Origin of the sequence: Zunongwangia endophytica, from assembly GCF_030409505.1 — a bacterium.
Classification (GTDB): Bacteria; Bacteroidota; Bacteroidia; order Flavobacteriales; family Flavobacteriaceae; genus Zunongwangia; species Zunongwangia endophytica.
In genome coordinates this window covers 1,557,501-1,615,171 of the sequence record NZ_JAUFPZ010000002.1, presented here as the reverse complement: position 1 = coordinate 1,615,171, position 57,671 = coordinate 1,557,501, and the positions used below count along the sequence as shown (strand labels likewise).

Sequence of the window (57,671 nt, the reverse complement as noted above, 5' to 3'; positions counted from 1 at the left end):
AAAAGCAGAGAAGAAGTCAGACTGAAAAGTTAGCACAGGCTTCTAGCTAGATAATAAGTGATAGAGTAAATAGGGATAATTTGAAACAAATTATCCCTATTTTTATGTCTTAGATTTAATGAATTTTACTGTCTGAAGTAATAATGTACAGCAATCATTCCTGCGATAAAATAGGTGATAAGGTTCTCTTTTTCTGGCTCTTGTTGAAAAAGGCTTCAAATTGATAAGCATTTTAAGCGATTAATCTGCTGTTTTTAAAATAATTCAACTTAGAGGATCCGAGTTCTATATATTTTTCTGTTAAGAATTGTTACTCGTTATTAAGAATATGCAATATTGAAATATGATCACATTTCAATATTAGAAGGATTCGTTTAAAGCATAAAAGAGTAATTGTTAAAAAATAAAAAGAGCTGAAATCTCATTCAGCTCTTTTTATTTTTATTTTCTAGTTGAATTTGTAAAAACTACTATCAATTCATTTTCTTCATGAATTGTTTTCAATTTCTGAACGGATAATCAAAGTCGTTACTAATTTTCGAAAGTTTCAGCAAGGCTAATGATTACTTTTCCTTGCGCTCTTCCGGTAGCTAAATATTCATACGCTTTTATAGAATCTTGAAAAGAATACACAAGATCGATAGATGGTCTAATCGTGCGATCCTCAATCATTTCTTTAATCTCTTTCAACTGTTCTGCGTTTGGTTGCATCCAGGTATATTTATATTTAGCTGATTTCTCTTCGATTAGTTTAGCCAGCTTTTCCGGTAATTCGTAATTCTCTATTCCCATTTGCTTAGCAGATTCAGCATCTGGTGGTCCCACTATCGTAGTAACTTTGCCACCTTCTTTGATAATATCGAAAGCTTCAAAAGTAAAGTCGTCACCCAAAGTATCGAAAACGATATCCAGGTTATTAGCCACCTCTTTATAATCCTCGTTTTTATAATCGATTACACGATCTGCACCCAGCGCTTTTACCCAATCAATATTTTTGCTACTGGTTGTGGTATAGACGATCGCACCTTTAGATTTAGCATATTGTACGGCAAAACTGCCCACTCCGCCAGAACCTGCGTGTATTAAAACTCGGTCACCTTCTTTTAGATCTACTTTTTCCAAAGCCTGTATAGCGGTAAGTCCGGTTAAAGGGAGTGAAGCAGCTTTTTCAAAAGTTACATTTTCAGGTCTATGAGCAACCACTTTGCTATCTACAGCAACGAATTCGGCTACTGTTCCCATGTATTCTTGCGGAACTCTGCCAAAAACTTCATCGCCCATTTTGAAATCTTTAACTTCATCACCTACTTTTACAACCTCTCCGCTTACATCGTAACCGATTCCGCTAGGTAGATCAAGTTGAAGCAGATCCTTTAAGTGTCCCTGAACTATTTTATAATCAATTGGATTGGCCGCCGCCGCTTTAACAGCAATCAGTATTTCAGAACCTGAAATTTCTGGATTATCCACTTCAGCAATTTCAAGACTTTCTTTAATATCTCCGTATTTGGTAATTTGTAATGCTCTCATAAACTTATATTTTTTTGGTAATGTTATTGTAATTTTCAGAAGAGGTGATGTTCCGAAAGTTTAGGCTTTATTTGATAGAATAAGTTCTAAAAGTTTCGGCATTCATTGAAAATTTCGCAGAATAAATAAAGCCTTATTTTTTTGGCTAAAATCACCTTCCGTTAACCTAACTAATATAGAAAGAATATCAGGTTCTGGAATGAGGTTTAGAAAAGGTTTAACGCTTGATAAAATTTAATCATAAGTTTGTTGTTTTCCGTTTACAATGATAATTTTCTAGACTTTATTCAGCCAAATGATAGACAAACTCACTTTGCCTAATTCGCCTATTTAATTTCATAACCGATTGAGAAAAAAATGTTCCCTTTCTTGCTTTAGATTGTCAGAGATTGAATCGAAATAATAAAAGAAATGAAAAATGGTTAAATTGCATTAAATCGGAGAATAACAGTTAAAGTTAGTTGGAAATAGGAATTGAATGCAACTCGTTAAACAGCATAAATAATCATGTCATCAACAAAAAAGCAAGAAGAAAAATCAAGCTTACACCCTCGAAATAAAAACAGAAAAAGATATGATTTAACTGCATTAGTCACTTCTAGCCCCGAATTAGAGAATTATGTAAGACCTAATAAATATGGGGATGATTCAGTCGATTTTTCAGATCCTGTTGCTGTAAAAGCGCTTAATAAAGCCTTACTATATCATTATTACGGAATTAAAAACTGGGACTTTCCTGATCACAACTTATGTCCGCCAATACCAGGTAGAGCAGATTATATCCATCAAATTGCAGATCTATTAGCTGAAAATAATTTTGGCACGATACCTTCTGGCGATCACATGACCGGCTTGGATATTGGTGTAGGAGCCAGTTGTATTTACCCGATAATTGGTGTTACAGAATATCAGTGGAATTTTATAGGATCTGATATTAATCCTAAATCGATCACTTCAGCGAAGCAGATTGTCAATGCTAATCCCCAGCTTAAAGATAAGATTGAATGTAGATGGCAGCGAAATAAGAAGCATATTTTCTCTGAAATCATCGGTAAAGAAGAAAAAATTGATTTTACGCTATGTAATCCTCCGTTTCATTCTTCTTCGGAAGATGCCGCAAATGGTACTCGAAGAAAGGTAAGAAATTTATCGGGCAAAAAAGAAAAGAATCCCACGCTTAATTTTGCAGGGATTAATGATGAACTTATATATGACGGTGGAGAATATAAGTTTATTGATCTAATGATTAAAGAGAGTAAAGTGTTTTCTAAAAACTGTTTTTGGTTTACCACCTTTGTCTCCAAACAAGCTAACCTTAAAGGAATTTATAGATCCTTAAAGAAAATTGAAGTTAATCAAATTAAAACTATTCCTATGGGAACCGGTAATAAATCTATCCGGATTGTGGCTTGGACTTTTTTTACTGAAGCAGAGAAAAAAGTTTGGAGGGACACCAGATGGAAAATATGATTTAAGCATCTTATGGAAGCATCATAACTAAAGCTTGAGTTATATGTACTTTTTTAAATTACAGTTTTAAAAACCCTGTCTCTATCTATTGTTTCTTTTTTATAAATCTAAATTTTCTTGTAATGGTTTCAGACTCTGTTTCTGTTCAAAATGTTAATTGAAAACTCGAGAAATCAATAATCGTTATCGGATATTTATATTTATAAACGTCGGTATATAAGGACATTAGAGCAGATTTTCACGCTGTCTATTGGATTGAGCACAAGCCGAATTTTTAAATTTTCTTATTATCTTTTTTTCTCAATAAACCAAATTTAAAAATTTGGCGATATCTAAGAAGTGCTCAAACCTTTGTGTCAGCAACTGCTCGCGTTATTTTTTATATACATTGTTGCCAGTAGTTTTTTATTCCCAAACAATCCATTTATTCGGATTATCAAGATTTTCAGGTATCAATATCTTATTATGAAGTAAAGCAACCATTTTTATTTGCTCAAACATATCATCTACTAATTCAAGACCACTTTCTAAAGACTCGAATTTGAATTTCTCATCTCTATAATTTTCTATAGTAAAACTTTTATTGATTAATCTTTGCCTCCAATTAAATGGAAATTTTATTGATTTTATCTCTTTAAGAGGTATTGATATAAATTTAGGATTATTAATGGCAGTTTCTTTTAATTCATTAATAGTTTCATTATCAAATAGTTTTTTTTCTGAAAAATCGTCGTTTAAGGAATCTAATAAGAACATTCCATTAATTCCTAAGCCCAAAAAAGGTATTTTTTCTGCTAGATTACCTATTATTTTCCTTGAACTTTTATTTTTTAAAAAGTATTGAAAAGATAAATTATCTGGAAACCAAAATAAATATCGAGTTTTAATAATTAGGGTTCCACCACGTCTTCTAGTAGAATCCCCTTCTTTAGTTATATAAACGTCTTGCAACATATAATAAACATTTGAGTTTTCATCTAAATTTTCAACTTCTTCTATAATTTCTCTTTCAGAGTTTACAAAAGGAGCAGATAATAATTCTACAAGACCAAGGCGTTCACATATTTCTTGCATGTCCTCTTCTACAATTAAAGGAATAAGGTTTTCCTCAATGTAATTTTCTACAACTTTATTACATAATTTAATTGACAAAATTTCGGGTATTTTTTTTCTTTCTTTGAGACTATAAGCAATATCTTCAATGGATTCGCCTTCGCTTAATTTCTTTGTAATTTCGTCAAGGTTTGAAGTGACTTTTTCAATAAAATTGTCCCATTTTTCTTTTCCAGAATTGTTTTTAATAAAAGTAATGATAATAATAACGCCAATGGCAAAAAAGCCAAATATTCTAAATTCATTATCTTCCAACTTCAGATAGCATAAATAACGAAAATAATAAAAAAAAAAGCCAAAGATAAATCCTTTCATTTTTTGTGTTTGATCTTTTAAAGATAAAATAATTAACCTATTGTTTATTTCAACGTGATTTTCTGTAATTACTGGCAACGGTAAATTATAAGAATAGTAGCGGATTTTAAGTACTATCTTTTCAGTTTAGTACTTACTTTCGTTTCAAGACATTTGTTAGAGTTTAGAACCTAAGCCGCTATTATTTTTATACAATGTTGTGCTTTCGTTATTGTCTAAGTATATAAGCTCCTTTAGGGTTATCTTTGACAGTTCCATTACCGTGAATATCCTTAAGTTTTTCCAAAGGTTCAATATCATTATGTCCACTAAAAAACTCATCATATAAACCTTTATTTGAGTATACAGCGTGTGGTGGATTATACAAAACTAAATGTTCAAAGTTCTTTAAATTCTCAATCGATATGTCTTGAATTTTTTCTTTCTCTAAACCTAATAATTCATAAATATATTTAGTAGAATCTCCTTGATTTAAGTCTCGAACAGCCCTTCTATATCGTTTGTTACGTCTAAATGTCCTTCTTTTTACTTCCGCCATTACTGCGTAGCAAAAGTTTGAGAACTCTAATATATCTCTTGATATTTCATTATCTATATTTAGTTTAAATGCGGATTTCTGACTTGCAAATTGATAATTTTCAAAACTTAAATTATATGTAGTTTCTTCATCATCGATAAGGTCGATTAAGAACCTTTTTCTTTGATTGTCGATTATAATTGAATTATAGATACCTGAAAATCCAAAACTACCAATAGAAGCTTTGATTAACGCTATAGAAGCACAATTCCCTCCTCCTCCAAAATTGTAAGGAAATGGCAGGCTAACTCTACTTTGTTTAAAAGCATTAGCTACTTGTTCGAAAGTAAAATTCTCTTTGTTAGGGTTACCAAATTCTAATGACTGAATTATTTTTATTATTCTTTGCATAATCTTGTATTAAAAACTTTTTTATAGTGGTAAAATCATATTATGATCACCTAGCTCCTTTAGGTATTTGGATGATTCTTTATTTACTAAATTCAAAATTTTCTTTTCGTTAAATGAATTAAAGTCATCAGATAATTTCAATTCTTCAAAATTATTATTTGTAAAGTTGACTATAAAATCAGTATCACTTATACTCGTCAAATCCGTGTACCTTTCATTTATCTTTTTAAAATAAGTTAATTTTATGCTGTTTTTTTCTTTATCGATGAAGCTAGGATCTTCAAATAGTATTGCGTTTCCTTCTATCCATAATCTTCTTGAATCATCGAGAATTTTCTTTTGCTCAGCTTCATTTTCAGCAAAAACAATCTCATCTAATTTATTTAAAGCTCTTTGATATTTTTTGAACCAAGCTGAATCTTGATCTGGACCTTTAGATTGTTCAAACGTTACTGCAAAAACCAAATTAGTATGCTCCACTGTAGCATCATTATATTTCAATCCATCTCCCTCAATAGTAAAATTATCAGGCTCTACTTGACTTAGAAAATTGTCATCTTCATCATTATTAGCAATTATAATAATGTAGCCCTCTGTAAGACGTTCTTTAGTCACAGGTTCCGTTACTTTTTCTTTACTAATTATTCCTGCAAAAGTCGCTTCTAGTATTGATGGATTGTTGACACCTGTGAAAATCTTTTTTATCACATTAGTTACCGCTAAAATCTGTCCTACAGGCAACGATGCTGTTTGCAATGGTTTTTGAAATTCTTCACTATTCATCAAGTCTAAGCTATTTTCAAAATTATCGCCCTTAATTGCTGATATTTCAACCTTCATTTCAAGACCATCTGCGATGGCAGGTACTTTTAGTGCAATATTTCTTGTAAGTCCTAGTGGATGATTACGATCTGCTTTAACCTTTCTTTTATCAACTATAGATTTAGCTTCAATTGATTTTTCACTACTCTGGTAGGTAATAGTGGATGTCAAAGCAATCTTGTCACTACCACCAAAGGTTTTTTGCCAAAAGTTTCCTTTGGATTTATAAAATGCAGAATGTAAAACTATACTGACGTAACCAGAATTTTTCAGTATTTGGTTATTTTCTTCTGTTTTCGAATTAAAGGATTTGTAAAATTTTTTTGTTCCTAAGTTAGCCATAATGATTTAAATTATTCAGTTTTCAATTCAGATTTATAATGAAGCACAACTCTTTATATGAATCAAAAAAATCGAGATATCCCTGTTACTATAACGGGATATCAATGTATTTAAGAGTTATCTAATAGTCTAGTTGACTCTCTAATTACTCTAAAATATTTACAGATTCTAGGTTTAAAGAAAACTAATAAAGACACACTTACCCTTCAGTTAGTTAATTGATTCGCTTATAAACATGTAATATTTTTTGATTTCTTTAACTTTTTCATTATAAAGCAACAAAAACTATGGGCTGAACACAATACCCCAAAAGTGGTATTTTATAAATCTAACAATCAATATTTTAGGTTTTATTCAAATTGTAGTTTCAAATAAGAGATTGGTGGTTACTAAAAAAAACGGATTGTTGTATTCAATTAAATTTATTTAGATAAAAAATGAAAAATAGAATGTTTTATAGTAATTAGAAAAACACCGTCGGTTATGTATAAATAATTTCGTTCACTATCTAAATTTTACTATAAATTCTTCTAAACAAAGAATTATTGAAGTAGTTCCATCGCAATTGCTATGCGAACCAGTTGCGAAGTTTTATTAATATCTAGCTTTTTATAAATATTACGCCTGTGGGTTTTTACCGAATGTGCAGAAAGAAACAACAAATCACTGATTGCTTTCGTGGAGTAATCATTTGCGATTAATTTCAATATTTCTTTTTCTCGTTTGGTTAAAGTCTGAAACCTCAACCAATTATTTAAGTTATCTTCGCCTGAAGGAATGAGCTCTTTAAAAACTTTATTCATTATTTGGCAGTCAGTAGGAAAAAGCGAGGTATTCAATGTTAATTGATCATTAATCAAGATTTTACTCGTAAAATAAGAGGTCATTTTTCCATTTAGTTGTACAGATTGTAAATAGGTACAGACATCATTATAGTCATTTTGTAAATGAAACTGTTTAGCAAGATGTTCAGATTGGATTAAAAGTTTCGTGTTCGATATGGTTTTTAAATAGGGTTTACCTAATTCGCGTAATTTTTCGACTTCTTCTCCTTTACTGTAGAACGATTTACTAAAAAAATAATAGTTATGATTTACTCGATGATTGATATAGATGGGGTTTTGCATATAATCTTCAATTGCATAAAACTCTTTTTTATTTTTTAGATAGAGATTTCTTAATCTAAAAGAGAAATGCTTATTCTGGTTATATATATCTTTTTCAGTAAATAACTTCATTTTTAGTCAAATATTTCCGTCGCTACTTTTTTTATAATATCAATAAATTTAAGAGGTTGATCGAGACTTGGATAATGTCCGCAATTTTGTATATCAATGATTTTACAAGATTCATTACAGGCATTTTTGACTCTTTCTAGATATTCCCTGTTTACTGAAAGATCAGCGTCTCCACTAATTATATATTTAGGTAAATTAAGTTCTGTAAATATTAAATATTGGTTGAATAACCTATTCTCCATCAAATCTATAGCTATAGCCTTTCTTACAAGAGGGTTTGTATTTTTGAAATCATGAGTCACTAATTCTATTTTTGACTTATTTAAAATAACCTTATCAAGCGTTTCTCTGATTTCATCTTCATTCGGGTTTTCGGTTAAAAAGGTATTTAAAGCAACTACCGGTATAAATGCTTCTTCAACATTTACAGTTTTTTTTAATGGCGGAGTTCCCATAATGACCAACCCTTTCAGTTGAGGAATTTCAGTTGAAATTTCAATAGCTAAATGGCCTCCCATAGAATTTCCAATTAATAGAATCTCGTCGTCAATTTCTTTAATATTCTCCAACAAGAATTGTCGTTGAGCACTAAAAGAGTATTCATTGAAGTCTACGTTATCGGGTTGGTTGTTTCCGTGTCCCAATAAGTCTATAGCCATTTTAGTTTGTGAAATGTCTTTAGATGCTAATAAATCGTCATACACTTTAGCTGATGAGGAGTTTCCGTGAATGCAAACAATAGTTCCTCTTTCTTTTCCTTTACTACTATAATTCACTTGAAATATTGATATCTTATTAAAACAGTAAATTGAGTTGAATTAATAGTGAAAAATTAGTGATTTTTTTTAATAAAATGAAGTTTAATTTACTTCATATCAATTTATTAAACCTTACGAAGTAATCTTAAATACTTTCTAATTCAATTTATCTAAAGAGCTCAAGTGATTTTTGAAAAATCATTTGGGCATTTCTCAGTATATCATTTCTTCTGTGATAAGCCCCTACAACCACCGCTTTAATATTGAAATGTATAAATACTATACAGCGTAAATAAACTAACGGTTTATGAACTAATGAATGTTTTGATAAATCCTATAGAATAGAAGAACTTTAAAATTTTATGAAGTGTAAGCTTATTACGGTCATTTGTAAAATGGAATTCTTTACTGAATTTTAGATGTCTCAAAATAAAAAATCCAACTAGAAATACTGAGAATTTTGTTTTATGAAAGGTTCGTAACTTTCTTGATTTCTAGGTACTATAAAAATAATTATCCGAATGAATCATAAAGGATCATAATAATACTTTTCTCTATCTTTCAATTATAATATAAATGTCAAGTTAACCTACTTCCCGATACAGAAATTTATTTATGAGTGTTTATGGTATTTACCGTAAAATGAGGTGCAATTGGGCACGGAAACTAACACAGAAATTAGCATTTTGCAAGTTTGGTAAAGGAAAAGATAATTTCTCCAATAATTTCGCTTAGGTGATTTAGTATTTTCAGTATATATCTTCAATTTTATTTTCTATTTATACCTGGCAATAGCAGCTTTCAATTTATCTGCTATTTTTTTTCTAAGACTTAGGGGGGCGATTACTTCAACGTCACTACCGTGTGATAAGACCTCTTGAACAAAATCGAAAGTTGGTTTCAATTTATATTCGAATCTAATTTCGTTTTCAGTCTGACTTATGAGTTTCTGGCTGTGATGAAGAGGAAGTGATTTAATATATCTTCCCTGATCTACCTTAAAAGCTAGAACAATCTTGGAAACTTTGTCATTGGTTCCATTTATAATCCCAAAACAATCTTTAAAGGCGAGATGGGAATCATATTCTATATGCTTGAAACTTTTGTCTGTAATATTTAAAGAGCTTATACGATCTAACGAAAAGTTTTTTATAATATCATCTTTCTTATCTCGACCAATAAGATACCATCTGTTTTTTGCTTCTTTAAGTGCGATTGGTTGTACAATTCTTTTGCTAAATGAAGCATCCCAAAATTTCTGATATTCGAATTTAATCTCTTTTTTATCCTGAATAGCTTTGAGAAGATCAGCCATGCGCTGTGTTCCTAAAGCTTTTCTTTGTTCAAAATATAAGCTTTCACCTACTCCTTTGGATAGACGAATAGCATTTATAATATCATAATTTTCGCGCAAACGCTGTGCAATACTATCTTCATAGTTATCTTCAATATAGTAGACTTTTCGGCTTTTATCTGAAGTTATCACGATTTGATGAATAGAAGCGATTTCCAAAATATCTCTTTGGAATGTTCTCTGCGAAGTCAATAGTCTATCTTCCGATGCATCGGGATCCATAGAAATTTCGTTCTGCAATTCTTCAAAACTCATAGGTCTATTTTGAAGCAGCGAAATAATTTTAAAATGTCGTTTTATAGTTTGTCTTAAAGACATGCTTAGTATTTTCTACAAAAATAAAAATATGTAGCGACATATTTTGACGTTCCTCGAAATTATAATTGTCGTATAAATAAATTATAGATGAGAAAACTTGAAGTTTCGTTAAGTGAGGCACAATATAGCCACTTTTGTAGATCAATTGATGATACGGTTAAAAAAAGTATGGATAATATAATATCTGGTAATCTAAATATTGTTTTGCGTATAGACACCTTAAATATAACCAGAGCAAAATTGATTTTGAAAAACCATAAGGTTATAAATTGTGGTTGGGTGGATTATCAAGTTTCACCAAAAGCTGATCGATTTCAAGAGCTAGAAGTTTTTAAAAATTTTAATAAAACAGAGGCATTCTTCAAGCTACTGGAAATTGATTTTATTAAAGAAGCTTTTCTTAATTGTTTAGGGTTTACGGATAGCCAGAAATTCGAAGTAAATCTTCATAGTGGCAAATGCATAACATTTAACGATTCCAGCAACTTACTATTTATAATGGTGGAAGAGCCAAATGATTTAATGAAAAGAGAACTACGTGAAACTTTCTATCTTTTTGATCATTTTAAAACAGAGTTGGTATTGATAGATCGCAATTTCAAAATTGAAACTATTAATCATAAAAATTTTTCTTCAAAAAAGATATTTGAGCGATGTATACAAAACCAAGTTCCTCAAAATAATTTATTCCTTGAATATTTTAATATTCTTTTTCAGAAGTAACAGTTATGCAAAAGAGCAATGAGTTAAATTTATTCGATTTATTACTCAATCAAGAAGGCAAAAAGAATCAAATTAAAATTCAAGATTTGTATAATTTGATGCATATAGATTTTATAAAAAAAGCATTGTTTGAGATTTTGGAACCCGGCAAAGATTGTAGTTTCTTTTATCTCTATTATCTTGATTTTGACTGCATATTGTCAAATTATGGTTCAGAATATTTCATTATTCTTTTTGAACAACCAAAGCAAGAATTACTTGATAAAATCAAATTCGGAAAGCAATATGGATATTTAGGGTATTTAATTTTTGTATTTATAGATTCAGATTTTAATGTTGGTGATTTTGAATGCATAAATATAAATTCTTATGAAATAGAACTGAATATTGAGAAGCAAGGTATTGATTATTATAACCTATTTTATTCATTTTTAAGGTTAGTTTTTAGAGACTTTGAAAATTTATAGCTCTTTGAAAATAAACGTAATGGAAAAACTAAACGGAGCAAATATCGGAGAATTTATACTCGGCTTGGCACATGATGAAAAAGCCATTCTTATGAACAGTTTTTATAGATTATTAAATTATCAATTTATTAGAGACGCCACTATTAGGATTCTTGAACCAAAGTCTGATCCTGAATACAGCAAAATCTACTTATTTGATCATAGTTGTGTATTAATAGAATACTTAACTAGTTTTTTTATTCTCTCATTAGAAAAACCTAAGGAAGAGCTTTTAAGGAAAATAAATACAGGTATAGAGCAGGGTTACCACGGTACAATAACTTTTGTATCTTTTAATGAACCTTGGAATATCGAAGGCTTTAAGTGTTTAAGTTTGAACTTTGAAAATCTAAAAGAAGTCATGGTGAAGCAGGAAAGTGATAAAGATAACGTTCCATTTTATTGCTTAAAATTTTTGATGAATAATCTTAGTCGTTTTTAAATGTTTATAAATTTAACGTAGATTTACGAATTCACTTTTTCAATTGCTTTAAATCCATATAAAATTATATAATGCACGAATCTTCAGAAATACATAATTTATTAAATATAGTAAAATCCAGAATTGATTCTCATTTAAAATTTAAGAGTGAGTATGATAAATTCTTAGCATTAGATTTTAATTTTTTTCAATTTTTTGATTTAGGGGAAAATAAAATTAGTGAAGTTTTGGCTTATTTTTTAGATGAGAATCAGAATCATGGTCAAGGAGATGTTTTCTTAAGAGAATTTTTAAGTCTTTTTTGCGATGCAGAATTTGAAGTTTGTCAACTGGAGAATACTTGTGAAAAAATTATAACAGATAAAAGAAGAATTGATATTTATATTGAACTTAAGGGCTTAACAATAGGTATTGAGAATAAAGTTTGGGCTGACGATCAAGTCGATCAATTAAGTGATTATTCTAGTTTTCTTGATAAAAAATCAGGAGGAAAATATATTTTATTTTATCTAAATCCTTATGGTTTAGAGCCAAAGAAGAAAAGTATTGATAATGAACTAAAAGTAAAACTTCAGAAAGAAAATAAACTAAAAGTTTTAAGTTATAAACGAGATATTGTTAAACTAATTAATAACTGGTTGGTAATCTGCGAGGCCGATAATGTAAATAATTTTCTAAAAGAATTTAAAAAGTATCTCGAAGTAAAATTCCTCGGTAAAAAAACATTAAATATGTCAAAAGAATTAAGAACTATAATTTTTCAAAATCAACGAGAAGTTGAGCAATTGGTAAATGAATATAAGGCTATAGAATACGATATTTTAAATAAATTAGGCCAGGTTGGGAAAGAATTAGATAATATTGATCCTGATGTAGATTCAGCACTATCGGTTGGTAAAAGTGGAGTATTTAAGTGGGAAGGATATCATGTTTATAAATTCTCACTTTCTAAGAATAATAATAAAATCTGGATTCAGCTCGTTAACCAAAATTTAAATTTATTGACGAGTTATTATCTCCAAGATGGTACAGATGTTTTATTCAAAGAAATATTGAATGATCTAGGAATTAAAAATGATGATAAGGTTGATCCTTACTTGTCTAAAAATGAAATCATAAGTCTATTTTTAAGCCAGGTGGAGCTCGTTAATCAAGGTTTTAGAATCTACGATGAAAGAATGGGATTAGACTAAATCGTATAACTTATTTTTATGATATCCTACTATAAATATTGCAATGATAGTCTTTTGGCTTGTGAAGATAGTTTAACTGTCGCTGTTTTTTAATACCCTAAAATATTTACATTCTGAAATGTTTTGAGATATTCTTAGAAAAGCAAGCGTTAGAAAATATTGATCTAAATGGAATGCTGGAGAAACTAAAAATGTAAATTATGTGAAAGCAGATGTATTTACTCGTTTTTGGGATTTGATTTAATGATTGAAGCTAAACGATATAATGCTAATATGAAAAGAAATTATCACATAGCGGCTGAGATTCAGTTTTACAAAAACGAATGTGGACACGAAAATAAGCAAGTTTATCTTATTCAGTTAGGGGGGGTGAACGAGATCGATTTAATTCAAATTAGCACTGAAAATATAATCTCAAAAATAAAGTGTTTTTTGCTTCATTGCAATTGGTTGTACAATTCCGTTGCTAAATGAAGCATCCTAAAATTTCTGATATTCGAATCTTATTTCGTTTTCAGTCTGACTTATGAGTTTCTGACTGTGATGAAGAGGAAGTGATTTAATATATCTTCCCTGATCTATTTCAAAAGTTAGCTTTTCTTTACTCAATAATTAAACTTTTATCCATTACTTTGGAGGTTGTTTTTTTAGTAAGTAAATTATCAATAACATTTTTTTATAATTTCAATGTCATCCAAATTTTCATTTTTAAAAAAGGTCTATCCTTCGCTTTACGAAAAAGCTATCAAAGCAGAAAATTTAAGCTATATAGACAGTGGTAGTAGTATAGTTATTTGCAGGCAATTTGTAGAAGAAATGATAGTCTTGCTAATTAAATTAGAAAAGATTCCCGATGAAAATTTTGAAAATCAAGATTTATTTAAAAAGATAAATTCTCTTAAGAGTAAGAATATAATACCTAAAGGAGCTTTTAAAAGTTTCAATATTATTCGAAAAGCCGGAAATAAAGCTGCACATGGGGCTGAAAATATTGGTGAATCAAATTTCTCTGTACTTTCAGAATGTTATAGACTTTCCATTTGGTTGATATTTACTTATGATAAGATTTTTATAGAAAATCAGAAATATAAAAATAAAACTGATCCAAGTCTGAATTTAGAAGATATTGAAGTACTCTGTTCAAATTTGGAAATGGATCATAATGAATTAGAAGTTAAAATTGAGAATTTAAATAAGGATTATAAGAAAATAAAAAATAGAAGGAAGCGATCTAGATTAATCGACCAGGTTTTAGACATAGGATTGGCAGCTATAGGTATTGGAGGAGGACTATTAATTTTAGCAGCAATAGGGACAGGTCCAGTAGGAATAGCAACAGGATTAATTACGGGGGCAGGTCGATTAGCCTATAAATTTAATAAGAAACATGGCAAGTCAGAATAATTATGCCCTAAAGAAGGAATTTGCTTTATTGCCTAAATACAGTGTTGCGGATTTATTGATAGAGAAGCCTAATACACATCCGATACCCAAAGGAGCTGATTTTTCAACAGCTTTTCTAGTAAATTTTAATCCTACTATACTAAAAATCTTTTTAGTAGATTGTAGTGTTGCTCCGGTTAAATGCCTTTTTACTAACCTTATAAATGCTTTATTCCCAATTTCATTACCGCCTTTTTCCATTGCTTTCGTTAAGGCTCCTATTCCGACCAACAGATAACATATTCGCATTGTCTCTTCTGTCTCAATATCATGCTTATACAGGTGTGCTAGGGACATAATCATTTCAATTTGAAATTTTAAACATAAAATATAATCTGCTGAAATACCCCCCGTAACAGTAATAGCTGTACCTATGCCAGGTATAAAACTTGAAAGACTGGTGACACCTCCAGTGTATGCGCAGTAGTAAGAATAATTTGATATGATCTTTTTTGCAATTAACTTTTCAATTTCATCATAGCTTTTAATATTGTTGTATCTATTGCTAAATTTTTCAATCAAGTTATTGGTATCATTTTTAATTGATGTTGGGGAGGCTACAATTGATTCTAATTTCTTAAGCACTATATTACTATTTAAAGAGTTCATATTTCTTATTTTATGAGTCAAAAATAGATAGGTGTTGTGCACTCTAAATGCACAGCTTAAATTTTGATTCAGTGCACATAGGCTGCACAACATTATTATATTTTTGTAAAACAATTTTTTACGATGGAGGAAACAAGACTATTTATTGAAAAGGAATTAAAATTAAGATATCCTGAAGCAACTTTAGTCGATGATGGAATTTTAGTACCTGAAATATTTAAAAAGCAGGAAAAAAAAGTTTTATTTTTATTAAAGGAAACCTTTGGAGATTACAATCAAATCAAGGGAACGCAAGATATTTATAATGGAAAATCAAGTCCCTTTTGGACTAATTTTTTTAACTGGACAAATGCAGTAAACAACTCCGGACTTAGTTTTTTAGAAAAGAATAGAATTTCAGAAATAACAAAAACTATAGATAATGTAGCTTACATAAATATTAAAAAATTGAATGAAAATCGAAAGAAGTCGGTTTATAATGATATAATTTCTTACGCAAGAAAAGATAAAGATTTATTAGAGTTTCAAATAGAAAGTATAAATCCCGATATCATATTTGTCTCGCAAACAACATTAGATGCTTATAAAATTATTTATGGATATGATAAACTTATTTTGATAGATTTTATTGAATGTGGAAAGGTAACTTTTAAATTGTATAAACATGGTTGTAGAAAGATTATTAAAACCTTCCATCCTTCCGCATTTCCCGTAAAGCAAGCAAAAGCTTTTAAAGCTCTAAAACAATTACATGATCGTAATAGTTAAAATATTCAATCAATTTTTCTATTTTTACTGTATAAACTTCCTAAAAATATAGCGCTCAACAATTTAATATGGCCATAAACAAAAATGCCTTAATCCGTTTTCAAACTTTAGATCGCTGTTTTAGAAATCCTGGGAAAAGATACTTTTATGAAGATTTAATTGAAGAGGTAAATAAGAGCCTGGCTAATGTAGAATCTGATGGAATTGGTAAATCTCAATTGTATAAAGATATTAGATTTATGGAATCTAATCCAGATTGGGATATAGAGATTCTCAAGTTAAAAGATGGCGCAAAAGTTTATCGTCGATATAGGGATATGAATTCAAGCATAAATCAAAATACTTATTTAAATCAGGTTGAAGCTGAAAAATTAATGAATGCCTTTAGTGTTCTAAATAGATTCAAAGGTTTGCCACAATTTGGTTGGATTAACGAAATAATACCCAAAATAGACAGTGCATTTAATATCTCTGAAAGAGGAACAGAAATTATAAGTTTTGATAACAACGAATTTCTAAAAGGCCTAGAGTTTATAGATCCCCTATTTAATGCAATTTTATATAAAAACGTTATTGAGATAAGTTATCATTCTTTTAAAAACCCCGAACCAGTTGTTAAAGTAATTTCGGCTTATCATTTGAAGGAATATAATAATCGATGGTATGTTTATGGAGAGGATACGGAATATGCAAATATCGTTAATCTTGCCTTAGATCGTATATTAAATTTTAAGATAAGAACAGATATTTCGTACAAAGAGACGAATATTAATTTTGAAGAATATTTTGAAGATACGCTAGGGGTGACATTTCAACCAGGAGAAGATCCTCAACTGATTACACTTAAAATAGATAATTCGCTTTGGCCTTATATAGATACTAAACCTATTCATGGTTCCCAAAAAGTGGTAAGCAAAGATGAAAATACTGTAACAATCCAATTAGAACTTATTCCAAATTATGAACTGGAAAGTCGAATATTGCATTTCGGTGAAAGGGTTGAGGTGTTGACACCAAGTAAATTAAGGAGTAAAATTAGAGATAGAGTTAAAGCTCTAAAAAAAACATATAGCAAATAGGCGATTTTTTTTGAATTATTATGGCAGAGGAAAAAATAATAAGATTAAATAAAGTATTAAGAGAATTAAATATATCCTTGGATCGTGCAATAGAATATGTGAATTCGAAGGGGTACGACATTGAAGCAAGGCCGACTACCAAAATTTCTCAAGAAATTTACTCAATTTTAAAAGAGGAATTTCAATTTGAAACATCAAAAACAGAATTAAGAGATCAAATTAAAGCAGAACTTGAAGTTAATAAATATAAGAATGAAATTCTTTCTGAAATAAGCTTAAAACCAAATTTTATTGGAAAAAGAATAGACCTCTCTCATATGAATACTAATGATTTTGTAAATGAACTTATACAACATGAAAATGACATAAATGAGGGGATTTCGTATGATTATGCAATATCTAATTTTCGAAGAGCTAAAAGTAAATGGAGTTTTAATTTATCTCCAATAACTTTTTTAACGGGCACAAATAATTCTGGTAAATCTAGTTTTCTGAAGTCTTTATTGATCCTTGAAGATTATGCAGAATCTAATAATCATTTCGAGTTATCCTTTAATGGACCTAATTATAAAAAACACAAAATTGATAGATTATCGAATGCAATTAATTGGGAAGGATTAAAAAATGATGATGGTGATATCAAGTTTGAATTTAGGAGATTTGGATTTTATGTTCAATTGATATTTACGCCTCAAGTCAGGGATAAGCAAAGTATGATAAAAGCGAATCTTTCTAAACTAAAAATTAGAAGATTGTCAGACAACTCTCAGTTTTCAATGGATAGAATTTCTGAAGGGCAATATCAAATGTATATTGAATATGATATTTTATCATTGAATGATGAAGATTCTAGTTATTATGCTCTTTTACAGAATATGGGCATGAAAACCATATTCGAGAAACAAATTAAAGAACTGGAAGAAAAAAGAAATAAATTAAATGCGAGTGATTCAAAATCGATTGTTTTAAAACAAGAATTAAATCAACATAGAAAGCGTTTAAAAGAAGTAAATGCCAAAATAAATAATTTAGAAAGTGAGCAGAAAAATAAATTTGTACTAAAACCTCAATTTTCACTTAATGAATTTCGTTCTGATAAATTAACCCTTAGCAATATTCTTCAAAAAGTTCTAAGCAAGTATTTCGAGCATAATGAAAAGAAAATTGGGAATTTCGACCAAAAGGAGGAGCTCCTTAAAATTTTGAATTTCGGAGATAGAATAATGAGATCAATAAAGTTTAATACTCATCATCTTTCACCTCAAAGAAATAGTCAGACTCGTTTATACTTAAATGAAAATACTTCGAATGATATTTATGAACTTATTAATTGGCATTCGGAAAATCCGTTAAATCCAGGAGATGATCCTTACACTTTTATTCAGGATTATATGAAAGTGTTTAATATAGGTGATGACTTTCGGATAAAAGATATAGAAGGCTTGGCGTCTATTATAGAAATTCATGAAAATGGAGATTGGAGGAATATAGTCGATAAAGGTTTTGGAGTTGGTCAGTTATTTGCAATAATTTTTAGAATAGGATTATGCATAAATGATTATGATTTAGATTATGGAGATATTGAATATACACATGATAATATTAAACCTATAATATTGATTGAGGAGCCAGAAGGCAATCTTCATCCAGGTTTACAATCAAAGTTAGCTGATCTTTTCTATGAGGCATATTTGGATCATGGAGTAAGATTCATTATTGAAACACATTCTGAATATTTAATTAGAAGATCCCAAGTATTAATGAGTAAGTGGCACGGTGTGGATACAGGTTATGAAGATCGTGAGACACGACCTTTCGGTGCTTTTTATTTTGATTTAGAAGAAGGTCCGTACAATATGATATATCGAGAAGATGGAAAGTTTGAGAATGAATTTGGCCCAGGTTTTTTCGATGAGAGTTCTAACTTAGCATTTGATATTTTATAGTATGGATCTTTATATTGACAAAGAAAATACTTTATCTTTTATAGATTCTAGAGAAGATGAATTATATATTGATTGTGAGAAACTATTAAAAAAACAACTGGATGTGAAATTTAATTTTCCCAAGGAAGATTTGCAAGCAGATCCAAAATTAATGAAATGGTTTCAAAAGAATTTTACTCAAGGAGTAAGTAAATCAATGATATATTTTGATACTGGATTTCCTGAAAAACCTTTGAAACCTGAATCTACCAATACTTTTAATATTGATCAGTTATCCTCAGTTTATCTTTTAGATGATAAAGATGTTCCTATATTTAAAGTCAATGGAAATATTATGATTGGCGGAGTAGGAGAAGAAATTAATACATTACAAAATCTTTTTTTTAACCAAAGGGATTATTTATTTGATAAAACTTGGAAAATAGGTTCAAATTCATTTCAAAAATGGTCAGATTTAGAGCCTTTTTCATTGCCGCTTACGGATATACTTATAGTAGATCCCTATGTATTGTGTAGTCAAGCTGATTGCCACAACAATTTATTGCCTTTTCTGAAAAGTCTTGTTAAATGTACAAAAGCTAAAATTGATATAGTAATTTATACAAATAAGGAAAAATGTATAGATTATAATATTATTGCTCCGGTCTTAAAAACTACTGTGAAAAATATTACTGGTACTAATCCTAATTTAACAATAGTTACTTATACAGATCGAAGAGGAGTGCCATCAAGAGGCGAGCATGACCGTACTATTTTAATGAATTACAAAAGAATAAAATCAGGAGATACTTTCAATTATTTTAAATCAGATGGGTCTATCCAGACTAAAGGTAGGGAACTCCAATATTTAAGCCTAGCAAGAAGGGAAAATCATGAGCTAGCAAAAGAACTCATAAATGATCTGCAAGGAAATGTTGATTTTTTTAAAAGAAACCATACAAATATTAATGGCGATAAAAAGTCTAATTTCTTAAATTTCAATTAACCTAAGCGCATTTACTACTTCATGCTATTTTGAACTCGTAGTGATGATGACTGGAACACAAGACATAAAAATAAAAATGAGCGATAATACTAAAGTAGAAGTTGGCTTTATATGGCAGATTACCGATGATGTACTTCGGGATGCCTTTAAGAAGAATGAAATTGGTGATGTAGTATTACCTTTTGTAGTGATTCGTAGACTGGATTGTATTTTGGACCCCGTTAATGATAAAGTAAGGGAAGCCTATAAGAAATTTCAGGATAAGGTATCGGAGGAAAAATTGGTTCCAATTTTAAGAAAAGCTGCTGGTGGACTCAAATTTTTTAATACTTCACAGCATACGCTTCAAAGTCTAAAAGATGAACCAAAGTATATTGAAATCAATTTCAATAACTACCTGCAGGGTTTTAATCCTGAGGTAAGAGATATCCTGGAAAGCTTTCAGTTTGATAAGGTGGTGGCTAGGCTGGTTAAAAACCGACTGCTTTTTGAAATGATCGATGCGATTTGTAAAATCGATCTGCATACCGATGCGATTGATAATCACGGAATGGGTTATGTCTTCGAGGAATTGATTCGTATCTCGAATGAGCAGTCCAACGAAACTGCCGGCGAACATTTTACCCCTCGTGATGTAATCGAGTTAATGAATGCCTTTATTTTCTCTACAGAAAAAGACGACCTATGTAAGTCTGGGATCATTCGCACTATTTATGATCCTGCCTGTGGAACTGGTGGGATGGTGAATCTTGCGAAAAAGTATATTATTGATAGGATCTGTAAAGATAGCCCGAGCAAACCTACCATTGTTACCCACGGGCAAGAGCTGAACGAACAGTCTTTTGCAATTGCAAAATCTGAGGCGTTGATTACTGGGGAGGATTCGAATAATATTAAGCATGGAAATACCTTTACTAATGATCTATTCCAGGGGAAGAATTTCCATTATATCATGGCAAACCCTCCATACGGTGTGACCTGGAAGAAAGATGCCGTGCTTATCAAGAACGAAGCTTTAAATCCCTCTGGCAGATTTTATGCAGGAACTCCTCGAACTTCAGACGGGCAGTTGTTGTTCCTGCAGCATATGATATCCAAAATGGAGCGCGAGGGCAGTAGAGTAGGTGTAGTAACCAACGGATCTCCTTTGTTTACCGGGGATGCCGGAAGCGGAGAAAGCGATATCCGTCGCTGGATCATCGAACAGGATCTTCTGGAATGTATTGTGTCGCTGCCAAAAGATATGTTCTATAACACGGGTATCAATACCTATTTGTGGTTCCTGACCAATAAAAAGCAGGCGCATCGCAGAGGAACGGTACAGCTGATTAACGGAAATGCTACCGAGACGGTCGAATTAAACGGAAAGGAAGAAACCAGAACGCTATTCTGCCGCTCTAACCGTAAAAGTTTGGGTAATAAACGTAATGAACTAACCCAGGAGCATGTTAACTCTTTGGTGGAGCTGTATGAAAACTTTGAAGAGAATGAGTATTCAAAAATTTTTAAAAACGAGGATTTTGGCTATTACCAGCTTACGGTAGAGCAACCTAAAAAGAATAAGAAGGGAGAGATCCAGAAAGATTCTAAAGGGAATACTAAAGCTGACTCCAAAAAGCGGGATAAGGAAAATGTACCTTTAAATGCCGATGTAGAGCAATACTTTGAAACCGAAATTAAACCTCACGTACCCGATGCCTGGATAGATTACGATAAAACCCGTATTGGTTATGACATAAATTTTACCAAGTATTTCTATGAGTATAAGGGCTTAAGACCAGCTGCCGAGATCAAGGCCGAGATCGTGGACCTGGAAAAGGATATTGCCGGACTTTTAAATGATTTGCTAGTATGATTAGAAGTTATAACTCATATAAAAAAATTGAAAATGGATGGTATAAGGAGGTTCCAGAGCATTGGACAGTTGGCAGGTTGAATTATTACACTGAAATTTTTGGTGGGTCAACACCTAAAAGTTCAAATGATGCATACTGGAATGGGTCTATTAATTGGGTAACTACTGATGATTTAGGTAAATTAAATGGGAAGTTAATCAAGGATACAAGAAGAACCATTACTGAAGAAGGATTAGCTAATTGTAGCGCCTCATTACTGCCGAAGAATTCAGTAATCATTTCATCAAGAGCACCAATAGGTCACTTGGGAATACTTGAAATCAATGCAGCCACTAATCAGGGCTGTAAAGGTCTTGTGCCATTAGAAAATAAAATAGATTCAAGATATTTATATTATTATTTATTGGCAGCTAAAGTAGATTTACAAAGTTTGGGTTCTGGTTCAACTTTTATGGAAATTTCATCTTCTTTATTGAAGAGTTACAATATAGTCGTGCCAAGTATATTAGAACAAATCAAAATCGCCGCATACCTGGATCATCAAACCGGGCTGATTGATGACATTATTGAAAAGAAGCAACAGCTTATTGAAAAATTAAAAGAGCAGCGGCAGGCGATCATCAATGAAGCGGTGACCAAAGGTTTAAATCCAGATGCACCAATGAAAAACAGTGGTGTGGAATGGATTGGAGAAATTCCAACAGATTGGACTGTTTCTCAATATAAATTTGAGGCTTATGTTCAAAATGGCTTCGCATTTAAATCAAGTTTGTTTGATAAAAATGAAGGCTTTCCCATTCTAAGGATTCGAGATATAACCAAAGGATATACTAGTACTTATTATAAAGGAGAATACGAGGATGACTATATTGTAAGAAAAGATGACTTACTTATTGGAATGGATGGAGACTATAATATTAGATGGTGGGAAAATGGTGATGTTTTATTGAATCAAAGATGTTGCCGAATAATCGAAAATGAAAATGTTTCCAGACGGTTTCTTTATTACACTTTGCCTTTCAATCTCCAAATTATTAATGATCTCACCTATTACACTACGGTAAAGCATTTATCGAGTGGAGATATTTATAATGCTAGATTTCCATTACCTTCATTTGAAGAGCAAACCAAAATCGCAGAACACTTGGATCACCAAACCAAGCTGATCGATACGATTATCACAAAGAAACAAAACCAAATTGATAAATTAAGGCACTTTTGCCAATCTATTATTTCCGAAGCTGTGACAGGAAAGATAGACGTTCGGGAGTGGGAACCAATACTAAAAGAAAGCGTATAATTTATGGGAGCAAAGGGTACTAAAGAAAATCATTTTGAAGAACATATTGTAGACTACCTTACTCAAACAGTACAAGAATATCATCAGTTGGACAGAAGTAGCTATGATAAAAAACTTCTGCTAATTCCTGAAGAAGTGGTTCAGTTTGTAAAGGATACCCAGCCCAAAAAATATAAAAAGCTCGGGGAACAATACGGAAACCGAGTAGATGAAGTAATTGCCGAAACTGTTTCTAGGTATTTAGCTCAACAAAAAACTTTAAAAGTATTACGGGAACCGGTAAAAGTGAGCGGAGTAAAATTAGATATGGTTTATTTTAAACCCTCTACTAATAAAACCCCGGAGCATGAAGAATGGTATAAGAAAAATAGAATGGCGGTGGTTCGCCAGCTCCAGTATTCAGAAAAAAAAAATAATTCCATAGATCTTGTCTTTTTCGTTAATGGGATTCCGGTAATTACTGTGGAACTTAAAAATGCACTTACCGGTCAGAACCATCATAATGCGATCAAGCAGTATATGCAGGATCGTGATCCAAAAGGAGAGACATTTTTGGAATTTAGACGCTGTCTTGTACATTTTGCCGCGGGAACCGAGAAGATTTTCATGTCCACTCACTTAAAAGGTAAAAGTACATTTTTTCTTCCCTTCAATAAGAGTTTACACAATAGTAATTCAGATGGCTTCGCTACTTCCTATTTATGGGAAGATGTGTTGCGAAAAGATTCTTTACTGGATTTGCTTCAGAATTATATTAATCTTCAAATTGATAAGGAAAAAGTATATGACCCTAAATCGGGAGGTTTAAAGGAAATAGAATCTAAAAAGTTAATATTTCCACGCTGGCACCAGAGAAGGGCTGTTCAATCTTTAATTAATCAACTTCGAACAGACGGAACTGGTAAAAATTACCTTGTTCAGCATTCAGCAGGTTCAGGAAAGTCTAACACGATCACCTGGTTGGCGTATAAACTCGCAAATTTTTATCAGAATCCATCGGATAAAAGGTCTATGTATGATTCGGTTTTTGTGGTGACTGATAGAAAGGTTTTAAATACTCAATTACAGAAGAATATCAGGCAGTTGGATAAAACTACTGGTATGATTGCCTATTTGGGAGATAAGTCATCTTCACAAGATCTCAAAAATGCTATAGAAGATCGAAAAAAAATAATTATAACTACCATACAAAAGTTTCGGATCATATCAGATTTAGTCCAGAATTATAAAGATCGAAATTATGCAATTTTAATTGACGAGGCTCATAGTTCACAATCTGGAGAAGTAGCTAGGCACATGCGAAAAGCATTAAGCCTCGAGGAAGCAGCGGAAGAGGAAAATGATAGTAAGGATATTGATGATATTATTACTTCTGAAATTCAGAGAAAAGGTCAGCAACCTAATATCTCGCAATTTGCTTTTACTGCTACACCAAAAGATAAAACCGTTCAGCTTTTTGGAACTGAAATAGATGGAGAAAAGAAAGCTTTTGATACTTATAGTATGGAACAGGCCATCAAAGAGGGTTTTATTCGTGATGTATTAGAGAACTATATGAGCTTTAAGCGTTATTATAAATTGTTAAAGAAAGGTGATATAGATGATAAAGAATACGATAAAAAGAAAACCGTAAGGGTTTTAAATAATTATGTAGATCTTCAGGATCACGCTATTGAGATTAAGGCAAAAATTATGCTGGAACATTTTGCAGCAGAGACTCAAGACAAGATTGAAGGAAGAGCTAGGGCAATGTTAGTAACGAAATCTAGACTTCATGCAGTTCGATTTAAACGGAAATTTGATGATATCATGAGGGATATGAAATTGCCTTATGAAGCTTTAGTCGCATTTTCAGGAACTGTACATGATGAAGAGACCGGAGAAGATTATACTGAACCATCTATGAATGGTATAGAAGGTAAATTTCTTATAGAGGAAGCATTTAAACTACCTAAATACCGAATCTTAATTGTAGCCAATAAGTATCAGACCGGCTTTGATGAACCTCTACTACATACCATGTTTGTTGATAAAAAGCTTGGTGGACCTAATACCGTTCAGACACTGTCCAGATTAAATAGAACCACAAGAGGTAAAGAAGGAACCATGGTGTTAGATTTTGTAAATGATCCCGAGCAGGTTCAGGAAGACTTTCAGAAATATTATGGAAAAAATTTTATAAGAATTGAAAATCTTACGGATGCAAATGAGTTATATTATAAGCTCAATGAAATTGAGAACTATGACCTGATTTATGATCAGGAAGTAGAAAAGTTTGCAGAAATATTCTTTTCAGAAGAGGACAATTTTGAAAAACTACAGCCAATCCTTCAGGAAGTCTCCAGAAGGTTTGAGGATCAGTTTAATGATGGTGAGCAGTCAGAATTTAAATCAGTGGCTAGATCGTTTGTACGACTTTACAGATTTTTAAGTCAAATTATGACTTTTACAGATGTGGAATTAGAGAAGAAATACGTGTTTTTAACCGCACTATTGAAAGTTCTGCCCTATGTACGACAAAATTTACCTTTAGATGTAGTGAACGATGTAGAACTGGATAGTTATAAAGTGCAACACTCCTATACCACAAAACTCGAACTGGAATCTGGAGATGGTGAGATGCAGGGTGTTTCTGTCGATGGTGGAGGTGGTGCCAATGATGAAGATCTTGATTTATTATCAAAGATTATTAAAACGCTAAACGATACATACGGTCTAGATTTAACCCAGGAAGATAAGGTAGATTTTAAAAAGGTCAAGGATAATATTTACTCGAATGATGAGCTGATGTCTTTCTTTAATTCCGGAAACTCCAAAGCCAACATCAAAGATAAATTTGACGGCGAAATAGATGACGAGCTTTTAAAGTTTATTGATAAAAAACTGGAATTCTATAATAAAATGACCGACGATAAATCCAATGCACTTTTCAAGGCTATGCTTTTTAATGAGATCTATGACCGGAAGGTAAGGGGGATGAGGCAATAGAAAAATAAATATTAATCTTATTACTAACGTATAGCTATGAAAGGCTATTTTTCGCAATAGTTTTAAATTAAAACTAAAATTATGGCAAACAATTCTGAAGATAGATTTACTGGTAATGATGAGCTCATTTCTAGGTTATTTAATGATATAAAAAATGATCTTAAAAAAGAAGGACACCCCTTAATAAACCACAAATGGATTGACAAGAATTCAGATAAATACAGATTAATAAGCATTACTCCAGAGTACTCAGAAATACAACTTTTAGAACTTCATTTTGAGCTCTTTCGCTATAGCAAGCTTATCTGTTTTGAAATTCATCCAGAAGGAAACTTTGTTGAAAAACAGAGATTCTCTAAGTTAGCTCAAGACTTTGTGACTAATTTTTCAAGTTATAAATTAACTGACTGGTCTGTTGGTGGGGAAGTAGATTCTTCTAAATTTCAGAATAAGAAAATAATCCCCATAAACAAAGTCAAATACAGTTTTAAAGCTGGTGATTATGCTGAAACAAGAGATTCGCTAAAATTGCAATTAAAGAGAATATACGAAGACTTTATACCTACAAGGGATCAATATATTTCTTTAAAGTTAAAGGATAAAATGGATGAGGCTGAATTAAATCTTCTAAAAGTTCTAAATCAATTTAAAGAGGAAGAAAAACTAAATTTTTTTTCATTTCTGGATAAGATAGTAAATCATTTGGATCTGAAAACTAACGACTTCAAGATCAACTACAGTATTGCAAATAAGCGGTTAAATTTTATCGTAGGACAACGTTATTGTTGGAATTTATATAGCGACAATGACTATAAATATGCAGCAATTTCAGAAAATAGAATTTCAGAAAATAGTAAAAATTATAAAGGGAATCCACCCCAACCATTTTTCAATAAGCTAAAAGATTTTAAAAATGTGCTTTATAATGAAAGTGATATTTTAGAATCGACAAGGAAGGAATATGAAGGTTCCTTAAAGTCTGGTTATAATAGTAATAATAAATATTTTGAAAAAGCAGTTTTTAATTTAGACTATCGAAAGAAAATTATGAGTATAGATGATTTTTCTAATACTGAACAAATTTCAACAGAACAAAAGTCTGTAATAAACTTAAATACGATTTTGTACGGCCCTCCTGGTACAGGAAAAACTTATAAAACAAAGGAACTTGCTATTCAGATTGCTAATCCTAGTTTTCAAGTAACTGGTTCAAATAGTATTGATAAGAGAAAATCTTTGGTTAATGAATATGATCGGTTATTTGAAAATGGTCAGATTGTTTTTACAACCTTTCATCAATCCTATAGTTACGAAGATTTTATAGAAGGGATTAAACCAATACCACCAACAACTGAGGGGGAGATTGGGTATGAAGTATTATCAGGAATTTTCAAGAATATATGTGATCAGGCTTCAGAAAAAAAGAATGTTTTCAATTTTGAAGAAATTTATTCTAATTATGCAAACGATGTTATCGAACAGGGTACCATAGTGCTCGAAACGCCGGTTCATAAGAAGCCATTTCAAGTTAGAATAAATTCTAAAGAAACTTCAGTTGCAATACCTAAAACTGAAAGTGCGACTGAGATGGGGATTACTAAAGAAATGCTTAAGGATTACATTTTAAATGGAAATATTCGAGATTGGAAGCCATATACGATTGCAATCGGTAAATATCTTACGGATAACTATAGCGTTAAAATCTCACAAGTTGAAAACGAAAAGAAGAACTATGTAATTATTATAGATGAAATAAACCGTGGAAATGTTTCTAGTATTTTTGGAGAACTAATCACTTTATTAGAGGCTGATAAAAGAAGCAACGGTGATGAAAAAGTTATTGTAAAATTACCTTATTCTAAAAAGCCTTTTTCTATTCCTGGGAATGTTTACATTATTGGTACAATGAACACCGCAGATCGGAGTGTGGAAGCTTTAGATACTGCATTAAGAAGACGTTTTGCTTTTGAAGAGGTACTGCCGAAACCAGAGTTACTTTCAGAACACCAATTTGGTGATTTTAATCTTTCTGAAGTCTTAAAAACTATTAATGATCGTATTGAAGTTTTATTGGATAGAGATCATACAATCGGGCACTCTTATTTTTTAAAAGTTCGAAGTTCAGAAGATTTGAAGTACGTTTTTGAGAATAAAATTATTCCATTACTTCAGGAATATTTTTACCATGATTATGGAAAAATAGGTTTGATTTTAGGAGAAGGTTTCGTTCAGAAAAAAGAAAATAAAGTCACATTTGCAAAATTTGATGAGGTGGACGTACCCGATGAATTTGTTACTTACGAACTTAAAACTATTGAAAATATTGAAGAAGCTATAAAAACGCTTCTTAATAAGTAGATGTCTTCCAAAAATTATATACAAGTTTTTGAATATCAGCTATTAAAATGTGGGAGCATCTTTAAGAAGAAACATTTAGCTGCTTTGTCAAAATTAAATGCACTACATAATGATTGTTATTTTGATTTACGATATAATGGTGTAAAGTTTAAGAATTATGTAGGTGTTTTTCAGGTTGATGATCTAACTATCGAAATCTTACCTAAAATTGATAGCCAAGAGAAAGATAAAAAGTTATGGCATGATGTATTGATTAGTATGCTTAAGGTAACTAAAAAGCTGAACGTTCAAAAAGTGGGTAATGCGAATGTCTCCAAACAAAATTTACATCTTTTAGATATTTATTTCGATTGGTTTCTGGATGAAGTAGAAAAACTAATCCATCTTGGTTTAATTAAACAGTATAATCGAGAAACTGGAAATGTAAAAGCATTAAAAGGGAAATTAGAATTTGCAGGCCATCTAAGGAAAAACTTAATTCATAAAGAGCGATTTTATACCACGCATCAGGTTTACAATAAAGATCACTTAATTCATCAAATATTAGGTTATGCTTTGGCGATAATAGAGAATTTTTCAAAAGGCAGTTCTATTTACTCTAGGTGTAAATCTGTTCAGCTTGATTTTCCAGAAGTGAAACAAGTTTCTATCGATCATCGAACATTCTCTCGCCTAAAATTGAATAGAAAAACATCAGCTTATAAAACAGCCCTAGAAATAGCACGATTTATTATTCTGCAATATGCGCCAAATATCAAACATGGGCAGGAAAGTATGATCGCGCTGCTCTTTGATATGAATTCTCTTTGGGAAGAATTTATATTGAATAGAATCAAATATTCAGCACGAAAGTCTGAAGATCATATTGAAGTTTATGGCCAACGTTCTAAAAGATTTTGGCAGAATGTAACTATTCGACCAGATATTGTAGTTAGAAAAAATGAGAAGATAACCATTATCGATACTAAATGGAAAAATATAGGATCTTCTAAGCCATCAACGCAAGATCTTAGGCAAATGTTTGTTTATAATGAGTACTGGGATTCAAGTGAATCAATATTGCTCTATCCAACTCCCGATCAATCTAATGCCCCTAATTTCTCGAGTTACAAAAATATAGAACATTCATGTGGAATTGGTAAGCTAAATATTATAAATGATGGAAAATTGAATTTGGAAGTAGGGAATGAGATTATAGATTGGATAAAAGATAGATAGAATGTTTTGGTTTTCAGTTTTAATGTTAGTAATAGCGACTCACGGTTTCTTGGGTGTTATTTTTAATTGGGAATTCGGAAAAAAGAGTGGCAGAAAGGGAAAACATATCAAACTCATGATTATATTATCTCCCTTTATATTTATCATTTCTCTGGGTTTTTTTATTTTCTCATGTTTAAATTAACCGTTGCAACCGTACTTGCAACGGCGGTTGTAAATTTAAAGCGAACCGTTGCAACGGGAAAGGTTTCACCGTTGGCTAGCCGTTGCAAAGCAGTTGCAGATCGTATTAGGGTGTCTAAATGGTGTATTAAAGCTATTCAGTAGAAGCAATTTAATAGCGCAGATTAACCATACTAAAGACTAAAAAACTATTTATTTGTTTAAGTATTGTTTCAATTCTCTTAACCGAATAAAGAGTTCATATATTACTTCTAAGAGGAGAGCGAATTGTTTAGGAAGATCAATCTGAAGACTTACCCGTTTTCGGACAGCTCTAAATTAGACAATTCTTCTTTTTTCATTAGGTCTAGAACCAATGAAAATTTTTAATTTACATTATTTTTGACATATCTTCATTTAACTTGTGCTCTATAAAGCGAGAGATAAATTTTAAGCGGTTTGGCAAGCATATACTTAAACTCCGATGAATAAATTCAAAGATCAAACACAATAATGGCATCAAGATTCATCTAGGAGGTATAGCCGATTGTCTTCGGAAACCTATCTGGTAATGTAACTCATCAATACTTCGGGAATCACGTTCGAAGTTGATTTTCTGAAGGTATACCGCGTTAGTGGCACAAAAAAAGAAAATCATCCTTTCAAAAACTGGAAATGAAACTGATCTATACCTACAAAATGACTTCTAAGATCTATAAAAGCCAATCAGTACGTTTGGTATATATGCTCCCCAAATTTGTAATGGGAAGTCAAGAGAAATTGCAATTGGAATTGCAAGAGTTAAATGGGAGCAGAAAGATATTACTTAAAAAGAAATAATAGATTTTCAATAATGATTCACGTACTGTTTTTTCTCAGTTTATTAAGTATATGAAGTTCCACAAGTTCATCAGTCTCAACTTTCATTGTAACTTTTTCCTACCAAATGGTAGTTTTAGCAATGGTATTCCGGCATACATTTGAACTATAGTGTTGAAAAAATCTACAATAATGAAAAAGAAAATTTTAATTGCCGGTGCTACCGGGATGCTTGGTGGTAAAATTGCTGACTATCTTTTGCAACAAGGAGCTGAAGTCATCGCCATTGTTAGAGAGTCTAGCGATAAAGAAAAAATCAACCCTTTAAAAAATAGTGGGGCAACCATCATTCCACTTCAAATGGAAGATCGCCTGGCGCTCCAAAGAGCGTGCGCAGGAGTTTCCTGCGTAATTTCAACAGTAGCCGGTTTAGGTGAAACCATTATTGATTTTCAGTCGCGCCTGGTAGATGCAGCCATTGCTGCTAAGGTTCCCCGTTTTATTCCTTCCGATTTTTCGACAGATTTTACGCAAATGGGTAAAGGTTTCAATCGAAACTTCGACCTCAGGAAAGAATTTAAGGTCTATTTGGATAAACAACCTATACAGTCTACTTCTATTTTTAACGGGGCTTTTGCCTATCTCTTAAACTACAACCTTCCATTATTCAATGTAAAAGAAGGAAAAGTACTTTTTTACGGGGAAAAACAGGATTTTTCAATCGATTTTACAACGGTAGAAGATACCGCCCAATACACCGCCAAAGTAGCTTTGGACGATAAGACTCCCCGAAACCTGCATATTGCCAGTTTTAGTTCGAGTCCAAATGATTTTGTAGCGCTTGGAAAACAATTTTTTGATAAAGAATTTGAACTGATCAATGGTGGATCCTTAGAAGATTTCGCTACTGTAATCCAGGAAAAGAGAAAATCCAGTCCGCAGGGCGAACAAGAACTGTATGCCGATTGGCAACAAATGCAATACCTGCACAGTATGTTTTTGGTGCATCATTTAAAACTGGACAACAACCGCTATCCAGATATTAAGTGGACATCAATAGCCCAAGTAATTAAAAAGTAAAAATCTATGGAAACTCAAGCTCAATATTCAGATAAGGAATTGGTCAAGCAATTACCGGGATTTACCAGCCATCTGATCACGGTAAATAATATTCAATTACATTATGTTGCAGGTGGTACTGGGCAACCGCTTATTTGCCTTCCCGGCTGGCCGCAAACCTGGTATTCTTTTCATAAGGTAATACCGGAGCTAGCAAAAAAATATACTGTAATTGCAGTAGATATTCGGGGAATGGGCAGCTCAGATAAACCCATTAATGGCTACGACAAAAAGACGATGGCTAAAGATATTTTTGAACTGATCAACAAACTGGGGATCCAAAAAGCACACGTATTGGGACACGATATTGGTGGGATGGTGGCTTCAAGTTTTGCTTTTAATTATCCGCAGGCCGTGGATAAACTTATCCTGATGGATGGCGCCCACCCGAGCGAAGCAATGCGGGAAATGAGCCTGCTCCCTATGCCGGGAACTTTTGGAGATAAAATAAATGATAAGACGCCTTTTTTATGGTGGATGGCTTTTAATCAGGTCAAGGAATTACCAGAACAGCTATTGGAAGGCCGGTTTAGGTACCTATTAGATTGGCTGTTTTCTTACGTAATGTTGGATGATGCTAAAATGAGTGATTTTGACCGGGAAGTTGCCGCCTACCATTATAATCGGCCTGAAAACATTAGGGCATCCAATGCCTGGTACCAGGCTTTTGAACAGGACATCAAGGATATGAATACTTACGACACCCTGCAAATGCCGGTTCTGGGGATGGCCAGCGAAAGCAGCTACGAATTTATGAAGCAAGGTTTACCATATATTGCAAAAAATGTAAAAGTAATTAAGGTAGAAGGTTCCGGACACTATTTTAATGAAGAAAATCCGCAGGCCGTCATTGATTCCTTGCTTCATTTTCTAAACTAACTAACTGAAAAGGGAGTATAGTATAGTACTCCCTTCTTCTCTAGGTTAAACGAAAGCAGCCAAAATTTCTTTATATTGCTCAAGCAAATTCGATAAAAGATTATGTAAATACTTTCCTAAATGACCCTGAGCTATAAGTAAGTCTATCGTTTTTAGCATATTTAAAACTAAACTTAGCATCACAAAAGACAATTGATTTCCCTATTTTTGAATACTATGCAGATGAACTACCGTTGACGTATTAAAAATGGAATAAAAAGGTTTTCAACTTATGAAATCATTTACTCAATTTATACAATCAAAAGTTTTTATTACGGATGAAATATTACAGGAAGTGCTTTCAAAATTTCAGGAAAAGGAATATACGCCGCATCAGGTAGTACTTAAAAGGGCACAGATTGCCAATCAATATTATTTTATCATTTCTGGAGGATTACGCTTTTTTTCGAATAAAAATGAAAATGAACACACGGCCTGGGCATTTTTTGAGGGGGAATTCATTACGGAGATTAGTAGTTTGGCTTCTAGAAAACCTACCCAATTTACAATTGAGACAATTGATAAAACCAGGTTACTGGTTATCGAACGTGCTGATATGGAGACGTTATACGCGCGCTTTCCTGTCTGGCAAGAGTTCGGGCGTAAAATTTGGGAAGACATTTGTATTCAGCAAATTGAACAAAATGTAAATTATCAAACCTTAACTGCTGAAGGTATTTATTTAAAACTGATGGAAAATAAAGAGTTTATTCGAAAAATGCCCATAAAACAACTTGCCAGCATTTTGGGGATTACCCCTAATGCATTAAGCAGGATTAGAGGAAATATTAAAAAATGAAAATTCCATTTCTCCAGTATAATAACGGTTTTCTATCTCAACAATAGGGTATAAAGGTCAAGGAGTTAGCTATCAAAGTTACTCACCTATACAATACTTTTTATCCAAAAAAGATGCTTGCATCGTAAGAGTGTACATTTAGCTACATATTTGCGTATATCAACTACTTTTTAGTATTTAATCATCGATAAGTTTGCAATGCTTATTCAATTCCAATTTATAGAGATGAAAACAGAATTTAAAAATTAATAAATTCATCCAGTACATCATCCGTATCTCGATGAATATAATTGGCTTGATAAATAAATGGTAGTAAAAAGATTGTTCCTTTTAAGTTAATTCTGTTGATCTAAAGTTGGGTGAGTTTTAGACTACAATTATATATTTCAAAGGTCTTCAAGTCCCCTGAGCGTTTAAGGTAAAAATTTATATATGAGGATAGAACTAGAATACGTTAGTTAAATACCTATAAAACCTACAATCAGAGTATTTTATAACCGAATTGGATATATAGAATTTAAACCTAATTATTATAAATCAATAAGTTCACGCAGGACTCATAAAAAATATAGCTAAATCTTTTATTAATTTGATTTTATAAAGTCTTTCATTATAGTTCTTATAGAAAATTAGCATCGCTGAGATTTGTAAGATTTTACTAAATAACTGCTACTAAAAACTTAAACTGTGTTTAAATTATTCACTTTAAAAACAGGGAAGCCTTCAAATCAATTTTCAATTTTAAAAATAGCGCAAACTTATTGATCTTTCGTGTCACAACCGTTGCAACGGCAATTTCAACGGTGTGTCTATATTATTTGATTGCGCCGTTTAGGAGCCGTTGCAATGGTAGCATAATTAAAAAAACATGAATAAGAAGCTATCTTGAATATCCTATAGACATAAAATTTAATCAAGTATAAATTGTTGAAAGTTGAACAAAAAGCATAATAGACTTAAAAACAGCTGTTTACTAATCAACAACGAATCAACAAAGTGATGTTGAATATATGTTGAATTGATTTAGTATCTATCACTTAGATTTTCAGTTACTTACAGTATGTTCAACATTCAACAAAGAATTGATATAACTTTTGTCGAAGCTATAATATCTACCTTTTTGCGTTTCCGAATAAATTTGCGACTCGCCATTTGCATCTCTGCTAATATAATGGCTTTTATAGCTGCTATTTGTTTTTTCAAGTTTCCATTTAATTTCAACTATTTGGGAAATTTGTTGTTTTGAAATTCGATGGCCAGATGAATTGAATATATCCTGAATGTCTTTAGAAGTTAGACAAATAGTATCGACCTCAAATTTGTAAAACATATCGGCAAGCGTTTCTAATAGTTCATTTTCGATATTTCTTTTTGTTCCTCTTTTCAATATACCTAAAGCTTCTGTATATATTTGATTCGGAGTGAACCACATTCTTGATTTTTTCTGCGAAACAATGTCCCGGCTTGACAAATAATTTAAAAATATGGGAAGCTCTTTTTCAAGTTTTTCGAAAAAATCCGGCTCAATATTATTTAAGGGTTTAATTTTTCTAACCCAATATCGAATTTCTTTTTCGTCTATGAGTATGAAGTTATGTTCATTGTTGGAACATAATATAAACTTACTAAAGAAGTCTGCTTGGTACTTATCTTTTCCTTTAGCTTCAACTTTATTGGTTTTGGAAGTTGAAAGATTTTTTAATCGTTCACTATCTTCTCTTTTGTCTAATAAGACTTCATCTATGCAGATCAATAATTTATCAGCCCAATCTGAGTTAAATTTATTTCTGAAATCCTCATTCGTATTCAGCGTCAAGTTTTCTTGATATATAAGACTTAACCAATTCAAAAACGTTGTTTTACCTGTACTTCGATCTTCGCTTACTAGACATAAAATGGGTAATATTTGTGTGGGGAATCGCCATAGAATAGTTAGATAATCCAGCCCAATGCTTAATTGATCTCCAAAAATATGTTGTAGAAATTTATAAGTGATATTAGGGCATTCATTGTTTCCATTTTTTAACTTATGGCTAAGTTTATGATATTTATTGTAAAAACCATCTACAACTTGCTGATAGTTGGTATGTGAGGGAATTGTTATAAAACCCTCATAGCGTTCTACATCTAATAAATAATCCTTTCCATAATCATCTAATATTGCTTGTCTAGTCCAAGAAATAATGGTTGTTTGTGTCGCTCCGAAAAGTTGAGGTTTTCTTACTTTCTTATAGTAAGAAGTGCCAATTCTTAAATATTCTTCCATTATTTTCCAAGTTTTACTGTTGCACTTGCCAACTTCGACATATCTGAATTTTCGTAAAAAAGAATAGTGAGCCTTACGCCATTAATCTCTCTATCGCGTTTATATAGTTCATTAGATATATACTCAAGATTTTTATTACTGATCTTAGGTTTTTGACGCATTAGTGTAATTAATTCTTCAACTAAGTTGTCTAATTGGAATAAGCTATTCCTTGTATGAGAAGGTGTGGGGTGATTAAAGTTTATGATTTGATTAATCTTTTTCCTGATATTACGCAGCTTATCTTCGAACAATGGATAAGCTGATATTGAATCTGATTGATGAATTTGATTCTGCATGATTGATGATTTTAAAATTATATAATGCTGTTTTTGAATAGATACTCTTCTGCTTTTTTCTGAATATCTGATGGCGAAGACTTTTTTCCTTCTTTTAACCAGGTGATGATTTCTGATTTTAAAAAGAATAGTTTACCTTTTTTATGGTAGGGTATTTTGTTCTTTTGAACGAGACCATAAATTGAAGTTTTCTTATAGCCAATTAGTTCGGAAAGCTCTTCGATAGTTAAGAATTTTTCTTTTTCCTGATTTTTTTCTTCTTCTATAAGAGATAGAAGTGATTTGATGAAAATAATAGCATTTTCCTCTGTGATTTCATAAGTTACCTTCTTCATTTTTGAGTTATTTTGAGTTTTAATGATGAGGCGAAGAAAGAAGAAGGTAGGAGTTATTGCAATTAAATAATTTATAGATAATTTAAATTATTTCACTTAATTAATTGTAAAACAATTAATTGATTATATGAAGTTGGCTAAAAGTAATTGATAATTTTACTTTTTTAGTTTTTTCAAATCTAATTTCAACTCTCCTTTGATAAATTTGAATTGGATACTATTTAATTTTTCTAATAAAGAATTGATATTTTTAATGCTTTCTTTTTTACCTAAATATTTAGGCCCTAATCTAACTTGATTATAAAAATTTTTTGATATTTTTTGATTGCCAGAATGATTACTGGATATAATAAATTCGATGATTCTGATTTTTTCTGATTGAGGACAATCTTGATTGAGGAGATAATGAGACAAAAGAATAATTTCTTGAAAAGAATACGAATGCGAAGAACTTTGATTCAAAGATTTTGTGCTGCCATATTTATCTTCAAGTAGTTTTTCATGAAATTTTGATTGTAATGGATTTGTGTTATAGTCTAAATCGATTTTTTTCCAACCTTTATTTAGTTCATAAATTAATTGGTAGTGATTTCTTGCATTTTCAAAATTTGCAACAGAAGTAAAAAAGCTTTCATATCTACTGATAAGGTATAAAAAATTGAGCTTTTCTTGGTTGTTTAATTTCTTTAAGCTTGCATCAAAATCATATTGAAAATATTTTTCTAGATGATTTTTTCCGTATTCTTTATAGCTGTTTTTGAAAAAAAGTAATCCATTTTTATATTTTTCATCATTTAATTTAATCTTTAAAGACTCAATCTCCTCATTTAAGCGTTTTTCAATTTTATTTCCTAGATTGTTAAAGCATTTTCCTTTAATTCTTTCGGTTTTCAAATAGGATATTAAGAGCTTTTCAATTCTTTTAATAGTAGAATTATACTGATATTGATATAGTTTGAAATTATTCATCGAAATTTAAATTCATTTTGTTAGCGGCTTCTATTTTTTGGCGATCCATAACTTTCCCATAAATCTGCGTGGTTGCTACATTTTTATGACCTAACATTTTAGAGACGGTGTAAATATCTGTTCCTTTAGACAATTGCAGCGTAGCGAATGTATGTCTGAAATTATGAAAAGTGATCTTTTTATTAATCCCTGATTCTTCGATCCATTCTTTTAGAGGTCGAACAATTTTTGAATATTCAAGTCCTGAGAAAACAAATTCTTCGTTATTACCTCTTTCAGGTAATAAGTTATATGCATTAGAGGGAATAAAATGGTTTTGAATATTTCCGGTCTTTTTCTCTTTAAGCCGAATATAGTGACCGAGTTTAGAATCATGCATTATGGAGTTCCACTTCAAATTTGCAATGTCTGAAAATCTTAAACCCGTCATTACCGAAAAGAATGCTATTGACTTTAAAAAAGATAATTTTGCTGGAGTTTTCCAAAGTACTTTAAGCTCATCTTCTGTGAGATATTCACGATGCGTTTCTTCCTCTTTAATATATTCCGCTTCCAAAGCTAAATTGGAAGTAAGTAATTTGTGTTTATATGCTTTCTTTAGAACGTTTATAAAATTCTTGTAATAAGAGGAAGCCGTGTTTCTAGATAGTTTTTTGGTCTCGCTTTTATTTGATTTAGTAGATAGCAGAAATGCTCGATATTCAATTATATGATAGGGGAGAAGTTGTTTACTATTTAGATTTTTTCCTATATATTTTTCCCAATAGTCTAAGGATGATTTCCAACCACTATAAGTTCCTTTTGTCCCATTATTATAATACTCCGTAACTACTGAGTTATAAAAGTTATAGAAGTTTACATCTATATCTATATGTTCCTTAAGTCCATATTCTTTATTTCTTAAATCCATTAGACGCCTAGCACGAATATGTTCTGCGAGTTGAACTTGAGTCGAATTGTGATTTCTCTCAATTTCATTTTTTGGATTTTCATGAATATACAATTTCAAGAATTCTCGACGAGTTGGTTTGCCAGTCTTGGGACTAATAATTTCTGGAAAATAATCCAAATATAAGCTAAGTCGTCCTTTAGATATCTTCTTATGTCTGAGTGTAACGTTAGCCATTTGTTATATAGATTTATGGTCAAATAGGTCAATTTCACTTCGATAAATTCTCGTATTTCTCTCTGAAAATTTTACTGCATTTAATTTACCTTCCTTGATAATCCTGTAAACAGTTGCCTTGGATAAACGAAGTAATTTTGCCACCTCATTAACTGTAAGAATTTGCTTGTCTTGAATAGTATGTAGAAGAGAAGGAGACGGGATTGGCAAAGTAGAATCTTTCTTCTCTGTTGTCAATTGCTTTAATTTTTCTTCTCTCTTTTTTGCTTTATATGCTCTATTGTTGCAAGTATGACCGCAATATTTTGTTTTCAATGTTTTTGCGACAAACTCCTTATTACAATACTCACATATTTTTTCAATTCTAATATTTGTAGACATTTAAGTGTATTTAGATGTGTTTAAGATATTTTAAGTAAATATAAGTGACGCTAAGTCTCATAATTTCTCCCGAATTTTTATCGACGTACAATATAGAAATTGAGGTACAATGGAGGTACAAAAAACACCTAAAATTTACTAAAAATTAATAATTAGTAGCTTTAGGTGTCTCTGTAAAACGCTGTAAAATAGAGGTTTTTTAAGTTTTATTAAGTAATTTTTAGTTCATTTATTTGCCGATACAGAAATTAGCAAAAATATTCCCTAGTAGATCGTCATTGGTTATTTCTCCGGTTATTTCTCCAAAATGATGTAGTGCCTGGCGGATATCGATGGCCATAAGGTCGCCGGGAAGTTCCATATTTAAACCGTCTTCAACTTTATTAATTTCTTCAAGCGCTTTTAGCAACGCGTTGTAATGGCGGCTGTTCGTTACGATGGTATTATTATTTCGAAGCGCGCCAGTATTTACGAAATTCAATAATTTATCTTTTAATTCCTCAACTCCAAGTCCAGTTTTTGCGGAAAGCAGGTAAAGATCTGGAATTCTCGACGTTAATTGTTCTGTTTGTTCTTCTGTCAATTGATCCACTTTATTGGCGATAATTACCAATGGCTTTTTCGGATATTTGTTTTTAATTTTTTCAATTTCAACCTGAATCATACTCAGCGAAGTTTCATTGCCTTGTAGCTGATCTTTAGCTACACTTCCTTCCGTAAATTCAATCTTGCTTAATCGTGATGTATCAAATAGATAAATCACCACCTGAGCTTGGCCAATTTTCTCGAATGTTTTTTTAATTCCGATGCTTTCAACAACATCTTTGGTTTCTCTTATTCCGGCGGTATCGATAAATCGAAAACCAACACCTCCTATGGCAAGTTCATCTTCGATAACATCGCGAGTGGTTCCTGCAATTTCAGAAACTATAGCACGATCCTCATTGAGCAGCGCATTTAGTAAGGTCGATTTTCCGACATTTGGTTCTCCAACAATAGCAACAGGAATTCCGTTTTTCAATACGTTTCCGGTTGCGAAAGAATCAATTAGGCGTTTTAAAACTTTCTGAATTCGGGCAACTAAATCTCTAAACTGATCGCGATTGGCAAATTCTACATCTTCTTCAGCAAAATCTAATTCCAATTCAATAAGAGAGGCGAAATTCAATAATTCTTCTCGTAAACGCTGAATTTCATTGGAGAAACCACCGCGCATTTGTTGCATCGCCATTTGGTGAGAGGCGGCGTTTTCCGAAGAAATTAAATCGGCAACCGCTTCAGCCTGGCTCAAATCCATTTTAGCATTTAGGAACGCCCGAAGTGTAAACTCACCTGCTTCCGCAGAGCGACAACCACTTCTTACCAATAACTGTATAATTTCCTGCTGAATGTAAGGAGAACCATGACAACTAATTTCTATTGTTTCTTCACCTGTATACGATTTTGGAGCTCTAAATACTGAAACTAAAACTTCATCTAAATTGCGTTGCCCATCTACAATATTGCCTAAATGCAACGTATGTGTAGGCTGGTCTTCTATTTTTTTACGGCTTTTTGCTTTAAAAAGTGGAGCAACAATAGAAATAGCTTCTGGTCCAGAAACTCTGATAATAGCAATAGCTCCAGCACCAGAAGGTGTGGCAAGCGCAACAATGGTATCGTTTAATTTCATGTTTGCAAAGATAATAAAGAAAGAGCGTATTCAAGAATTTTGCAAAAATCTGTAACATTCCTTCTCGATACTCGTCTTTTAAGTGTAGTCCTTTTTATAAAGGACTTTATTAACCATCAAATATCATCAAAAAATTATGGAAACGTACACAGCAATGAGAGAAGACAGGCAGATGTTAATGATCATGCATTTGAGTCAGTTATTAGATTTTGTTACCGGAATTGGAGGTTTTATTGTACCGCTTATTTTATGGGCAACACAAAAAGATAAAATTCATGATATGGACGAGCAAGGAAAAGATATTATGAATTTTCAGATAAGTTTATTTATTTATTCAATGATCTGTATTCCTTTAGTTTTTCTATTTGGATTAGGAATATTTCTTTTAATCGTAATAGGTATCGTTGGATTTATATTCCCAATAATAAATGCGATTAAAGCGTCTAATGGGGAGCCAGCTTTTTATCCTTTCACTATTAAAATTATCAAATAATTATATAATATCAGGCTGAAGCATCAACTTCAGTTTTAGACATCAATCAAAAACAAAACCCATTCAGTTTCCTGAATGGGTTTTAATTTTATATAATCTGATATAATTTTTTACTAGCTATTAAGCATAACCGGCATAACAAGCATGGTAATTTTTTCTCCTGGATCTAGTCCATCAACCGGAGTTAAAATTCCTGCACGGTTTGGTAAACTCATTTCTAATTGTACTTCATCTGAATTTAAGTTATTCAGCATTTCAGTAAGAAATCTAGAGTTAAAACCAATTTGCATATCGTCGCCTTCGTAACCACAAGTTAAACGTTCTTCTGCTTTGTTACTGTAATCAACATCTTCCGCAGAGATATTTAATTCAGCTCCAGCAATTTTTAAACGTACCTGGTGTGTCGTTTTATTCGAGAAAATAGAAACCCTTTTCACAGAGCTTAAAAATTGATTACGCTCAATTGTAAGTTTGTTAGGATTCTCTTTTGGGATAACTGCTTCGTAGTTTGGATATTTACCATCGATAAGACGACAAATTAACGTAGTATCATCAAAAGTAAACTTAGCGTTGCTATCATTATATTCAATAACAACTTCACTTTCGCTACCTGCCAAAATTCCTTTTAAAAGATTTAGTGGTTTCTTAGGCATAATAAATTCTGCCGTTTGCGAAGCCGTTACATCTTCACGAGAATACTTAACCAGTTTGTGCGCATCTGTAGCTACAAAAGTTAAACCATCTGTAGAGAACTGAAAGAAAACACCACTCATCACCGGGCGAAGATCATCGTTACCAGAAGCAAAAATAGTTTTGCTAATAGCTGAAGAAAGAATATCACCTTCGATAACCGTGTTGCTTGGATCTTCCAAACTTACAGGATTAGGAAATTCTTCTCCATCAGCATAGGCTAAAGCATATTTACCGTGATTAGAACTAAGTTCGATGGTGTGGTTATCCTCGGCAACAAATGTAAGTGGTTGCTCTGGGAATGTTTTTAGCGTATCTAAAAGAAGTTTAGCCGGTACTGCGATCTTTCCTTCGGATTCTGACTCTACATTTAATTTAGCAGACATGGTTGTCTCTAAATCTGAAGCAGAAACCGTTAACTCGTCATTGTTCAAATCAAAAAGGAAATTATCCAATATTGGCAAAGTGTTGTTATTATTAATAACCCCACCTAGTATCTGAAGCTGTTTCAGCAAATAACTGCTGGATACAATAAATTTCATTGGCTTTTTATTGATTTATTAGAATCACCTACAAAGATATTTTAATCCATGAAAAATAGAAGCTGCCCAAAGCAGTTTTTATTAACATTAAATTGAATTTGTTAATAACTAAGCGATTCATTTCCAGTAGGTTTTTAAAAAATGAAGCGTAATGATTGTTAATATGTTGAAATTGGAGTTTTTCTGAAGTAATTATTTCTTCCTAATATATTTCCTTCTGCGCATCCAGGTGTAGACCAAAGCAAAGATTCCTAAAATCACTAAAGGAAGCACTATGTTTAGTAGTTGCCATTTTGTACGTTCTTCAGCTGTTTTCTGAGGATCTAGAAAAGCGATAGTTACTTTCTTGGTGCGTATATCCATAAGTCCGCGGTCATCCAGCATGTAGTTTACCGTATTCAGCAAAAACTCTTTATTACCATAAGTAGTACCGGTATATTTTTCGAATCCAAGTTCTAACGGAGCGCCTTGTTGGATATCGTTTTTAATCACATCGCCGTCAGCGATCACCAGCATTTCGGTTGGTTTACTTTCATTTAAATTATGCTGAATTTCAAATGGTTTTAAACGATTATTATAAACTGAAGTAAATGAACCTTCCAGTAAAACCGCTAAAGCTTGTTCGCCGCCGTTATAAGTAGCAATATCGGGTTCTTCGCTAACCATTTCTAAACTAATTTCACGCGGAGTACCTTCAACTTTACTTCTGGGCGAGCTACTTAATAATATACTTTTATCAACAGCATTTTTAAGCGTATCGATGGGATTTGCAAAATCAAATTTAACCGCTTCGATATTATTAATTATCGGATGATTATTAGGGGAGGAGGTAAGCGGACTGTAAAACCATGGGTAAGGATTAAATCTTGTATCGTTACCGCTGCCCGTTGCCAAAATAATTGGTGCCGAATACATATCGTTTACCAGGCTAGGATTAATTCTGATGCCGTATGAAAAAAAGAAATCCCCAAGGTTCAAATCTCGGGGTAAAGCAAAAGCTGTTCCTGCGGGGTTTAAAAGACTGTCTTTTTCCATCGCTACACTTTCGGTAAGCCAAAGTGACTTTCCGCCATTCATGATGTATTGATCTAGAATATACTTTTCGTTTTCGGTAAAAGCTTCAGTAGGTTTTGCTTCAATAATAAGGTCATATTCCTTTAATTCCTGAAGTGTTTTTTGCGGATTCACAGCAGCCGAATCTAAAGTAAATGGCGCCATAAAATAATATTGCTGAAGCGTCTTTACAAAATCGGCAATATTAGCGTTGGGCAATTCACCATTACCGCGCATAACAGCAATTTTCTTTTTTCTGGGATAAATTAATTTGCTAATCGCATCGGTAAAAGCATATTCTAATTGCTGTACAGAGTTGGTTACACGTTCTTCGTCGCTGCTGCCAAGCTGATTCTTCAATAAACCAATATTCACTGATTTCTTACCAAAATTAGCCATCGCCCAGGGGAAAATAATAGTCTCGCTATTTTGTCCATTTTCCATTACGTTTACTCGGGCGGGAGACATTCCCATTTTGTAAAATTGCTGCGCTACCTGTTGTGCGTTACCACCTTCAGCTAAAGGATCAATGAAATTGAAATGAATATTGTGGTTTTCAGCAGCATATTCTTCAAGGATCTGGCGTGTTTCGCTTTGCAATCTTTTAAATTCTGAAGGGAAATCTCCTTTTAAAAATACATCGATGATAATAGGTTCTTCGATGTCTTTTATAATTTCCTCGGAAGCTTCAGAAAGTGTATAGCGTTTATCCTGTGTAAGATCTAAACGTTCAAAATACTGTGAAGCAATAAAATTTACCGCAATTAAGATGGCGATAAATAGAAGAATGGATTTGTATTTAGAAAACTGCTTCAAGATTAATTATTTCTTAGATTTTTTATTCTGAAATGGGTAAGCTTCAGAAATAATGCAATAAAACTTATAAAGTAAATGAGATCGCGGGTATCGACCACGCCACGGCTAATGCTGCGATAATGATAACTAATTCCGAAGTAATCAATTCCGTAGTCTGAATTTTCAAAAAGCTGAAATCCAGAAATTCCTTCAAATAAAAAGAAACTCAAAAAACATAGAAAAACGGCTATGATAAATGCCACAATCTGGTTGTTTGTTAAGCTTGAAGAAAATATTCCAACTGCGGTATAACAACCACCAAGAAAAATAAGCCCAAAGTAACTTCCTAGAGTGGCACCCAAATCAAAATTCCCGGAATTCTACCCAATTCGAAAATAGTGACCACATAAATAATCGAAGGTATCATCGCTAGAATCACCAATATTAAAGCACCCAGATATTTGCCCAATATTAATTTACTAATAGATAGAGGTTTGGTGAGTAAAAGCTCCATAGTACCGAGTTTTTTTTCTTCGGAAAAGCTCTTCATGGTAATAGCAGGGATCAGAAATATAAAGATCCACGGTGCCATATTAAAAAAGGGTTTAATATTGGCAAAACCGCTATCCAGAATATTATATTCTCCCGTAAAAACGAATAAAAATAAGCCGCTAACTACCAAAAATATCCCAATAACAAGATACCCGATAGGAGTGGCAAAAAAGGATTGTATTTCTTTATTTAAAATTGCTAACAATTACATGTCTTTTTGATCTGAAACCCAAAGTTTATCTACACTCCAGGCTTCTGGTTTTGCGTTGAATAAGGTTTTTGTGTTACTCCAAACCACTTTAAAAAATCCCGAATTTCGATATTTTTCTAATGCATTCTCATCTTTCCAATAACTATACGTAAAAAATTGATTGGTATTGTGCTTATCACGGTATAGTTCTAAATGGCGGCAACCTTCAAAATCTCTAATTTGTGTTTTAGTAGATTCGAAGATGCTTAGAAATTCTTCAATATTTTCGGGTTTAAAGCTCAGCTTTACGATCCTTACTAACATAAGCTTCAAATTTTATGGTGACTGTATCACGATTTTGCAATCCAAATAGGCTGGAAGCACTTCCAACGGTAAGTGGATTACTCTTGTAAATCGCAAGCTCAATATATCCGGCAGAATTAAAAACCGCAAGTTTCTTACCGTCTTCTTCGCCACGATTTTCTTTTTCTATTTTAAAATTAATGCAATCACTATAAGTTTCATAAATCTTGTTGAATGTAACCATTCTCGCACTAATGGTAAATTTTCTTCCTTTACCAATTGTCTCAAATAACTTCCTGGAAATATTTGTAATTACATTTCCGTAGTTATCAATATAAATAACATGACCAATAATCTGATTTTTATCAGAATTAATTAGTGGTTCGATCTGCTTCAGGTATCTAATCTCCTCGATGTTTTTTCCAACAACATCTAAAGTTCCGCCACGAGCAATATGACAGGCTACTTTTACAAAAACATCCAAAACAGGGAAATTACTTTCTATTTTATCGTGAATGTTTATTTCTACGATCTTTTCAGGCTTAATTTCTGAAGCTAGCAAAGATAAGATTCCATTATTGGCGCAAAGAAAATAATGATCATCCAGCAAAACGGCCAAATGCTTATTTTCTGGAGTTAATTCAGAATCAATTCCTATAATATGAATGCTTCCTTTAGGGAAGCTTCTATAGGCATTTTTAATAATGTAACTAGCTTCACTAATATGAAAAGGTGAAATAGAATGAGAAATATCAACAATTCTAACATCATCCAATTCGTTATAGATAGCTCCCTTAACCGCAGCAGCAAAGTAATCTTTCTGTCCAAAATCGGTGGTTAAAGTGATGATTGCCATATTCGATTGTTAATATTTTTTGGGTTCTGGAGGCTAAATTTTCCTTAAGTTTGTATAGGGAGCGAAGATAATTTTAATTTAAGCTTCCCACCTTAAAATTGCGCTAAAAATATAGCAGCAAATCAGTCTGCAAAAATATGGTCTGATTTATTGGAACACAAATTTAACGGTAAAGAAATTTAGCATGTAACTGCCAACTTTTAACTAAAACCAAACGCTTTTGAACGAACTTGTAATTGAACTTTCAGAGATTAGCCCAAGAGATTTTTTTGGACAACAAAATGAACATATAGAACTTTTGAAAAAATACTTTCCTAAGCTTAAAATTGTAGCCAGAGGAAGTAAAATAAAAGTTTTTGGAGATGAAGAAATGCTGGAAGAATTTGATAAGCGAATTACGATGCTTATCGATCACTTTGGGAAGTTTAATAAACTAGATGAAAATGTTATCGAGCGCGTGCTAACCAGCGAAAGTAAAGAAGATTATTCTTCTTCTAGCGAAAGCGGAGAAGTATTGGTGCACGGTGTAAGCGGTAGACTTATAAAAGCACAAACGGCAAACCAGCGAAAAATCGTTGATCTTAGTAAGAAAAACGATTTGATCTTCGCCATTGGTCCTGCCGGTACTGGGAAAACCTATACGGGTGTAGCATTAGCGGTGAAAGCCTTAAAAGAAAAGCAGGTAAAGCGAATTATACTCACACGTCCTGCAGTAGAAGCTGGGGAGAATCTAGGATTCTTGCCAGGTGATTTAAAAGAGAAATTAGATCCCTACATGCAGCCATTATATGATGGGCTACGTGATATGATTCCTGCGGAAAAATTAGAAACTTTTATCGAAAAAGGCGTTATTCAAATTGCACCATTAGCCTTTATGCGCGGAAGAACATTGGATAATGCTTTCGTGATTTTAGATGAAGCGCAGAACACGACCCATGCTCAAATGAAAATGTTCTTAACCCGAATGGGAAAAAGTGCAAAATTTATGATTACCGGAGACCCTGGGCAGATCGATTTACCAAGAAGAACAGTTTCAGGACTTAAAGAAGCTTTGCTCGTTTTAAAAGATGTTAAGGGTGTAGGAACAGTTTACTTAGATGACAAAGATGTGATTCGTCACCGATTGGTGAAAAAGATTATCGCAGCATATAAAACAATAGAACACAACGATTAATTAAGAATAAATCAACCGATTTTAAAGAGATGAGTAATACTCTAACAAAAACAGATTACAATTTTCCGGGACAAAAATCAGTATATAAAGGAAAAGTACGTGACGTTTATGCTTTTGAAGATGATAAACTGGTAATGATCGCTTCAGATCGTCTTTCAGCGTTTGATGTAGTGATGCCAAAAGGGATTCCTTTTAAAGGGCAAATCCTAAATCAGATTGCTACAAAAATGATGAACGATACTCAGGATATTGTTCCAAACTGGTTGCAAGCAACTCCAGATCCTAATGTTGCCGTTGGTGAAGCTTGCGAACCTTTTAAAGTCGAAATGGTAATTCGTGGTTATTTGTCGGGACATGCTGCACGTGAATATAAATCTGGTAAAAGAATGCTTTGCGGTGTAGCAATGCCAGAAGGGATGAAGGAGAATGATCGTTTTCCGGAACCAATTATTACTCCGGCGACCAAAGCTGAAATGGGTGATCACGACGAAGATATTTCTAAAGAAGATATTCTAAAACGCGGAATTGTTTCTGTGGAAGACTATGCAGTTTTAGAGGATTATACGCAAAAGCTTTTTCAACGTGGAACTGAAATTGCAGAAAAACGAGGCTTAATTTTAGTAGATACGAAATATGAATTCGGGAAAACTAAAAACGGAAAAATCGTTTTGATCGATGAAATCCATACTCCGGATTCTTCAAGGTATTTCTATGCAAATACTTATGAAGAACTTCAGGAAAGAGGGGAAGCTCAAAAGCAACTTTCCAAAGAATTTGTTCGCCAATGGTTAATTCAGAATGGATTTCAGGGAAAAGAAGGTCAACAAGTTCCTGTTATGAGCGATGAATATATCGAAACTGTAAGCGAGAGATATATCGAACTCTACGAAAATATAACAGGTGAGAAATTTGAGAAAGCTGAGGTTTCTAATATTGAAAAAAGAGTAGAGGAGAATGTTCTTGCTTATTTGAAATAGGTAAACCAAATACTATTAATATAGAAAAGCGCTATGATTACTACTCATATCGCTTTTTTTTATGCCTTTAATTTTGCAAAAACATAGAATTTTATAAGTAAAATCAGCAAAAAATCAATATTTTTAAGGGTAGAATAAAGAATCCTTACAACCAACTATTATTTATGAGTAATTACCATATTAAAAATCTCGAAGAATACTTTCAGGTTTATAGAAAATCGGTACGTGAACCAGAAAACTTTTGGGCTGAAATTGCTGAAGAGCATTTCACCTGGAGAAAAAAATGGGATAATGTTCTTAGCTGGGATTTTAAAAAACCAGAAGTTAAATGGTTTGAAAATGCCAAACTTAATATTACCGAAAATTGCATAGACCGTCACCTTCTAACCAGAGGAGAAAAAACGGCAATTATTTGGGAACCCAACGATAGTAGTGAAGCAGCGCAACATATTACCTACAATCAACTTCATGAAAAAGTAAATAAATTTGCTAACGTTTTAAAAAGTAAAGGAATAGAAAAAGGGGATAGGGTTTGCATCTATTTACCTATGGTTCCAGAACTTGCTTATGCTGTTTTAGCTTGCGCTAGGATTGGTGCAATTCACTCGGTTGTATTTGCAGGTTTTTCCAGTAAAGCTTTAGCGACAAGAACACTTGATGCCGATTGTAAAATGTTAATTACATCTGATGGTTCTTATAGAGGTTCTAAAACCTTGAATTTAAAGAATATTGTAGATGAAGCTTTAGAAGATTGTCCAGATGTAAAATCTGTATTAGTAGTAAAGCGTACGGGCGAAGAGATTAATATGAAAGATGGTCGCGATGAGTGGCTACAACCTCTTATGGATAAAGCTTCATCGGAATGCGCACCTGAAATTGTAGATGCTGAAGATCCTTTATTTATTTTATACACATCTGGATCTACCGGAAGGCCTAAAGGAATGTTGCATACCACCGCAGGTTATATGGTTTATACGGCATTTACATTTAAGAATATTTTTAATTATACTGAAGGAGATGTGTACTGGTGTACCGCCGATATTGGCTGGATTACCGGGCATTCTTATATAGTTTACGGCCCATTAGCAAATGGAGCTACCACGGTAATGTTTGAAGGTGTGCCGTCGTATCCAGATCATGGTCGATTTTGGGAAATTGTAGAGAAACATAAAGTCACCCAATTTTATACGGCACCAACAGCGATTAGAGCTTTGGCAAAACGCAATATCGAATTTGTAGAAAATCACGACCTTTCTTCGCTAAAAGTTTTAGGATCGGTGGGTGAGCCAATTAATGAGGAAGCATGGCACTGGTTTAATGATAATATTGGTAAAAATCAAAGTCCGATTGTAGATACCTGGTGGCAAACCGAAACTGGTGGAATTATGATTTCTCCAATGCCTTATGTTACACCAACCAAACCAACTTATGCTACTTTACCAATGCCGGGTATTCAGCCAAGTTTGATGGATGACGATGGTAACGAAATTAAAGGAAATCAAGTTAGCGGACGATTATGCGTAAAATTCCCATGGCCTTCGATTGCAAGAACAGTTTGGGGCGATCATGAACGTTATAAGGATACCTACTTTTCGACTTTTGAAGGAAAATATTTTACGGGAGATGGTGCCTTAAGAGATGAGGTAGGATATTATAGAATTACAGGTAGAACAGACGATGTAATAATTGTTTCGGGTCATAATTTAGGAACCGCACCAATAGAAGATGCAATTAACGAGCATCCGGCGGTTGCAGAAAGTGCGGTTGTAGGTTTCCCTCACGATGTTAAAGGGAATGCATTATACGCTTTTGTGATCTTAAAGGAATCTGGTGAAAGTCGTAAGCGTGATAATTTAAGAAAAGAGATTAATCAACAGATATCAGAAAAAGTTGGGCCTATTGCAAAACCAGATAAGATTCAGTTTGTAGAAGGCTTGCCTAAAACCAGAAGTGGTAAAATTATGCGTCGTATTTTACGTAAAATCGCCTCGAATGATACTTCAGATTTAGGAGATACTTCAACGTTATTAAATCCAGAGGTGGTAGAAGCTATTATCGCAGAAGCGATGTAGATCTATTTCAGAAAAATATATGATTTTTTTAAGTCCGGATGTAAAAGTCCGGACTTACATTTTTAGGAGTTCTTTCAATTTTTTTCGTTTCAACCTTCCTAATATTTTTAGAAAAGCTATTGCAGTAATAAATGCATCACCAATTGCGGTATGCCGATCTTTTAGATCGATATTATAAGCAAGCGCAATTTCATCCAAACTATAATTTTTGTGCTGATCTATAAAGTTGGAAATGATTCTCGTCTTTCGGTATAAAACGCCTGTATCGAGTACTCTGTTTTTTAACTTCGGAAGTTGATTTCTCTTCAGTGCAGCATTAAGCATATTCACATCAAATCCCGCATGATGCGCAACTAAAACTGAATTCCCTAAATACTTGAGCAATAACTGAAGTGCTTTTTCTTCAGTAAAAGTATCAAAACGCTCGTGTTTTATGAGTCCGTGAATTTCTACCGTATCAGGATTAAAGGCCTCTTGTTTCAAATAAACTTCAAAACTATTGGATACTAGCAATTTATTATTGTGAACTTTTACGCAGCCAATACTTAATATTCGATCTTTTTCTTGATCGAATCCTGTTGTTTCAGTATCTAAAACAACAAAAGTGGTGTCAGTAATAAGCTGTTCTTTTTGATCTATGTTGAATTTAGCTGAATATTTCTGCCAGAATTCCGGTAGATCAGATTCATCTTTTTTAAACCAGTTTATCATTGTAGCACGACTGAAGTTTCAAATCTAACCTTAATTAATTCCTGAACAGCTTTTATCGATTTAAAAGCACGTTTTAATTTCATTCGATCTTCTTTGCTCAATTTCGAAAGATCAATAAAACGCCCACTATCTCGATTCTGTAATCCCTGTTTGGTTCTAAATTTCAGTAAAGCTTTCGATGCGTAAGCACAGCCTTCGAAAAGTTCTTTGTTTTTAGGTTCTATTTGGGCTAAACGTTCAAAGCGCTCTGCTGTATTACTAAGATTCTTGATTTTATAGGATAAAATTAAAAGTCTGGCAGCTTCAGTTAAAGGTTGCAATCCACGTTTTTTAATGTCAAAAAAGTCTTTCTTCTCGCCATCCTGCTCTACCAGAAATTGTCTAAAAAATCCGAGTGGCGAAGGATTCCGTAGCGCATTGGCACCCATTACAGTAAGAAATTTGCGGTTTCCTTCAATCAAACTTAGAATATGATCTGAAAGTTGATTGGCTAAATTAATATCACCAAAAGTAATATCGTAGTCAAAAAAGATATTAGAAAGTAAGATCTCATCTGGCCCCGGTTCTTTGATCCATTTAGAAACCTGTGCTTTCCATTCACTTAAACTTAAACACCATCTTGGAGTTTTAGCCATCATATCTGCAGGACAATATTCGTAACCAACAATCATTAATCTCTTGTTGACTTTGGTAGCAAGCTGTAAAAAATATTGTCTTGTTTCTTCTAATTTTCCTTCAGGTGGATCGGCAAATATAATTGCATTATCCTGGTCGGTTTGCAGTAACTGCTCTTTACGCCCTTGGCTACCCATGCTTAACCAGGCAAAATTTACCGGCGGTTCTTGCAAAAGTTTAACAACACATCTGGAAATAACCCTTTTAATAGTAGCATCATTAAGCTCAAAGATCAATTTTGAAATATGGGTTAACGGAATATTGTTTTCAATATAACCACTTAACAGAAGATTAATTTTATTTCTAATTTTTTTTAATTCCTTGGTACTTCTAGAACGCTGAATCGCTTTCATTAATACCGAAGGACTGTTACCCTGAGATACCATAATATCATGTTCAGATAAAATTCCTATCATTCGGGTGTTTGGAGTTCCATCTTCGGTGATGCAAATGTGATTGATGTTATGCTTCATCATCGTAATCTGGGCCTGCGCAATGGTTACACTTTTAGGATAGCAGATTACCGGGGAGCTCATAATTTTTTCAACAGTGGTATCGATAGAAATTTGTCCCGTAGCGATGGTATCCCTGAAATCTTCATCAGTTAGAATTCCCACCGGAAGATCATCTTCCGTAGTAACTATAACCGAACCAATTTTGCGTTTACTCATCAATTGAGCAGCACTTCTAATAGTGGTTTGCGGAGAGGTGGTAACGATCTTTCGAATAACAGGCGCAGGTTGCAATTCAAATAGCGGACCAGCGTTAAGAGGTTCGATGACATCGTTACCTGAAAATAGTTTTCCTTTATCTTCTCTGGCGTATGGATTTCGCGTATTGGTAGCGAAACTTTGGATCAAGAAATGACCTACCTTTTTATTAGATTCACTAAGAGGTTTAAAAATATCTATAGGAATCCCATATACAATACTTTCCTCCTCAGCGATGGCGTTCATGATATAGTTTTCTTCAGCAAATAATGGTCTTAGACCAAAAATATCGCCTTCGTCACAAGTGTCTAAAGTTTCGTATTGATTATTCTTAAATTTTTGTAACTGGATAGCACCTTTATGAACAATATAAAATTGTGAATGTCCTTTCTCATTTTCGTGAAATACAATATTGCCTTTGTCTATATAAAGTACTTCAGATTCCTGAGAGATAGCAAGAAGTTCTTCAATATTTAAAAATATAAAAGGAGGAAAGTCTTTTAAAAAATCAGCAATTCGATGCGCAATGGAATTTTTCATTCGTCTTATTTAAACCGAATGTCCAATTTAATTTAAAAAAGTTAATTACACACTTATTTCATAATCTTCAATAAGCTTTAGCATTACTTTTTCAGTTTCTGATAAGGTGCTGTAATTCTTCGAATCATCGTTCTTTATTTTTTTAAAATAAGGAACTATGCTGCCATCTTCATAAGATTCTACAATTTTGGGATGCACATAATAGCTTCTACAAACAGCTCTTGTATTGCCCAGTCCACTTGCGGCGGCATCAAAAGATGTTAAGATAGTTTTTTTATTTTCCTTTTCATCTTCTATATATCCCAATTCATGCACGGTTTCGAAAAAGATTTTGGAAGCCGACCAAGTTCTAAAATCTTTGGCTGAAAATAAATCACTTGTAACCTCATGAATGTAATCGTTGATCATTCCGCTATCGATGGTATGCTTTTCGTTATTTTCATCGATAAATTTAAAGAGTTCCCAACCCGGTATTTCTTCACACTGATTTATTAAATTTATAAGTTTAGGATTTTCTACGCTTATAGAATGCTCTTTACCTTTCTTGCCTACAAATTCGAATTTAACTTCATCATCATAAGTTTTTAGATGCTTGGTTCTGAAAGTGGAAAGACCATAAGTTTTGTTTTTCTGAGCGTAATAATCGTTACCAATCCTGATGTGTGTTTCTTCCATCAATCGAATAATAAGAGCGAGTACTTTTTGCTTACACATTCCAGAAAGCTCAAGATCCTGATTAACTTTTTTTCTAATTTTGGGTAATTTTTTACCAAAAGCGATCATTTTAAAAAACTTAGACTCATTTTTTATCTTAGACCACATCGGATGGTAAATATATTGCTTACGATTTTTTTCATCTCTTCCAACTGCCTGTAAATGGCCATTGTCAAATTTTGAGATTTTTACGCTAGTCCATGCTGGTGGTATTACCAGATCTTTAATCCTTTTTAAATTATTTTTGTCTTTTATTCTTTCATTATCCTTTAGGTAAGAAAATCCTCTTCCTGCTTTTTTTCTAGAAATTGATAGGTGATGTTCAGAAACGTAAATCAGATTTGCCATTTTGGCTGCTTCTTTTGGTTCCTCTAGAATTACATTGATGTCCTCACCAGAAAGTGTCATATTCTTTTTTTTGTAAATATAATAGAGCAAGAGATGTACGATTAATAAATAATTGTGAAACCATACTTAAGGAAAATAAAAAAGCTCCCTAAAAAGGAGCTTTTCAATAATTTCTGAAACAATTATTACTAGATTTTATTCAAAATAGCTAAAAGTTTCACCGTCTTTTATTTTTAAAATACTCTCGTAAATTAATTTTATTACGTTTTCAACATCTCCTCTATGTACCATTTCTACCGTAGTATGCATATATCGAAGTGGTAAACTTATTAATGCTGAAGGAACACCTCCATTGCTATAAGCGAAAGCATCGGTATCTGTTCCGGTTAATCGGGAAGATGCATTTCGCTGAAATGGGATCTTTTTTTCTTCAGCAGTTTCAATCAATAATTCTCGAAGATTATTTTGAACGGCAGGAGCGTAGGTGATTACAGGTCCATCACCAATTTTAGACAATCCATTGGACTTTTTATCGATCATGGGAGTTGTAGTATCATGCGTTACATCAGTAACAATAGCTACGTTTGGTTTTATTCGTTGGGTGATCATTTCAGCACCTCTTAAACCAATTTCTTCTTGTACAGAATTTGTAATGTAAAGACCAAATGGCAATTTCTTACCGTTTTCTTTTAGAAGCTTAGCTACATGCGCAACCATAAATCCACCGATTCTATTATCAAGTGCACGGCAAACAAATTTATTTTCGTTCAGAATAAAAAATTCATCAGGATACGTGATTACACAGCCAACATGTACGCCAAGTTGTTCCACTTCTTCTTTAGTGGTACACCCCACGTCAATACAGATATTCGATAATTTTGGTGACTGTTCTTTATCTTTATTTCTGGTATGTATTGCCGGCCATCCAAAAACTCCTTTTACAATTCCTTTTTTAGTATGAATGTTTACTCGTTTGGAAGCTGCAATTTGGTGATCACTACCGCCATTTCTAATTACATATATAAAACCTTCATCACTAATATAATTTACATACCAAGAAATTTCATCAGCATGTCCTTCTATAACAACTTTAAATTCAGCTTCAGGATTAATAACACCAACAGCGGTTCCGTAGGTGTCGGTTATAAATTCATCTACGTAAGGTTTAAGATAGTCCATCCAAAGTTTTTGTCCTTCAGACTCGTAACCAGTCGGTGCTGCATTATTTAAATACTTCTCTAAGAAATCTATGGATTCTTTATCTAAAATACTGTCTTTGCTCATATTTATTTGTGATTTGTAGCGAATTTAATAAGAATAAAATTGAACACAATTGGATAATGTTTAATTTTGGAATGATTTTGGATATTTTTCTTTTGATTTATGCTGAATAACGCGCAGGTGAAAACACATTTATTATTTCTTATTTGCTTGATATCTATAATAGAAGTTAGAGCACAAGACGATACTATACAAGATTCTGAAGAAGAGGATAAAAAGTATATGATTATCGCCGGCGATTCTATAGTTCGGGAAAGTATAGATTTAGATGAAGTGTTGATTCTTAAACGACTTCATTTTAAAAATAATACCGATAGAAGAAGATACCTTATATTAAGAAGGAAGACTAGAAAGGTTTATCCTTATGCGAAATTAGCAGCAGAACGTCTTACCGCTCTCAACGATAGGCTAGAAAGTATCAAGTCAAAAAGAGATCGAAAAAAGTATACTAAAATCGTCCAAAATTATATAGAAGATCAATTTGCGGAGGAGTTGAAAAAAATGACGCATACCGAAGGGCAAATTTTGGTAAAACTCATCCATCGACAAACTGGAATTACTACTTTCGAATTAATCAAGGAGCTGAAAAGTGGATGGAGAGCTTTTTGGTATAACACAACGGCTAGTCTATTCGAAATTTCGCTAAAAGAAGAATATGACCCTATTAATAATGAAGAAGATTATATTATAGAGGACATTTTACAAAGATCTTTCCAGAGAAATGTCCTAGAACCGCAAGGCTCGGCACTAGATTTTGACTTTCTAGAGCTTACTGATAAATGGGATGTACTTTAGTTCTAATCAAATTTTTTTGGAGGTAAGTTTTTTTTGTCTATCTTAGTTGTTTTCAACACTATTTAAATCAGCGTTTTATAAATTATTTTTCCAGATCGATAAAAAAATCGATTTGAAAGTTTGTTTTGTGCGAAAAAAGGGGCGTATATTTGCACCCGCTTAGCGCCGGAATGATTGGCTGTAAAGGTGGGAGTTCATTGATAAATACGGAAGAAGGGATCGAAAAAAAAACTTAAAAAAAGTTTTGGTGGTTAAAGAAAAAGGGTTGTATATTTGCAGCCGCTTTGACAGCGATGTTCTTTGTAAGTAGCGTTTAAAATTAAGAAAAAATATTTTTATTTTTTACTTGTGAGTTTTAAAAAGAGTTGTACATTTGCAGCCGCTTTAAGAAAAACTTAAAACGCTCTTAAAATACTGATTAACTAGGAAATACCGCTTGGGGTTGTATTAAGGTTCGAGTCCTTTATTTCTATCGAAGGGATTTTTATCCCGGACTTTTAAATGAGTTCATTGACATATTGAATTGACAAACGACATTACTTGAAATTACTTTATTGTAATTTTAAGAAATGGAAGTGTAGAATTAAGAATTAAGACTAGAAAGTCGTCTTTTGAGCTTTAAACTTCTTATTTATATAAGAACGCAAACTTACGATTTGATTGTTACAAAATAATGAAACAACGATGAAGAGTTTGATCCTGGCTCAGGATGAACGCTAGCGGCAGGCTTAACACATGCAAGTCGAGGGGTAACAGAAGAAAGCTTGCTTTTTTGCTGACGACCGGCGCACGGGTGCGTAACGCGTATACAATCTACCTCTTACTGAGGGATAGCCCATGGAAACGTGGATTAATACCTCATAGTATTATTGATCGGCATCGATTAGTGATTAAAGGTTACGGTAAGAGATGAGTATGCGTCCTATTAGCTAGATGGTAAGGTAACGGCTTACCATGGCAACGATAGGTAGGGGTCCTGAGAGGGAGATCCCCCACACTGGTACTGAGACACGGACCAGACTCCTACGGGAGGCAGCAGTGAGGAATATTGGACAATGGGCGAGAGCCTGATCCAGCCATGCCGCGTGCAGGAAGACTGCCCTATGGGTTGTAAACTGCTTTTACAGAGGAAGAAACCCCTTTACGTGTAAAGGGCTGACGGTACTCTGCGAATAAGGATCGGCTAACTCCGTGCCAGCAGCCGCGGTAATACGGAGGATCCAAGCGTTATCCGGAATCATTGGGTTTAAAGGGTCCGTAGGCGGATTTATAAGTCAGTGGTGAAAGTCTTCCGCTTAACGGGAGAACTGCCATTGATACTGTAGATCTTGAATTATTATGAAGTGGTTAGAATGTGTAGTGTAGCGGTGAAATGCATAGATATTACACAGAATACCGATTGCGAAGGCAGATCACTAATAATATATTGACGCTGATGGACGAAAGCGTAGGTAGCGAACAGGATTAGATACCCTGGTAGTCTACGCCGTAAACGATGGTTACTAGCTGTCCGGCCTAATTGAGGGCTGGGTGGTTAAGCGAAAGTGATAAGTAACCCACCTGGGGAGTACGTTCGCAAGAATGAAACTCAAAGGAATTGACGGGGGCCCGCACAAGCGGTGGAGCATGTGGTTTAATTCGATGATACGCGAGGAACCTTACCAGGGCTTAAATGCAGTCTGACAGGGATGGAA

48 protein-coding genes, 1 rRNA gene and 1 pseudogene (2 of these 50 cut by a window edge) are annotated in these 57,671 nt (G+C 32.8%); 26 read left to right on the top strand and 24 right to left on the bottom strand.

From position 1 onward, the window contains the following. On the top strand, positions 1-50 hold the 3' end of the coding sequence (locus tag QWY91_RS07235) for a proline dehydrogenase family protein (protein WP_290233117.1). The gene continues 1,150 nt to the left of window position 1, outside the view; 50 of the gene's 1,200 nt are visible here — the last part of the coding sequence; its start codon lies off the left edge, out of view; the stop codon is at positions 48-50. A 481-nt stretch (positions 51-531) separates the two neighbouring features. Here the strand turns inward: QWY91_RS07235 and QWY91_RS07230 are convergent, their stop codons facing one another. Further along, positions 532-1,530 carry an NADP-dependent oxidoreductase gene (locus QWY91_RS07230; protein WP_290233115.1) on the bottom strand — a complete coding sequence of 333 codons (999 nt, stop codon included), beginning with the start codon at positions 1,528-1,530 and terminating at the stop codon, positions 532-534. 507 nt (positions 1,531-2,037) lie between these two features. Between QWY91_RS07230 and rlmF the strand changes: the two genes are divergently transcribed. Continuing rightward, entirely contained in the window at positions 2,038-3,000 is a 963-nt protein-coding gene (gene rlmF / locus QWY91_RS07225) for a 23S rRNA (adenine(1618)-N(6))-methyltransferase RlmF (RefSeq protein WP_290233113.1), read from the top strand. 405 nt (positions 3,001-3,405) lie between these two features. Here rlmF and QWY91_RS07220 read toward each other — a convergent pair whose 3' ends face one another. From QWY91_RS07220 to QWY91_RS07195, 6 genes are all read right to left on the bottom strand, one after another. Further along, positions 3,406-4,506, bottom strand: coding sequence for a hypothetical protein (locus tag QWY91_RS07220; protein ID WP_290233110.1), 1,101 nt, complete (start codon positions 4,504-4,506; stop codon positions 3,406-3,408). A gap of 130 nt (positions 4,507-4,636) precedes the next feature. After that, the gene (locus QWY91_RS07215; protein ID WP_290233107.1) at positions 4,637-5,356 is read right to left on the bottom strand and encodes a hypothetical protein; all 720 of its coding nucleotides are present in this window, start codon (positions 5,354-5,356) and stop codon (positions 4,637-4,639) included. Positions 5,357-5,377: 21 nt separating this feature from the next. After that, the gene (locus QWY91_RS07210; RefSeq protein ID WP_290233105.1) at positions 5,378-6,520 is read right to left on the bottom strand and encodes a hypothetical protein; all 1,143 of its coding nucleotides are present in this window, start codon (positions 6,518-6,520) and stop codon (positions 5,378-5,380) included. Between the two features lie 542 nt (positions 6,521-7,062). After that, complete coding sequence (locus QWY91_RS07205; RefSeq protein ID WP_290233102.1) at positions 7,063-7,758, bottom strand: response regulator transcription factor; 696 nt, start codon at positions 7,756-7,758, stop codon at positions 7,063-7,065. Between the two features lie 2 nt (positions 7,759-7,760). After that, entirely contained in the window at positions 7,761-8,534 is a 774-nt protein-coding gene (locus QWY91_RS07200) for an alpha/beta fold hydrolase (RefSeq protein WP_290233099.1), read from the bottom strand. 757 nt (positions 8,535-9,291) lie between these two features. Beyond that, entirely contained in the window at positions 9,292-10,188 is an 897-nt protein-coding gene (locus tag QWY91_RS07195; protein WP_290233097.1) for a helix-turn-helix transcriptional regulator, read from the bottom strand. Positions 10,189-10,275: 87 nt separating this feature from the next. Here QWY91_RS07195 and QWY91_RS07190 point away from each other — a divergent pair, with 87 nt between their 5' ends. From QWY91_RS07190 to QWY91_RS07170, 5 genes are all read left to right on the top strand, one after another. After that, complete coding sequence (locus QWY91_RS07190; protein ID WP_290233094.1) at positions 10,276-10,911, top strand: hypothetical protein; 636 nt, start codon at positions 10,276-10,278, stop codon at positions 10,909-10,911. Between the two features lie 5 nt (positions 10,912-10,916). After that, positions 10,917-11,378, top strand: coding sequence for a hypothetical protein (locus tag QWY91_RS07185; RefSeq protein ID WP_290233091.1), 462 nt, complete (start codon positions 10,917-10,919; stop codon positions 11,376-11,378). Between the two features lie 19 nt (positions 11,379-11,397). Continuing rightward, on the top strand, positions 11,398-11,859 hold the full coding sequence (locus QWY91_RS07180; RefSeq protein WP_290233088.1) for a hypothetical protein: 462 nt from the start codon (positions 11,398-11,400) through the stop codon (positions 11,857-11,859). Between the two features lie 71 nt (positions 11,860-11,930). After that, complete coding sequence (locus QWY91_RS07175; RefSeq protein WP_290233085.1) at positions 11,931-13,052, top strand: PDDEXK-like family protein; 1,122 nt, start codon at positions 11,931-11,933, stop codon at positions 13,050-13,052. A 687-nt stretch (positions 13,053-13,739) separates the two neighbouring features. Continuing rightward, on the top strand, positions 13,740-14,456 hold the full coding sequence (locus QWY91_RS07170; protein WP_290233082.1) for a DUF4145 domain-containing protein: 717 nt from the start codon (positions 13,740-13,742) through the stop codon (positions 14,454-14,456). On the opposite strand, the gene QWY91_RS07165 is transcribed toward QWY91_RS07170, so the two are convergent. Continuing rightward, complete coding sequence (locus tag QWY91_RS07165) at positions 14,457-15,104, bottom strand: hypothetical protein (RefSeq protein ID WP_290233079.1); 648 nt, start codon at positions 15,102-15,104, stop codon at positions 14,457-14,459. A gap of 123 nt (positions 15,105-15,227) precedes the next feature. Between QWY91_RS07165 and QWY91_RS07160 the strand changes: the two genes are divergently transcribed. The 13 genes from QWY91_RS07160 to QWY91_RS07095 all read left to right on the top strand — a co-directional run bounded on the left by QWY91_RS07160 (position 15,228) and on the right by QWY91_RS07095 (position 33,419). Beyond that, entirely contained in the window at positions 15,228-15,872 is a 645-nt protein-coding gene (locus QWY91_RS07160; RefSeq protein ID WP_290233076.1) for a hypothetical protein, read from the top strand. Between the two features lie 68 nt (positions 15,873-15,940). Next, entirely contained in the window at positions 15,941-16,951 is a 1,011-nt protein-coding gene (locus tag QWY91_RS07155) for a helix-turn-helix transcriptional regulator (RefSeq protein WP_290233074.1), read from the top strand. A gap of 20 nt (positions 16,952-16,971) precedes the next feature. Continuing rightward, positions 16,972-18,897 carry an AAA family ATPase gene (locus QWY91_RS07145; protein ID WP_386270452.1) on the top strand — a complete coding sequence of 642 codons (1,926 nt, stop codon included), beginning with the start codon at positions 16,972-16,974 and terminating at the stop codon, positions 18,895-18,897. A 1-nt stretch (position 18,898) separates the two neighbouring features. Then, positions 18,899-19,882, top strand: a complete 984-nt coding sequence (locus QWY91_RS07140; RefSeq protein WP_290233071.1) for a hypothetical protein — start codon at positions 18,899-18,901, stop codon at positions 19,880-19,882. A gap of 43 nt (positions 19,883-19,925) precedes the next feature. Next, complete coding sequence (locus tag QWY91_RS07135; RefSeq protein WP_290233069.1) at positions 19,926-21,737, top strand: type I restriction-modification system subunit M; 1,812 nt, start codon at positions 19,926-19,928, stop codon at positions 21,735-21,737. After that, positions 21,734-23,038, top strand: coding sequence for a restriction endonuclease subunit S (locus QWY91_RS07130; protein ID WP_290233066.1), 1,305 nt, complete (start codon positions 21,734-21,736; stop codon positions 23,036-23,038). The genes QWY91_RS07135 and QWY91_RS07130 overlap by 4 nt, the downstream gene beginning before the upstream one ends. Positions 23,039-23,041: 3 nt before the next feature. Further along, positions 23,042-26,026 (top strand): type I restriction endonuclease subunit R, encoded by a 2,985-nt coding sequence (locus tag QWY91_RS07125; protein WP_290233063.1) that lies wholly within the window; start codon positions 23,042-23,044, stop codon positions 26,024-26,026. A gap of 81 nt (positions 26,027-26,107) precedes the next feature. After that, the gene (locus QWY91_RS07120; protein WP_290233060.1) at positions 26,108-28,384 is read left to right on the top strand and encodes an McrB family protein; all 2,277 of its coding nucleotides are present in this window, start codon (positions 26,108-26,110) and stop codon (positions 28,382-28,384) included. Between the two features lie 84 nt (positions 28,385-28,468). After that, complete coding sequence (locus QWY91_RS07115; RefSeq protein WP_290233057.1) at positions 28,469-29,602, top strand: McrC family protein; 1,134 nt, start codon at positions 28,469-28,471, stop codon at positions 29,600-29,602. 837 nt (positions 29,603-30,439) lie between these two features. Continuing rightward, positions 30,440-30,604: a hypothetical protein gene (locus tag QWY91_RS07110; RefSeq protein ID WP_290233055.1), complete on the top strand. Its 165-nt coding sequence runs from the start codon at positions 30,440-30,442 to the stop codon at positions 30,602-30,604. A 171-nt stretch (positions 30,605-30,775) separates the two neighbouring features. Beyond that, the gene (locus QWY91_RS07105) at positions 30,776-31,663 is read left to right on the top strand and encodes an NmrA family NAD(P)-binding protein (protein WP_290233052.1); all 888 of its coding nucleotides are present in this window, start codon (positions 30,776-30,778) and stop codon (positions 31,661-31,663) included. Between the two features lie 6 nt (positions 31,664-31,669). Beyond that, entirely contained in the window at positions 31,670-32,581 is a 912-nt protein-coding gene (locus QWY91_RS07100; protein WP_290233050.1) for an alpha/beta fold hydrolase, read from the top strand. Between the two features lie 271 nt (positions 32,582-32,852). Continuing rightward, complete coding sequence (locus QWY91_RS07095) at positions 32,853-33,419, top strand: Crp/Fnr family transcriptional regulator (RefSeq protein ID WP_290233047.1); 567 nt, start codon at positions 32,853-32,855, stop codon at positions 33,417-33,419. Positions 33,420-34,464: 1,045 nt separating this feature from the next. On the opposite strand, the gene QWY91_RS07090 is transcribed toward QWY91_RS07095, so the two are convergent. From QWY91_RS07090 to mnmE, 7 genes are all read right to left on the bottom strand, one after another. Continuing rightward, positions 34,465-35,685, bottom strand: coding sequence for a primase-helicase family protein (locus tag QWY91_RS07090; protein WP_290233044.1), 1,221 nt, complete (start codon positions 35,683-35,685; stop codon positions 34,465-34,467). After that, entirely contained in the window at positions 35,685-36,023 is a 339-nt protein-coding gene (locus tag QWY91_RS07085; protein WP_290233041.1) for a hypothetical protein, read from the bottom strand. Before QWY91_RS07085 ends, QWY91_RS07090 begins: the two co-directional genes overlap by 1 nt. A 17-nt stretch (positions 36,024-36,040) precedes the next feature. After that, positions 36,041-36,358, bottom strand: coding sequence for a helix-turn-helix transcriptional regulator (locus QWY91_RS07080; protein ID WP_290233038.1), 318 nt, complete (start codon positions 36,356-36,358; stop codon positions 36,041-36,043). Positions 36,359-36,514: 156 nt separating this feature from the next. Continuing rightward, entirely contained in the window at positions 36,515-37,252 is a 738-nt protein-coding gene (locus tag QWY91_RS07075; protein ID WP_290233035.1) for a hypothetical protein, read from the bottom strand. A 67-nt stretch (positions 37,253-37,319) separates the two neighbouring features. Beyond that, on the bottom strand, positions 37,320-38,453 hold the full coding sequence (locus QWY91_RS07070; RefSeq protein ID WP_290233033.1) for a tyrosine-type recombinase/integrase: 1,134 nt from the start codon (positions 38,451-38,453) through the stop codon (positions 37,320-37,322). Between the two features lie 3 nt (positions 38,454-38,456). Further along, positions 38,457-38,834 (bottom strand): helix-turn-helix transcriptional regulator, encoded by a 378-nt coding sequence (locus tag QWY91_RS07065; protein WP_290233029.1) that lies wholly within the window; start codon positions 38,832-38,834, stop codon positions 38,457-38,459. A gap of 229 nt (positions 38,835-39,063) precedes the next feature. Then, positions 39,064-40,506, bottom strand: coding sequence for a tRNA uridine-5-carboxymethylaminomethyl(34) synthesis GTPase MnmE (gene mnmE / locus QWY91_RS07060; protein WP_290233026.1), 1,443 nt, complete (start codon positions 40,504-40,506; stop codon positions 39,064-39,066). 136 nt (positions 40,507-40,642) lie between these two features. Between mnmE and QWY91_RS07055 the strand changes: the two genes are divergently transcribed. Next, on the top strand, positions 40,643-40,999 hold the full coding sequence (locus tag QWY91_RS07055) for a DUF4870 domain-containing protein (protein ID WP_290233023.1): 357 nt from the start codon (positions 40,643-40,645) through the stop codon (positions 40,997-40,999). A gap of 113 nt (positions 41,000-41,112) precedes the next feature. Here QWY91_RS07055 and dnaN read toward each other — a convergent pair whose 3' ends face one another. From dnaN to QWY91_RS07030, 5 genes and pseudogenes are all read right to left on the bottom strand, one after another. Then, entirely contained in the window at positions 41,113-42,231 is a 1,119-nt protein-coding gene (gene dnaN, locus QWY91_RS07050; RefSeq protein WP_290233021.1) for a DNA polymerase III subunit beta, read from the bottom strand. Positions 42,232-42,423: 192 nt separating this feature from the next. After that, the gene (gldG, locus tag QWY91_RS07045; RefSeq protein ID WP_290233018.1) at positions 42,424-44,100 is read right to left on the bottom strand and encodes a gliding motility-associated ABC transporter substrate-binding protein GldG; all 1,677 of its coding nucleotides are present in this window, start codon (positions 44,098-44,100) and stop codon (positions 42,424-42,426) included. A gap of 2 nt (positions 44,101-44,102) precedes the next feature. Beyond that, positions 44,103-44,836: pseudogene (gene gldF, locus QWY91_RS07040) on the bottom strand (gliding motility-associated ABC transporter permease subunit GldF). Further along, positions 44,837-45,145, bottom strand: a complete 309-nt coding sequence (locus tag QWY91_RS07035) for a putative quinol monooxygenase (RefSeq protein WP_290233014.1) — start codon at positions 45,143-45,145, stop codon at positions 44,837-44,839. Beyond that, entirely contained in the window at positions 45,114-45,980 is an 867-nt protein-coding gene (locus QWY91_RS07030) for an SAM hydrolase/SAM-dependent halogenase family protein (RefSeq protein WP_290233012.1), read from the bottom strand. The genes QWY91_RS07035 and QWY91_RS07030 overlap by 32 nt, the downstream gene beginning before the upstream one ends. 220 nt (positions 45,981-46,200) lie before the next feature. Here QWY91_RS07030 and QWY91_RS07025 point away from each other — a divergent pair, with 220 nt between their 5' ends. The 3 genes from QWY91_RS07025 (at position 46,201) to acs (ending at position 50,203) form a co-directional block, all read left to right on the top strand. Beyond that, positions 46,201-47,154, top strand: a complete 954-nt coding sequence (locus QWY91_RS07025; protein WP_290233010.1) for a PhoH family protein — start codon at positions 46,201-46,203, stop codon at positions 47,152-47,154. A gap of 29 nt (positions 47,155-47,183) precedes the next feature. After that, entirely contained in the window at positions 47,184-48,131 is a 948-nt protein-coding gene (locus tag QWY91_RS07020) for a phosphoribosylaminoimidazolesuccinocarboxamide synthase (protein ID WP_290233008.1), read from the top strand. Positions 48,132-48,295: 164 nt separating this feature from the next. Next, the gene (gene acs / locus QWY91_RS07015; protein ID WP_290233005.1) at positions 48,296-50,203 is read left to right on the top strand and encodes an acetate--CoA ligase; all 1,908 of its coding nucleotides are present in this window, start codon (positions 48,296-48,298) and stop codon (positions 50,201-50,203) included. 54 nt (positions 50,204-50,257) lie between these two features. Here acs and QWY91_RS07010 read toward each other — a convergent pair whose 3' ends face one another. The 4 genes from QWY91_RS07010 to QWY91_RS06995 all read right to left on the bottom strand — a co-directional run bounded on the left by QWY91_RS07010 (position 50,258) and on the right by QWY91_RS06995 (position 55,185). Then, positions 50,258-50,914 (bottom strand): 3'-5' exonuclease, encoded by a 657-nt coding sequence (locus QWY91_RS07010; protein ID WP_290233003.1) that lies wholly within the window; start codon positions 50,912-50,914, stop codon positions 50,258-50,260. Continuing rightward, positions 50,911-52,839 carry a DUF294 nucleotidyltransferase-like domain-containing protein gene (locus QWY91_RS07005; protein ID WP_290233001.1) on the bottom strand — a complete coding sequence of 643 codons (1,929 nt, stop codon included), beginning with the start codon at positions 52,837-52,839 and terminating at the stop codon, positions 50,911-50,913. Before QWY91_RS07005 ends, QWY91_RS07010 begins: the two co-directional genes overlap by 4 nt. Before the next feature lie 45 nt (positions 52,840-52,884). Further along, a complete protein-coding gene (locus QWY91_RS07000) occupies positions 52,885-53,961 on the bottom strand; it encodes a DNA topoisomerase IB (protein ID WP_290232999.1) in 1,077 nt (358 codons plus the stop codon). A gap of 135 nt (positions 53,962-54,096) precedes the next feature. Next, positions 54,097-55,185, bottom strand: coding sequence for a M42 family metallopeptidase (locus tag QWY91_RS06995; RefSeq protein ID WP_290232997.1), 1,089 nt, complete (start codon positions 55,183-55,185; stop codon positions 54,097-54,099). A 117-nt stretch (positions 55,186-55,302) separates the two neighbouring features. On the opposite strand from QWY91_RS06995, the gene QWY91_RS06990 reads away from it, so the two are divergent. Together QWY91_RS06990 and QWY91_RS06985 are read left to right on the top strand one after the other, a co-directional pair. Further along, entirely contained in the window at positions 55,303-55,977 is a 675-nt protein-coding gene (locus QWY91_RS06990) for a DUF4294 domain-containing protein (RefSeq protein ID WP_290232996.1), read from the top strand. Between the two features lie 681 nt (positions 55,978-56,658). Continuing rightward, a 16S ribosomal RNA gene (locus tag QWY91_RS06985) occupies positions 56,659-57,671 on the top strand; it runs 515 nt beyond the window's last position.

Excerpts from the sequence above, each read along its gene's own strand:
- QWY91_RS07230 (WP_290233115.1), bottom strand. The coding sequence starts at position 1,530 with ATGAGAGCATTACAAATTACCAAATACGGAGATATTAAAGAAAGTCTT.
- rlmF (WP_290233113.1), top strand. The coding sequence starts at position 2,038 with ATGTCATCAACAAAAAAGCAAGAAGAAAAATCAAGCTTACACCCTCGA.
- QWY91_RS07215 (WP_290233107.1), bottom strand. The coding sequence starts at position 5,356 with ATGCAAAGAATAATAAAAATAATTCAGTCATTAGAATTTGGTAACCCT.
- QWY91_RS07210 (WP_290233105.1), bottom strand. The coding sequence starts at position 6,520 with ATGGCTAACTTAGGAACAAAAAAATTTTACAAATCCTTTAATTCGAAA.
- QWY91_RS07205 (WP_290233102.1), bottom strand. The coding sequence starts at position 7,758 with ATGAAGTTATTTACTGAAAAAGATATATATAACCAGAATAAGCATTTC.
- QWY91_RS07195 (WP_290233097.1), bottom strand. The coding sequence starts at position 10,188 with ATGTCTTTAAGACAAACTATAAAACGACATTTTAAAATTATTTCGCTG.
- QWY91_RS07190 (WP_290233094.1), top strand. The coding sequence starts at position 10,276 with ATGAGAAAACTTGAAGTTTCGTTAAGTGAGGCACAATATAGCCACTTT.
- QWY91_RS07185 (WP_290233091.1), top strand. The coding sequence starts at position 10,917 with ATGCAAAAGAGCAATGAGTTAAATTTATTCGATTTATTACTCAATCAA.
- QWY91_RS07180 (WP_290233088.1), top strand. The coding sequence starts at position 11,398 with ATGGAAAAACTAAACGGAGCAAATATCGGAGAATTTATACTCGGCTTG.
- QWY91_RS07175 (WP_290233085.1), top strand. The coding sequence starts at position 11,931 with ATGCACGAATCTTCAGAAATACATAATTTATTAAATATAGTAAAATCC.
- QWY91_RS07170 (WP_290233082.1), top strand. The coding sequence starts at position 13,740 with ATGTCATCCAAATTTTCATTTTTAAAAAAGGTCTATCCTTCGCTTTAC.
- QWY91_RS07165 (WP_290233079.1), bottom strand. The coding sequence starts at position 15,104 with ATGAACTCTTTAAATAGTAATATAGTGCTTAAGAAATTAGAATCAATT.
- QWY91_RS07160 (WP_290233076.1), top strand. The coding sequence starts at position 15,228 with ATGGAGGAAACAAGACTATTTATTGAAAAGGAATTAAAATTAAGATAT.
- QWY91_RS07155 (WP_290233074.1), top strand. The coding sequence starts at position 15,941 with ATGGCCATAAACAAAAATGCCTTAATCCGTTTTCAAACTTTAGATCGC.
- QWY91_RS07145 (WP_386270452.1), top strand. The coding sequence starts at position 16,972 with ATGGCAGAGGAAAAAATAATAAGATTAAATAAAGTATTAAGAGAATTA.
- QWY91_RS07140 (WP_290233071.1), top strand. The coding sequence starts at position 18,899 with ATGGATCTTTATATTGACAAAGAAAATACTTTATCTTTTATAGATTCT.
- QWY91_RS07135 (WP_290233069.1), top strand. The coding sequence starts at position 19,926 with ATGATGACTGGAACACAAGACATAAAAATAAAAATGAGCGATAATACT.
- QWY91_RS07130 (WP_290233066.1), top strand. The coding sequence starts at position 21,734 with ATGATTAGAAGTTATAACTCATATAAAAAAATTGAAAATGGATGGTAT.
- QWY91_RS07125 (WP_290233063.1), top strand. The coding sequence starts at position 23,042 with ATGGGAGCAAAGGGTACTAAAGAAAATCATTTTGAAGAACATATTGTA.
- QWY91_RS07120 (WP_290233060.1), top strand. The coding sequence starts at position 26,108 with ATGGCAAACAATTCTGAAGATAGATTTACTGGTAATGATGAGCTCATT.
- QWY91_RS07110 (WP_290233055.1), top strand. The coding sequence starts at position 30,440 with ATGAAACTGATCTATACCTACAAAATGACTTCTAAGATCTATAAAAGC.
- QWY91_RS07105 (WP_290233052.1), top strand. The coding sequence starts at position 30,776 with ATGAAAAAGAAAATTTTAATTGCCGGTGCTACCGGGATGCTTGGTGGT.
- QWY91_RS07100 (WP_290233050.1), top strand. The coding sequence starts at position 31,670 with ATGGAAACTCAAGCTCAATATTCAGATAAGGAATTGGTCAAGCAATTA.
- QWY91_RS07095 (WP_290233047.1), top strand. The coding sequence starts at position 32,853 with ATGAAATCATTTACTCAATTTATACAATCAAAAGTTTTTATTACGGAT.
- QWY91_RS07090 (WP_290233044.1), bottom strand. The coding sequence starts at position 35,685 with ATGGAAGAATATTTAAGAATTGGCACTTCTTACTATAAGAAAGTAAGA.
- QWY91_RS07085 (WP_290233041.1), bottom strand. The coding sequence starts at position 36,023 with ATGCAGAATCAAATTCATCAATCAGATTCAATATCAGCTTATCCATTG.
- QWY91_RS07080 (WP_290233038.1), bottom strand. The coding sequence starts at position 36,358 with ATGAAGAAGGTAACTTATGAAATCACAGAGGAAAATGCTATTATTTTC.
- QWY91_RS07070 (WP_290233033.1), bottom strand. The coding sequence starts at position 38,453 with ATGGCTAACGTTACACTCAGACATAAGAAGATATCTAAAGGACGACTT.
- QWY91_RS07065 (WP_290233029.1), bottom strand. The coding sequence starts at position 38,834 with ATGTCTACAAATATTAGAATTGAAAAAATATGTGAGTATTGTAATAAG.
- mnmE (WP_290233026.1), bottom strand. The coding sequence starts at position 40,506 with ATGAAATTAAACGATACCATTGTTGCGCTTGCCACACCTTCTGGTGCT.
- QWY91_RS07055 (WP_290233023.1), top strand. The coding sequence starts at position 40,643 with ATGGAAACGTACACAGCAATGAGAGAAGACAGGCAGATGTTAATGATC.
- dnaN (WP_290233021.1), bottom strand. The coding sequence starts at position 42,231 with ATGAAATTTATTGTATCCAGCAGTTATTTGCTGAAACAGCTTCAGATA.
- QWY91_RS07035 (WP_290233014.1), bottom strand. The coding sequence starts at position 45,145 with ATGTTAGTAAGGATCGTAAAGCTGAGCTTTAAACCCGAAAATATTGAA.
- QWY91_RS07030 (WP_290233012.1), bottom strand. The coding sequence starts at position 45,980 with ATGGCAATCATCACTTTAACCACCGATTTTGGACAGAAAGATTACTTT.
- QWY91_RS07020 (WP_290233008.1), top strand. The coding sequence starts at position 47,184 with ATGAGTAATACTCTAACAAAAACAGATTACAATTTTCCGGGACAAAAA.
- acs (WP_290233005.1), top strand. The coding sequence starts at position 48,296 with ATGAGTAATTACCATATTAAAAATCTCGAAGAATACTTTCAGGTTTAT.
- QWY91_RS07010 (WP_290233003.1), bottom strand. The coding sequence starts at position 50,914 with ATGATAAACTGGTTTAAAAAAGATGAATCTGATCTACCGGAATTCTGG.
- QWY91_RS07005 (WP_290233001.1), bottom strand. The coding sequence starts at position 52,839 with ATGAAAAATTCCATTGCGCATCGAATTGCTGATTTTTTAAAAGACTTT.
- QWY91_RS07000 (WP_290232999.1), bottom strand. The coding sequence starts at position 53,961 with ATGACACTTTCTGGTGAGGACATCAATGTAATTCTAGAGGAACCAAAA.
- QWY91_RS06995 (WP_290232997.1), bottom strand. The coding sequence starts at position 55,185 with ATGAGCAAAGACAGTATTTTAGATAAAGAATCCATAGATTTCTTAGAG.